This is a genomic window from Pontibacter silvestris, assembly GCF_020907275.1.
Taxonomy (GTDB): Bacteria; Bacteroidota; Bacteroidia; order Cytophagales; family Hymenobacteraceae; genus Pontibacter; species Pontibacter silvestris.
In genome coordinates this window covers 1-41,670 of sequence record NZ_JAJJWI010000029.1, presented here as the reverse complement: position 1 = coordinate 41,670, position 41,670 = coordinate 1, and the positions used below count along the sequence as shown (strand labels likewise).

The 41,670-nt window shown below is 41.6% G+C and carries 32 protein-coding genes and 2 pseudogenes; 24 read left to right on the top strand and 10 right to left on the bottom strand.

Features of this window, described 5'->3' with window-relative positions:
* Nucleotides 1–2,317: 2,317 nt before the first annotated feature.
* The gene (locus tag LN995_RS19070) at nt 2,318–4,399 is read left to right on the top strand and encodes a cation:proton antiporter (RefSeq protein ID WP_229962684.1); all 2,082 of its coding nucleotides are present in this window, start codon (nt 2,318–2,320) and stop codon (nt 4,397–4,399) included.
* Nucleotides 4,400–4,570: 171 nt separating this feature from the next.
* Nucleotides 4,571–5,029 (top strand): hypothetical protein, encoded by a 459-nt coding sequence (locus LN995_RS19065; RefSeq protein WP_229962683.1) that lies wholly within the window; start codon nt 4,571–4,573, stop codon nt 5,027–5,029.
* 220 nt (nt 5,030–5,249) lie between these two features.
* On the opposite strand, the gene LN995_RS19060 is transcribed toward LN995_RS19065, so the two are convergent.
* A complete protein-coding gene (locus LN995_RS19060) occupies nt 5,250–6,386 on the bottom strand; it encodes a hypothetical protein (protein ID WP_229962682.1) in 1,137 nt (378 codons plus the stop codon).
* A 233-nt stretch (nt 6,387–6,619) separates the two neighbouring features.
* Between LN995_RS19060 and LN995_RS19055 the strand changes: the two genes are divergently transcribed.
* The 3 genes from LN995_RS19055 to LN995_RS19045 all read left to right on the top strand — a co-directional run bounded on the left by LN995_RS19055 (nt 6,620) and on the right by LN995_RS19045 (nt 13,487).
* Nucleotides 6,620–8,122 (top strand): glycine--tRNA ligase, encoded by a 1,503-nt coding sequence (locus tag LN995_RS19055; RefSeq protein WP_229962681.1) that lies wholly within the window; start codon nt 6,620–6,622, stop codon nt 8,120–8,122.
* A 1,255-nt stretch (nt 8,123–9,377) separates the two neighbouring features.
* Nucleotides 9,378–12,737 (top strand): isoleucine--tRNA ligase, encoded by a 3,360-nt coding sequence (gene ileS / locus LN995_RS19050; protein WP_229962680.1) that lies wholly within the window; start codon nt 9,378–9,380, stop codon nt 12,735–12,737.
* A gap of 114 nt (nt 12,738–12,851) precedes the next feature.
* Entirely contained in the window at nt 12,852–13,487 is a 636-nt protein-coding gene (locus LN995_RS19045) for a lipoprotein signal peptidase (protein ID WP_229962679.1), read from the top strand.
* A gap of 118 nt (nt 13,488–13,605) precedes the next feature.
* Here the strand turns inward: LN995_RS19045 and LN995_RS19040 are convergent, their stop codons facing one another.
* Nucleotides 13,606–14,211 carry an HAD family hydrolase gene (locus tag LN995_RS19040; protein WP_229962678.1) on the bottom strand — a complete coding sequence of 202 codons (606 nt, stop codon included), beginning with the start codon at nt 14,209–14,211 and terminating at the stop codon, nt 13,606–13,608.
* A 193-nt stretch (nt 14,212–14,404) separates the two neighbouring features.
* On the opposite strand from LN995_RS19040, the gene LN995_RS19035 reads away from it, so the two are divergent.
* From LN995_RS19035 to LN995_RS19015, 5 genes are all read left to right on the top strand, one after another.
* Nucleotides 14,405–16,219, top strand: coding sequence for an ABC transporter ATP-binding protein (locus LN995_RS19035; protein ID WP_229962677.1), 1,815 nt, complete (start codon nt 14,405–14,407; stop codon nt 16,217–16,219).
* Between the two features lie 324 nt (nt 16,220–16,543).
* Nucleotides 16,544–18,814: a ribonuclease R gene (gene rnr / locus LN995_RS19030; protein WP_229962676.1), complete on the top strand. Its 2,271-nt coding sequence runs from the start codon at nt 16,544–16,546 to the stop codon at nt 18,812–18,814.
* A gap of 7 nt (nt 18,815–18,821) precedes the next feature.
* Entirely contained in the window at nt 18,822–19,796 is a 975-nt protein-coding gene (locus LN995_RS19025; RefSeq protein WP_229962675.1) for a polyprenyl synthetase family protein, read from the top strand.
* Between the two features lie 115 nt (nt 19,797–19,911).
* Nucleotides 19,912–20,541, top strand: coding sequence for a rhomboid family intramembrane serine protease (locus tag LN995_RS19020; protein WP_229962674.1), 630 nt, complete (start codon nt 19,912–19,914; stop codon nt 20,539–20,541).
* Nucleotides 20,542–20,852: 311 nt separating this feature from the next.
* Nucleotides 20,853–21,290 carry a hypothetical protein gene (locus tag LN995_RS19015; RefSeq protein ID WP_229962673.1) on the top strand — a complete coding sequence of 146 codons (438 nt, stop codon included), beginning with the start codon at nt 20,853–20,855 and terminating at the stop codon, nt 21,288–21,290.
* Between the two features lie 40 nt (nt 21,291–21,330).
* Here the strand turns inward: LN995_RS19015 and LN995_RS19010 are convergent, their stop codons facing one another.
* The gene (locus tag LN995_RS19010) at nt 21,331–23,187 is read right to left on the bottom strand and encodes an ABC transporter ATP-binding protein (RefSeq protein WP_229962672.1); all 1,857 of its coding nucleotides are present in this window, start codon (nt 23,185–23,187) and stop codon (nt 21,331–21,333) included.
* A gap of 492 nt (nt 23,188–23,679) precedes the next feature.
* Between LN995_RS19010 and LN995_RS22265 the strand changes: the two genes are divergently transcribed.
* The 3 genes and pseudogenes from LN995_RS22265 to LN995_RS19000 form a co-directional block, all read left to right on the top strand.
* Nucleotides 23,680–23,778: an IS1/IS1595 family N-terminal zinc-binding domain-containing protein gene (locus LN995_RS22265; RefSeq protein ID WP_417629326.1), complete on the top strand. Its 99-nt coding sequence runs from the start codon at nt 23,680–23,682 to the stop codon at nt 23,776–23,778.
* Nucleotides 23,779–23,913: 135 nt separating this feature from the next.
* Nucleotides 23,914–24,087 (top strand): annotated as a pseudogene (locus LN995_RS22260) (IS1 family transposase); the annotation flags it as partial.
* A 46-nt stretch (nt 24,088–24,133) separates the two neighbouring features.
* Nucleotides 24,134–24,322, top strand: a pseudogene (locus tag LN995_RS19000) (hypothetical protein); the annotation flags it as partial.
* Between the two features lie 551 nt (nt 24,323–24,873).
* On the opposite strand, the gene LN995_RS18995 reads toward LN995_RS19000, so the two are convergent.
* The gene (locus LN995_RS18995; RefSeq protein ID WP_229962671.1) at nt 24,874–25,491 is read right to left on the bottom strand and encodes a tyrosine/phenylalanine carboxypeptidase domain-containing protein; all 618 of its coding nucleotides are present in this window, start codon (nt 25,489–25,491) and stop codon (nt 24,874–24,876) included.
* A 292-nt stretch (nt 25,492–25,783) separates the two neighbouring features.
* Nucleotides 25,784–26,590, bottom strand: a complete 807-nt coding sequence (locus LN995_RS18990; RefSeq protein WP_229962670.1) for an N-formylglutamate amidohydrolase — start codon at nt 26,588–26,590, stop codon at nt 25,784–25,786.
* A 115-nt stretch (nt 26,591–26,705) separates the two neighbouring features.
* Between LN995_RS18990 and LN995_RS18985 the strand changes: the two genes are divergently transcribed.
* From LN995_RS18985 to LN995_RS18965, 5 genes are all read left to right on the top strand, one after another.
* Nucleotides 26,706–28,058, top strand: coding sequence for a rhomboid family intramembrane serine protease (locus LN995_RS18985; protein ID WP_229962669.1), 1,353 nt, complete (start codon nt 26,706–26,708; stop codon nt 28,056–28,058).
* Nucleotides 28,059–28,148: 90 nt separating this feature from the next.
* Complete coding sequence (locus LN995_RS18980) at nt 28,149–28,358, top strand: hypothetical protein (RefSeq protein WP_229962668.1); 210 nt, start codon at nt 28,149–28,151, stop codon at nt 28,356–28,358.
* 48 nt (nt 28,359–28,406) lie between these two features.
* Nucleotides 28,407–28,718, top strand: a complete 312-nt coding sequence (locus tag LN995_RS18975; protein ID WP_229962667.1) for a BTB/POZ domain-containing protein — start codon at nt 28,407–28,409, stop codon at nt 28,716–28,718.
* A 164-nt stretch (nt 28,719–28,882) separates the two neighbouring features.
* Complete coding sequence (locus LN995_RS18970; RefSeq protein ID WP_229962666.1) at nt 28,883–29,602, top strand: head GIN domain-containing protein; 720 nt, start codon at nt 28,883–28,885, stop codon at nt 29,600–29,602.
* 125 nt (nt 29,603–29,727) lie between these two features.
* Nucleotides 29,728–29,994 (top strand): hypothetical protein, encoded by a 267-nt coding sequence (locus LN995_RS18965; RefSeq protein ID WP_229962665.1) that lies wholly within the window; start codon nt 29,728–29,730, stop codon nt 29,992–29,994.
* A gap of 66 nt (nt 29,995–30,060) precedes the next feature.
* Here the strand turns inward: LN995_RS18965 and LN995_RS18960 are convergent, their stop codons facing one another.
* On the bottom strand, nt 30,061–31,446 hold the full coding sequence (locus LN995_RS18960) for a M28 family metallopeptidase (RefSeq protein ID WP_229962664.1): 1,386 nt from the start codon (nt 31,444–31,446) through the stop codon (nt 30,061–30,063).
* Nucleotides 31,447–31,615: 169 nt separating this feature from the next.
* Between LN995_RS18960 and LN995_RS18955 the strand changes: the two genes are divergently transcribed.
* The gene (locus LN995_RS18955; protein ID WP_229962663.1) at nt 31,616–34,123 is read left to right on the top strand and encodes a S9 family peptidase; all 2,508 of its coding nucleotides are present in this window, start codon (nt 31,616–31,618) and stop codon (nt 34,121–34,123) included.
* A gap of 76 nt (nt 34,124–34,199) precedes the next feature.
* On the opposite strand, the gene LN995_RS18950 is transcribed toward LN995_RS18955, so the two are convergent.
* The 3 genes from LN995_RS18950 to recF form a co-directional block, all read right to left on the bottom strand.
* Complete coding sequence (locus LN995_RS18950; protein WP_229962662.1) at nt 34,200–34,757, bottom strand: acyl-CoA thioesterase; 558 nt, start codon at nt 34,755–34,757, stop codon at nt 34,200–34,202.
* A 63-nt stretch (nt 34,758–34,820) separates the two neighbouring features.
* Complete coding sequence (locus tag LN995_RS18945) at nt 34,821–35,144, bottom strand: DUF721 domain-containing protein (RefSeq protein WP_229962661.1); 324 nt, start codon at nt 35,142–35,144, stop codon at nt 34,821–34,823.
* Nucleotides 35,145–35,287: 143 nt separating this feature from the next.
* Nucleotides 35,288–36,397 carry a DNA replication/repair protein RecF gene (gene recF / locus LN995_RS18940; RefSeq protein WP_229962660.1) on the bottom strand — a complete coding sequence of 370 codons (1,110 nt, stop codon included), beginning with the start codon at nt 36,395–36,397 and terminating at the stop codon, nt 35,288–35,290.
* 131 nt (nt 36,398–36,528) lie between these two features.
* Here recF and pdhA point away from each other — a divergent pair, with 131 nt between their 5' ends.
* From pdhA to ribH, 3 genes are all read left to right on the top strand, one after another.
* Nucleotides 36,529–37,572: a pyruvate dehydrogenase (acetyl-transferring) E1 component subunit alpha gene (gene pdhA / locus LN995_RS18935; protein ID WP_229962659.1), complete on the top strand. Its 1,044-nt coding sequence runs from the start codon at nt 36,529–36,531 to the stop codon at nt 37,570–37,572.
* 129 nt (nt 37,573–37,701) lie between these two features.
* Nucleotides 37,702–38,415, top strand: coding sequence for a tetratricopeptide repeat protein (locus tag LN995_RS18930; protein ID WP_229962658.1), 714 nt, complete (start codon nt 37,702–37,704; stop codon nt 38,413–38,415).
* A gap of 105 nt (nt 38,416–38,520) precedes the next feature.
* Nucleotides 38,521–38,997: a 6,7-dimethyl-8-ribityllumazine synthase gene (gene ribH, locus LN995_RS18925; RefSeq protein WP_229962657.1), complete on the top strand. Its 477-nt coding sequence runs from the start codon at nt 38,521–38,523 to the stop codon at nt 38,995–38,997.
* A 277-nt stretch (nt 38,998–39,274) separates the two neighbouring features.
* Here the strand turns inward: ribH and LN995_RS18920 are convergent, their stop codons facing one another.
* Nucleotides 39,275–39,880, bottom strand: a complete 606-nt coding sequence (locus tag LN995_RS18920) for a DUF3575 domain-containing protein (protein WP_229962656.1) — start codon at nt 39,878–39,880, stop codon at nt 39,275–39,277.
* 572 nt (nt 39,881–40,452) lie between these two features.
* Here LN995_RS18920 and LN995_RS18915 point away from each other — a divergent pair.
* Entirely contained in the window at nt 40,453–40,842 is a 390-nt protein-coding gene (locus tag LN995_RS18915) for a TraR/DksA family transcriptional regulator (RefSeq protein ID WP_229962655.1), read from the top strand.
* A gap of 12 nt (nt 40,843–40,854) precedes the next feature.
* Complete coding sequence (gene scpB / locus LN995_RS18910) at nt 40,855–41,418, top strand: SMC-Scp complex subunit ScpB (RefSeq protein WP_229962654.1); 564 nt, start codon at nt 40,855–40,857, stop codon at nt 41,416–41,418.
* Nucleotides 41,419–41,670 lie beyond the last annotated feature (252 nt).

Below are 41,670 nucleotides of genomic sequence, written 5' to 3'. Positions count from 1 at the left end.
TATCATTACTCTTATAGAAGTACCAGAAATTTAAAGGTAAAACAATCAACTACATGTTTATAAATCATCTAAAAAGCTTAAGAAAATTGAGCAGGCATAAAATTACCTTTAAGTAATTAACATTAACCATAAAATATAAGCAGGCATGCTGCTCAGATTTAGAAGCCATTTTACCTGACAAAATTCAGTAAAAAATGAGATAAAAATTTTTCCTGCATAGCCATTAATAATGGACCAACATAAAATATCAAAGGCAGGCTAAAGGCCACTATAAGCTACATTCTATAACATTATGATTCTTCTCAGTCCACCTCCTCTACTTGTCACGAATTCGCCTCAAAACAAGAATAACAAAAATGCTTGATAGTGCTAACAAAGTAATTTAATATTGAGAGGAAACATCAAGTCCATCAGTATAATCTTAAAGCAACGTTAACTTGGGAGTTAAAGAGCTGTTGTACTTTAGCAGTGATTATCTCTGTTATCTTAATTATCATTGATTTTGGTGCGTGCCAAGTTGAGAATAGGGTTCTATATACTAAACAAAGTCTAGATTCATAATTGGAAAAGTATATCTGAAAATGCCGTAGCTTAAATTTGTGCTGCCACTACCGAGGCAACAAAACAGTTACAAATAAAGATTCCACCATTCACCAGGTGACTCATTAGAAAAAATGGAAATTTTTTATATCCATCTAAAAAACAATCAAGAGTAGAAGCAGAGAGTTTATTCCGGAATAATTGTATCGTAAATAGCTGCCAGGATTACGTTAAGCTTAAGCAGGTTCAAAAACAATAAGGAACGTTGACCAATATATTTTATAGCTTTGCTTCATTAGCATGCCTTGAATAATCTCCTGAAATAAAAGTTTGATAAGCGTTCCTTAGTAAATTGGTGCTTATAAATAACCAACTTTGTCAAGTGCAGACTAAATTGAAAAGAAGTAGAAGGACTTCTTTAATGAAACAAATAAATCCTTCTCCCCTCTTGACTGCCCTTGACTATTTAAGACAACGCTCCAGCTAAAGCTTGTGACATTATGTCCGCACATAAAACAAAGCAGCTAAACCACTGAAGGCCCTCATTAGCTATAAATAAAATGATAAGCATTTAACAGTGCTTATTAGTTGTTCCGATTACAGAACAAACATTACTTAAACATTTTTCGGTTTGACAGTACTATTAGCTGGTTGAGAAATGAAGGAGTTAAGACAAGTATTGGTTTATAAATCTCAGCAAGAACATGCCCGATAGTTATAGTACTTGGTCACGCTAATCTTGTTGCGAATCTATATATTCCTGCTTCAATAATTGTAAAGCTCCGACTCTCCCTTCTGCTGTAGATTCCCTTTCCCTATCAAAGCCTATTGGTTGCAATTTAAGGTTCCATCTCTCATTATCATCAACTATCAGAGTATAAAGAAATCAGAACTTCAAGCGTGGTTAGCAAACATAAGAGATCATAGCTTTAAGAACAAACGAATATATTCATCTGTTGCATAAAAATATGGTTGCTCTGAAAGTAGTACTTATAAGTAAAAGCCCCATCTAAATCAAGTGCACCATTAACACAACTTTACACCTCTATACTCTGTCTTTTACAATGCTCAAATTATTAGCAAAGTGTAAAGCTTATATCTGTGTACACAGGCTTTAAAGCTTCACACTAAGATTAAATGTGTAATTAATCAATAAAAAAAGAGTTCATGTAAAAGAGAAATGAAATGCTTTTAGATACGCAGTAGTGTATAAAAAAGCACTTAAAATTGATATCTGAAAAAGCTCATGAGTAATCCACATAAGCGTAGGTATAACTGTGGACAAACGTGGGTAACTGACTTACAACTTTACACACTGTATAATTACACATGTGAAATAGCCCCGTGGAACATCTGAAAAGTGGATACAAGTGTACAAGTTTTACCACAAAAAGACATTTTCCACTTGAATGTAAAGTGTGCAAAAAGAAATACACAAAAAAGGGTAAATAGTGGAAAATCGGCTTAAGGAATTGAGAATGAAAAAAATAGAAGAAACAGCAATGTGGAACAACTGGTGAAAAAGAAAAAAGCTGTAAACATATTATAACCATTCAAGTTGAACGTATAGAGTTATCAACTTATGAACAGCCTAAATAATGAAAGAAGAATTGATTTAAGAAAACATCTTTTTAAAATAACTAGAACAGTGAATGTGTGGAAAGATGAAAAGAAAGGAAAAAGAAATGTATAAACAGGCTGGTCAAGTACCCAGAAGGGTAAAAAATAAAAGCTGTATCTTTAATTGGTTCAAGTCGAAAAACACCAAAATAAGTAAATGAAATTATTAATGTCGCTCACGCTGCCGTTTGAAGAACCGGTACTCATCTTTACATTAGTATTGCTCATCATACTGATAGCTCCCATAGTTTTAGGTAAGATGAAAATACCAGGTATAGTAGGAATGATACTAGCCGGGGTCATCATAGGGCCAAACGGATTAAATATATTATCAAGGGATGCAAGTATAGTATTGTTTGGAACAGTAGGCTTGCTTTATATTATGTTCCTGGCTGGTCTGGAAATCGACATGATCGATTTTAAAAAGTACAAAACACGCAGCCTTATATTCGGGCTAATGACCTTTATAATTCCTATAACAGTAGGAACAGCAGTTTTCTATTATTTAGAAGGCAACGCTATAAAACCATCCATACTGCTGGCAAGTATGTTTGCCCCTCATACACTATTGGCTTACCCAATTATAAGCAGACTGGGCCTAAGCAAAAACGAAGCGGTAACAGTAACCATAGGAGGAACATTAATCACAGATACTGCAGTGCTGTTTGTGCTGGCCATAATCATAAATTCTACGCAGGGCAATACAGACATATTGTTCTGGGTAAAAATGATAGCAGGGATGGCCATTTTCGTGGCAATTGTTTTGTGGGTGTTCCCGAAAATAGCAAAGTGGGTATTTAAACAACTGGAAAGCGAAAAAGGGGCGCAATACATATTTGTACTGACCATAGTGTTTGCAGCTGCTTTCTTATCAGAACTGGCAGGTATGGAAGCTATCATAGGAGCGTTCCTGGCAGGTCTGGCATTAAACCCGCTAATACCACATACATCGCCTCTCATGAACAGAATAGAGTTTGTAGGGAACAACATCTTTATTCCGTTCTTCCTGATTAGTACAGGCATGCTGGTAGACCTCACAGTATTGTTTACAGATACTAGTGCCATGTTAATTGCAGGTACCATTGTTATACTAGCGCCAGCTACTAAATATGTAGCTGCTTTTATAAGCCAGAAGCTATTTGGATTTAATGTAATGCAGCGATACCTGATGTTTGGATTAAGCAGTGCACATGCGGCGGCTACACTTGCTGTTATACTGGCAGGGTACGACATAGGCTTGCTAGGAGAAAGTGCGCTGAACGGTGCAGTAGCCTTAATATTAGTCTCTAGTGTTGTCAGCTCCTTTACGACAGAAAAAGTAGGAAGAAGAATGGCTATCGTGGAGAGCAGGCGCAAACCCGACATTAGTAATAAGCCGGACAGAATTTTGGTACCAATTGCCAATCCTAAAACCATAGAGAACTTAGTGGATTTGTCAATTATGTTAAAGAACCCTGACTATGATGAGCCCATCTATCCGTTGGCTGTGGTAATAGACAATGAACATGCAGAAGAAGAAATATATAAGAAGAATAAAATGCTGCAGGAAGCAATAAAACATGCTTCAGCCACAGACAGCGATGTGCAGTTAGTATCTAAAATTGACGTTAACGTACCAAGCGGTATACTAAGGGCCATAAAAGAGTTAATGATAACAGAAGTGGTGCTAGGGTGGAACGGGAAGATAACGACACGTGACAGGATATTTGGTACAGTACTGGACAGCCTGCTGGAAAACACTGAGCAAATGATATTGGTTTGTAAAATTATACAGCCTATTAATACAACAGAAAGGATAGTAGTACTGGTGCCGATGAATGCAGACCTTGAAAGGGGCTATTTCAGATGGGTTAAAACGTTAAGCCTGTTGTCGCAACAGCTTGGCGCTAAACTAGTATTTAAAGGTAGAAAAAGAGTATTGAATCACTTAAGGCAGACAGTAAAAAAGTCAAAGCCAGCAGTAGAAGCAGAATATGAGCCTATCACTAAATTAAGTGACCTTGAAAATCTTCGTTCCGAAATACAGGAAGATGATTTACTGGTTACCATATCAGCGCGGGAAGGATCAGTTTCACATAGCAAAGAACTGGACTACATACCAAGAATACTATCCAGAGGCTACAAGGACAACAGTTTCATTATTATTTATCCTGAACAGTTCCCTTCAATGTACCGGGGTAACTCATATAAACCTTTCGGAGATATAGATGGATCTAACCAGAGACAGGAACAGAGGTAACATTTAAACTGTAGTTAAGTAAAGGTAAATAGCAGGCATATAAACATAAGTGAAGATAAATTTCACTAAATGAACTGTTAAGGATATCAGAAAAAATATTTAAAAAAAGATAGGGGTATAAATCATAAATATCTGTTTCTCGTATCTTTGCAAAAAAAATTAAATAGTAAAATGATCAATAGAGACATCAGGTTGGGCAAAGGACTTGGTAAGATCAAGTTTGGCTTAACAATGGACGAAGTAAAAGAACTGTTAGGCGAGCCCGAAGAGATTGAAGAATCTGATGAAGAAGATGAGTTCGAGCATGAGGCCTGGAACTACTGGGAAGATGGTTATTCTTTATATTTCGATAAAGAAGACGATTACAGACTTAGCTGTATAGAAACTGCCAACAGAGAAGTGCAGTTGTGGGGAGAGCGTATTTTCGAGATGAGCCAGAAACAGGTGAAGCAGTTATTTGCTGATAATGATATTACAGATCCGGAAGAAGAGGAGATGGAAGCAGGCGAAACACGCATCTCTTACGAGAAGAAAATGATCGACCTTTACTTTGACGATGATCAATTGATAGCTGTAAACTTTGGGGTTTTCATTAATGATAACTTAGAGGTTGAGTGGCCAGAGAAGTAAACCGATAAAAAATTTACATATAAAAAGCCCCGGTAGGTATAAACCTGCCGGGGCTTTTTTGCCTATTGAAAAGTAGTTCGTTCGAGAAAGTAAGATAAAGTAATACCAGATATAGCTTTCTGTAGAAGGGAGAACATCAGAACAGAAAGAGCCGAAACTGCATTTAGTAAGCAAGCCCCGGCTCTTTCTGTTTCTGCCTCTGCCTTAAAAGCAGTTGTTCCTATTTAAAAAGGAAATTAATAATCTCTTCTTGTATAACAGGGTTAATGGCCACAGCCATAACAACAGAGATAACCAAACCAATAGTTACAGAGAGAACATCTTTACCAATTAAGTTAAAGGTTTTGGCAAACTTCACAGAGCTATCTTGGGCACGAATTCGCATACCCAGCTCACGACCGGCCAGCAAACCAACAAACACCCATGTGGTACTCATAGGCACATTGTTAATTTCTTTAAAGTAATACAGAATAATAGAGTAGATAAGGTCAATTATGGTGGCACTACGAACATCCCGAACATCAGATTTTTCATTAATGATGTTCTGGATTTTCTCACCCCGCATATAAAACATAAAGCCTAAGCCTAAGAATATAAAGCCAGCAAAAGCAATAAACTCTATGGCACTAAGCTGGCGAGGTAAGTAAACTGCAACATTTGCCAGGTCCTGAGCTAGCCAGGTGTGCCATAAGAAACCACTAATAACCCACTGCGCTATTACCCAGGAGCCATGTGCCTTACCTTTAACAAACTTCTTTAAGACCTTAGTTAGCAGTAAGTAAATTATAAGAGCAACTACAAAAGCGGCAACATAACCTAATAAGCTCTTATTTATCATACTAACAATAGCACCTGAGTTGATGGTGAACACACTTAGAAGCATAAAGGTAGTAGATACCGGTATGCGGAAGCGCGTCATCAGCAACAGGATAATAGGTGCTGCTAATTGCAGGAAAACAAAGTTATCAGGAGTTTGATCGAAGCCTTTAGAAGAAAGGCGCTGATAGGTAACGTCGCCATTAAACATGTACCAGCTGTAAAAGACAGTACCTAAAAAGATAGTGCCCATAAAAAGCCACTGCCAATACCACTTCTTGTCTTCATTAGATACTATAAATGTACCAATGGTTTGTATACTATCGTTGGCAATAGCAGAGTAACCAGCAAAGGCGAAACCAACCCACATAGCAATAGAGGCATAAGGGTAAACAACGCCTGCCACAATCATGGAGAAAGCAATAAAGTATAAAAACTTCTTTTCTTTGCGGAGAACAACATCAAAAAGGCCGTAGCGCTTTCTGAATTTATATGGTTTGGTGGGTACTATTGGCCTTTTTCCTTTTTTTGCTTTAGCCATTTCGAAAAAATTGGTGAGAAATTAAAAAACGTTGCAAGTTAGCTCAAAATGAAGATAGGGTGGATGACCCAATGTTAAGAAATTGTTAACTAGAATCTCATATAAAGATAAACCTTGCTTTAAACAGAAATACCAGGCTAGTATGAACGCATAAAAGCAATCAGAGTATGAACATTAAAAAATCAGTTACACGCAATTGACATTATAAAACACTAAAAAGTTATCTTTGCTGCATGGCGACACAAGAGAAAACAACTGTAGATAACACAGATCTGAAAGATATTATCTCCCACGCGAAGGAATATGGATTTGTATTCCCATCAAGCGAGATATATGATGGTTTAGCAGCCGTGTACGACTACGGCCAAATGGGAGTAGAGCTGAAGAACAACATTAAAACACTTTGGTGGAAGAGCATGACGCAACTTAACCAGAATGTTGTTGGTTTGGATGCTGCTATTTTTATGCATCCGCTTACCTGGAAGGCCTCTGGTCACGTGGATAGCTTTAATGATCCGATGATCGATAACCGAGATTCCAAAAAGCGTTACCGAGCCGATGTGCTGATAGAGGAGAAAGCAGCCCAGTACGAAAAAGAAGGGGATGTAGAAAGAGCAAAAGCTTTGACTGCAGAAATGGGTAAGCTGCTGGAGGCTGAAGACCTGGATGGAGTACGTAACCTGATCATCCGGGAAGACATTAAATGTCCTGTGTCAGGCACTGCTAACTGGACAGAGGTGCGCCAATTTAACCTAATGTTTTCTACACAGGTTGGTTCTGTGGCTGAAGATTCAAGTACTATATATCTGCGTCCTGAAACAGCACAAGGTATATTTGTTAACTTCCTGAACGTGCAGAAAACAGGCCGTATGAAAGTACCTTTTGGTATTGCCCAAATAGGTAAAGCTTTTCGTAACGAGATTGTGGCGCGTCAGTTCATTTTCCGTATGCGGGAGTTTGAGCAAATGGAGATGCAGTTTTTTGTTCGCCCTGGCACTGAAATGGAGTGGTATAATCAATGGAAAGAAGCTCGCAAAAAATGGCATGAAGCTATTGGTATTCCTGCTGACAAACTACGTTATCATGATCATGATAAGCTGGCGCATTATGCTAATGCAGCTGTGGATATTGAGTACCAGTTCCCGTTCGGCTTTAAAGAAGTAGAGGGTATACACTCCCGTACCGATTTTGACCTGACACAGCACCAGGAACTGAGCCGCAAAAAGCTACAATACTTCGACAATGACCTGAATGAGGAAGGTAAACCATTTGGGAATTATGTGCCTTATGTAATTGAAACATCTGTAGGCGCAGACCGTTTGTTCCTGATGACGCTGTGCAATGCTTATACTGAAGAAGAGATAACAGAAGGAGACAGCACTAAGTCCCGTACTTACCTGAAATTCCACCCGGCACTGGCTCCGGTAAAAGCAGCCATTCTGCCGCTTACGAAGAAAGACGGTTTGCCAGAAAAGGCAACTGAAGTGTTTGACTCTCTCAGATTCGACTTTAATCTGATCTACGAAGAGCGGGACAGCATTGGTAAACGATATACTCGCCAAGATTTAATCGGTACCCCATTCTGTATTGCCGTAGATCATCAGACTCTGGAAGATGATACTGTTACGGTTCGCGATCGTGACAGCCGTGAACAGGTGCGTATGCCAATCAGTGAGTTGAAGAGCTACATTGATAAAGCAGTAAACTTCAAAAGCATTTTTGAGAAACTAGCTTAAATAAAAGTATAAAACGAGAGTATGTGAGGTAGTGCGTGTCAACGTACTACCTCTCTTATTTTAATTTCCAGATGTGGAAAAGCTTTACTTTAAAGCAGATGCAAAGGGTAAACTATTATTGTAAAGATTAAGCTTTCAGGTACTTACACTTTCTAAACAAAATATAAAAGTTCAGTTTCTCCACAGTGTAGGAACCTAACACCTGTAGCAAGCATACAAAGAGAACCTAGTGTAGATTTAGGCATTCTTTATAACGTTAATTGTACTTAGTGAAGTAGTTTTAAGGAGTAGAAATTATAGTTCGGTATTTCTGTAAACAGACACTACAACGTTTTAGCTTGGGTTTGTTAATCTTCTGTGCCAGGTTTGTTGTAAGTATCGTAGCTGTCGTTATATAAAAAGAGTTATTCTTTTTTACTTTAGTTTACAAATTATGTTAAATATAAGAAAGTGTAAGCTAGAATCAGTTGTGTAAAAGAAGAGGTATAGAAGAATTAAAATAGCTCTAAAAGTCAAGTGAACACATTATTCTAGATAATTATAAACAGTATTGTAGTTATAATCGCACACACTAATAACTCGATTGACTAAAAAAGAATTCTAAAGGATCTTTATGTGGATTGACGCTTAAAGTAAAGTATTGTAAAGAGGTGTTATGCATTGAAATCTATTTGATAACCAATAACATATTTGCTGTATAAAATCTAGTTATACACATGAAAATTTTATGGTAAGTTGATGCACTTTAAAAGAAGATACCTTATGCTGGAAAGGGTGTTAATCTGTTGAAATGTCAGGCATGAAAAACAAATCTTCGTGTTCCACTGCCTCCTAAAAAGAAGAGTTATATACGAAAGCATAAAAAATGAAAAGCACTGGTTAAGCCTGGGCTACTTCTGGTAAATAAAAGAAAGACACGATCTTGTAAAGCAGTGTTGTTATAGGAATGATCTTATACTTCAGGAGGGTAAGAACGAGCAAATTTGCTAACTTTGCTGCATTATTGTATAAGATCATTATTGGCATCAAAAACAGATTAAGTTTGTTTATAAGTTATAAAGCTTAATCTGCCTGTGCATTTGATGGTGGCATTCATTATAAACATTATTATATTGCCTACTTTGCTGATTCTTTTTGGATAGCGGCAGATAGAAGCAGGACCCATATGTGCTGATAGAGCAGGTAAACGTGTTGTAGTAAAACGTTTATATTTATCTTAATCAGCTGAAACTGAAAATAGAAGAAAATCCTTAAAATGGGAAAGTACAACGAGTATAAAAATCTAAATTACGCCAAGCTTGGCGAGGACGTACTGGCATTTTGGAAAGAAAATAACATCTTTGGTAAGTCAGTAACTACACGAGAAGGTAACGAGAACTTCGTTTTTTATGAAGGACCACCTTCTGCTAACGGTACACCGGGTATTCACCACGTAATGGCTCGTGCTGTAAAAGATATCTTCTGCCGCTATAAAACACTAAAAGGTTTTCAGGTAAACCGCAAAGGCGGCTGGGATACGCATGGCCTCCCGGTTGAACTACAGGTGGAGAAAGAACTGGGTATCACCAAAGAAGACATTGGTAAGAAAATTACTGTTGAAGAATATAACCAGCGTTGCCGTGAAACGGTAATGCGTTTCAAAAATCAGTGGGATGACCTTACTGAAAAGATGGGCTACTGGGTAGACCTGAACAACCCGTACATCACCTTCGAGAATGAATACATTGAGTCTTGCTGGGCACTGCTGAAGCGCCTCTACGACAAAGGCTACTTATATAAAGGCTATACCATACAGCCGTACTCGCCAGGAGCAGGTACAGGGTTAAGCTCGCACGAGCTGAATCAGCCAGGCTGCTACCGCATGGTGAAAGATACGACCATTGTGGCGCAGTTCGAGGTGAAGAAGATCACCCGCAACATGTTCCTGTTCGATAACGAGGAGGAGAACGTGTGCTTTATTGCCTGGACAACTACCCCCTGGACACTACCATCTAACACGGCACTTGCCGTAGGAAAAGGTATCAAGTATGTAAAGGTAAAATCTTTTAACCCTTACACCTTTGAACCGGTTTCTGTTATCTTGGCAAAGGACTTGGTAAGCCGTTACTTCAGTGATAAGGCTAAAGACCTGGCCTTGGAAGATTATAAGCCGGGCGACAAGCTTATTCCTTTTAAAGTAGCAGCAGAATTTGTTGGTAGCGATTTAGCAGGTGTGGAGTACCACCAACTGATGCCTTACGTACAGCCAGACAAGCCAGCTTTCAGAGTGGTGGTAGGCGATTTTGTTACTACAGAAGATGGTACAGGTATAGTGCACATATCGCCAACTTTTGGTGCCGATGACTTTAGAGTAGCTGCTCAAAACGATATACCTGCACTGTTGGTGACGGATGAGTTTGGCAAGACAATGCCGCTTGTAGACAAGCAAGGTCGATTTGTAAAAGAAGTAACTGATTTTGCTGGCATGTATGTGAAAAACTATACAGGCGAAGATGAGACAGGTGCTGACTACAAGCCAACCGATGTTAAAATTGCCATCAAGCTTAAAGAGGAAAACAAAGCATTTAGAGTAGAGAAGTACGAGCACACGTACCCTCACTGCTGGCGTACTGATAAGCCGGTACTTTACTACCCGCTGGACAGCTGGTTCATCAAAACCACTGCCGTAAAGGATCGGTTGATTGAACTGAACAAGACTATTAACTGGAAACCAGAATCTACTGGTACAGGTCGTTTTGGTAACTGGCTGGAGAACCTGGTAGACTGGAACCTTTCCCGTTCACGTTACTGGGGCACACCACTACCTATCTGGAGAACAGAAGATGGTGACGAAGAACTATGCATCGGTTCTATAGCACAGCTGAACCAAGAAATGGCAAAAGCTGTGGAAGCAGGTGTGATGGACGCTGCCGCAGACATAAAAGATCTGCATCGCCCTTATGTGGATAACATTATTTTAGTGAGCAAGTCTGGAAAGGCAATGTACAGAGAACCAGATCTTATCGATGTTTGGTTTGACTCAGGAGCGATGCCTTATGCACAGTGGCATTACCCACTGGAGAATAAGAATACATTTGAGCAAAACTTTCCTGCCGATTACATTGCTGAAGGTGTAGACCAGACACGTGGCTGGTTCTTTACACTTCATGCGCTGGCAGTAATGCTGGAAGATAGCGTAGCTTATAAAAACGTTATCGCGAATGGTTTGGTGCTGGACAAGAACGGTAACAAGATGAGTAAGCGCTTGGGCAATGCCGTTGATCCGTTTGAGATGATCGGAAAGTATGGTCCTGATGCGGTACGTTGGTACATGATCGCAAATGCGCCGCCTTGGGACAACCTGAAATTTAATGCTGATGGTGTAGTAGAAACGCAACGCCGTTTCTTTGGTACCTTGCAGAATACGTATTCCTTCTTCGCGTTGTATGCCAACCTCGATAACTTTACCTATGCAGAGGCTGACGTTCCGTTAGAAAGAAGAACAGAGAGTGATCGTTGGATTATCTCAAAATTAAATACACTGGTGCAGGAGGTAGATAGTTACCTTGCAGATTACGATCCAACCAAAGCAGCTCGTGCCATCCAGGATTTTGTGGTGGATGATTTGAGTAACTGGTACGTGCGCCTGAACCGCAAACGCTTCTGGAAAGGCGAGTACAACGAAGATAAGATGGCTGCTTACCAGACACTTTATACTTGCCTGGAAACCATAGCTAAGCTTGCTTCGCCTATTGCACCATTCTATACAGAGCAGCTGTTCCGTGATTTGAACAGTGTGAGCGGCAGAAACAGCGTTGAGTCTGTACACTTAGCTGATTTCCCTGAAGTAGCAAAAGGTGCTGTAGACAAGGATCTGGAAGAGCGTATGCAGTTAGCACAAACAGTTTCTTCATTAGTGCACTCGCTGCGCAAGAAACAAATGATTAAAGTGCGTCAGCCATTGCAACGTATCCTTATTCCTGTACTCAGCGAGCATACGAAGCAGCAGATACAAGCTGTGGAAGATTTGATCTTGAGCGAGGTAAACGTTAAAGAAGTAGAGTACATTGACGATACTTCTGGTATCCTAGTGAAGAAAATCAAGCCTAACTTTAAGAAGCTTGGTCAGGTTTTTGGTCCGAAAATGAAACTGGTGGCCGCTGCTGTGCAGCAGATGAACCAAGAGGACATTGCTAAACTAGAGCGTGAGGGAGGTTTTGAAATATTGCTTAACGATGATGAAACAGCTGTACTTACTCCTGACGATGTCGAAATTTCTTCTGAGGATATTCCTGGCTGGTTGGTTGCCAACGAAGGTAAACTGACAGTAGCCTTAGATATCACAATTACGGAAGAATTAAAGCAGGAAGGGATTGCCCGTGACCTGGTAAATCGCATCCAGAACCTGCGTAAAGACAGTAACTTAGAGGTACAGGATAAGATCCATATTAGGGTGCAACGTTCTGCAGCACCTGAGGTAAATGCTGCTGTAGAAAATTACAATGCTTATATCTGTGCCGAAACACAGGCTTTGAGCCTGGAGTTTGTAGATGAACTGGTAGATGGCACGCTTTTAGATATCGATGAATATCAGGTGTACATACAGATTCAGATAGAATCTAATGTTACCATCTAAAAGAGAAAAAGCCGCAAGGCATGAGTTATGCTTTGCGGCTTTTATACTTATAAAAGTATATTTCCCAGCGGTAGTATTACAGAGAATGAACGCATTGCCGCTTAATAAATGCATATGAAATATTGGAAGTATTACCTGGCTAGTATTGCCGTTATCCTGGCAGACCAGGTTGTAAAGCTTGTGGTGCATTACAACATGGAAATGGGATTACCAGGAGAAATTCACCTGATCGGAGATTGGTTGAAGTTGCATTATACCTTAAACCCAGGTATGGCCTTCGGTGTAGAGCTAGGTTCTGATTATGGTAAGCTTATCCTGACCCTGTTCCGTTTAGTAGCCATGTTCGGGATCGGTTATTACCTGTATTACCTGGCTAAGCATAAAGCTCCTAAAGGTTTAATATGGTGTATAGCTCTCATTTTAGGCGGGGCCATTGGTAACCTGATCGATAGTACGTTCTATGGTGTTTGGTTTGATAATGCACCTTATGGGTCTCAGACTCCTTGGTTTCATGGGCAGGTAATAGATATGTTCTATGTAGATATATGGGAGGGTATAGTTCCAAGTTGGGTTCCAATATTAGGAGGACAACCAATGTCGTTGTGGCCTATCTTTAATGTAGCTGACTCTGCTATTTTTGTAGGTGTGTTGCTGATCTTACTGAATCAGAAACGTTTCTTTGGAACTGACTCAGAGCCAGAAAATCATAGTAACAGGACTATCGAAACACAGAAACAGCAGGAACTTTAATCTCCAATATTTAAAAACGAAAAGCGGCTATTTTTTAAAATAGCCGCTTTTCGTTTTTAAATATTGGTTGGTCTTTCAGGGTGATTTATCTGAAGCAAAAGGCTGCAAAGCTTGAAGTTTATAGCACACCTCTCTCTTTAAGTTTCGCCCGTAAATCTTCAGGAGAGGTAAAGTGAATAGAGTCTATTCCTATTTCTTGTGCCGCATGAATGTTACGTAAATTATCATCAATAAAAACAGCTTCCTCTGGCTTTACCTGGTACCTGTCCAGCAGGGTTTGATAAAAGCTTGGGAAGGGCTTACGGTCTTTTTCTGTTCCTGATACAACTACACCATCAAACCAGGTTAAAAACTCAAAACGTTCCTGGGCAATAGGAAATGTCTCTGCTGACCAGTTTGTAAGAGCGTATATCTTATATTTTTTACTGTCTTTCAATTCTCTGAATATTTCAACAGTGCCTTCTATGGCACCTCCCAGCATTTCTTTCCACCTGCCATAGTAAGCTTTAATATTTTCCTTGTGCTCCGGATACTGTGCAACTAGCATATCTGTAGCTTCTTGTAAAGGACGCCCGGCGTCCTGCTCTTCATTCCAATCAGAAGTACAAATGTTTTCTAAGAATTGAGTGATTTCAGCATCTTCCTGAAAGATCTTGCTATAAAGGTATTTAGGGTTCCAGTCGATTAAAACAGCACCAAGGTCGAAAATGATCGTGTTTGTCATAGTTTATTTAATCATGAATAAGATGATAAAAGTAGCATCTCCTGTATCGGTAAACAAACCGGAAAAGTTTTTGCAGTCGGTAAAATATTAGCTTTACATGATAATAAAACATTTATAAAAGAGGTGGATAGCTGATAGGTTGATATTAATGGCTGAAACAGCTTATCTTTAACAAAACATACACCATAATCTTTTGCTAACTCCAACTCCTATACTTCAGGTTAGAAATCTGGAAACGGTTTTCTCCACACATCGCGGCATTACTAAAGCTGTGGACAAGGTGTCGTTCGAAGTACACCCTGGTGAAATAGTAGCTATAGTAGGGGAGTCGGGGTCAGGTAAGTCAGTAACTGCGTTATCTATAATGCAGTTAATTGACACGCCACCTGGTTACATAAGGGGAGGCGAGGCTATTTTTCAATCACAGAAGCTAGGGCAGGTAGACTTGCTTAAACTTCAGGAGAAGCAAATACAGCAGGTAAGGGGTAACGAAATTGGTATGATTTTTCAGGAGCCAATGTCATCCTTGAACCCTGTTTTTACCTGTGGAAAACAAGTAGCAGAAGTGTTGCTCTTACATACTGATATTTCCAAAAAAGAAGCCCGTAACCATACTGTAGCCCTTTTTGAGCAGGCTAAGCTGCCTCGCCCAGATAAGATTTATGATGCTTATCCACATGAAATTTCAGGTGGGCAGAAGCAGCGTGTAATGATTGCAATGGCTATGGCCTGTAAGCCTGGTTTGCTAATTGCCGATGAGCCAACGACAGCCCTGGATGTAACAGTACAGGCGCGGGTGCTGGAACTGATAGATGATCTTCGGGTAAAGGAGAATGCTGCGGTTTTATTCATCACGCACGATTTAGGTGTGGTAGCCGAGATAGCAGACCATATTCTTGTTATGTATAAAGGCAAAGTTGTAGAGCAGGGAAAGGTATTGGATATCTTTACAAATCCGCAGCATCCTTATACAAAAGGCTTACTTGCCTGTCGGCCAAAGTTGTTTGCTGTACCACATGCTATATTGCCTACAGTTTCTGATTTTATGCAGGAAGATGAGCATGGAAATATTGTGGAAAAGCCAGTGCAGCAACAAAAGCCTTCTTTAGCGGGTGTAAGTAATAACTTTTCCAGAATAACTGCCAGTCCTGAGCTAAATAAAGAAAGCTATCAGCCAACCCCGCTGCTGCAAGTGGAAAACCTGAAAGTACACTTCCCGGTAAAGAAAGGCTTCTTCTCCCGCACAACTAATTATATAAAGGCTGTGGATGGCGTAAGCTTCGAATTATTAGCTGGCGAAACCATTGGTTTAGTAGGTGAGTCAGGCTGTGGAAAAACTACTTTAGGACGTGCGCTGCTAAGGTTGATAGAGCCAACTGCAGGCCGAATTCTTTTCAATGGGCAAGACTTTTCTAAACTACATCCGGAAGAGTTGCGCAAGCGTCGGCAATGTTTCCAAATGATCTTCCAGGATCCCTTTACGTCATTAAATCCCATGCATACTGTAGGTGAGGCTATTGTAGAACCAATGCGTGTGCATAAACTATATGCTAATGATAAAGAACGTCGTAAAAAAGCTGTGGAACTACTTGATAAAGTGGGACTTTTAAAAGAACATTTTCATCGTTTTCCACACGAGTTTTCAGGTGGGGAAAAGCAACGGATCAGCATTGCCAGGGCATTAGGTTTGCAACCTAAATTTATTATCTGTGATGAGGCAGTATCTTCCCTAGATGTATCGGTGCAGGCACAAATACTAAACCTGCTCAACCAGCTAAAGCAAGAGTTCCGAATAACCTACATCTTTATTACACATGACCTTTCTGTAGCCAGATACATGTCAGATCGTATTCTCGTGATGAATGAAGGCCGGATTATCGAAAGCGGAAAAACAGACGAATTATATCAGAATCCGCAACAGGAATATACGCGCACCCTCATGAGTGCTATTCCAAAAGGAGAGGCAGAAGACATTATAGCAGCTCAGAAAAGAAGAGAGACGACATAAGCGACCTTTTAATGCAGGCTTGAACCTGAACAGGAAACCGAAAGGCTTTGCTTATCAGCTGGCAGTACGCTTTTGCCGAGTTTCTTTCAGTGGAAAAGCATGAGGAACAGCCTCTCATCAGATAGTTTTCAGCACAAAGAGTCAACTTTAACGGTTCTCTTAGCCTATATATAGAAGATTCTCTATAACTTCACCATCTAATTACCCCCCTCGCTTTAACCAAAGCCCCTGTCTTAGGCGTATAGTAAAATATCCTTAGGTTAAAGAATTGGAAATGGAGAAGCTACCGGTGGGGCAGCTATCCATAATAGACGACATTGATACATGAGAAGCAAAAGCAACAAAAGAAGCGGCAAAGAAAAAGATAATGACAACCGCAATGACAGAACTAGCTCCAGAAGAGGAGGAGAGTCATCAAGAAGAAAATCATCAACAAGAGGAGAAGGCTCAGCCAGAAGAGAACCAACAGGACGTAAAGGTGCACCTAAATCTGCAAAGGCCATTGTGCTGGAGGTTTTCTCCAATAGCCCTGACACTGTATTTACAGAGCGCCAGGTAACCCGCCGCCTGGGAGTGACAGATAAAAAGGGACGCGATCAGGTAAACGAATGCCTGAAAACACTGGTGCGTGAAAACAAGCTTCTACCAATCGATGGTGAAAAATTCATGCTGAACCTGCGCGTGAACATAATTACGGGTTGCGTTGACTTAGCAAACAGCAAGTATGCCTACATTGTATCAGAGGAGACAGAGGATGATGTGCGCGTGTTCCGGGAACATCTGAAATATGCCATGGATGGTGATCTGGTAAAAGTAGAGGTGTTGCCATCGGTACGAGGTGGACGTGCAGAAGGTGTGGTGGTTGAAGTGCTGGAGCGTGTGCGTACGGAGTTAGTTGGAATTATGGAGCTGTCAAAAAACTTCGGTTTTGTGGTGCCCGACTTTAAGAAGCTTTACTTTGATGTGTTTGTTGGTGAGCGTGGACTGAATGGAGCTAACGCCGGCGATAAAGTGTTGGTTAAAATTGTAGAATGGCCTGAAGCGCCTGACAAAAACCCTACCGGAGAAGTAATTCGAATATTTGGCCCTGCGGGAGAAAATGAAGCTGAGATTCACTCAATTATGGCAGAGTTTGGTTTGCCGTTTGAGTTTCCGGAAACAGTAGAGGAAGAAGCAGACCAGATTTCTGAGAAGATAACAGCCGGAGAAATTGCTAAACGCCGTGACTTTAGAGATGTAACCACTTTCACTATAGACCCTGTTGATGCAAAAGACTTCGATGATGCCTTGTCTATTCAGAAACTGGAAAACGGGCATTGGGAGATAGGTGTACATATTGCTGATGTAACACACTATGTGCACCCACGCAGCTTACTTGAGAAAGAGGCTTTCCATAGAGCTACTTCGGTTTACCTGGTAGATAGAACCATACCAATGTTGCCGGAGCGACTTTCTAACGGCCTTTGCTCTCTTAGACCAAACGAAGAGAAATTAACTTTTTCTGCTGTGTTTGAGCTGGATGACAATGGCAAACTTTACGATTCATGGTTTGGCCGCACTGTTATCTACTCAGACCGTCGCTTTGCTTACGAAGAGGCGCAGGAGCGTATAGAAACAGGTGAGGGCGACTTTGCAAAAGAGATAAATATACTAAATGGCATAGCCCACAAGCTAAAGGATAAACGCTTCAAGAATGGTGCTATAAGCTTCGAAACCACAGAAGTTAAGTTTAAGCTGGATGAAGATGGAAGGCCGCTATCAGTTTTTGTAAAAGAACGCAAAGATGCGCACAAGCTGATAGAAGAGTTTATGCTATTGGCAAATAAAAAGGTTGCAGAGTATGTTTACAACCTTGGTAAAGGTAAGCGTCGCCCTACTATGGTCTACCGTACCCACGGTTCTCCTGACCCGGACAAGTTGAGCACGTTTTCGCTGTTTGCTCGCAAGTTTGGCTATAAAGTCGACCCAGAAGGTGATATTTCAGAAGAACTTAATAATCTGGCCGAGGAGACGGAAGGTAAACCGGAGCAAAGCGTGCTTCAGAATTTAGCAATCCGAACGATGGCAAAGGCAAAATACAGCACAGAGCCAGAAGGGCACTTTGGCCTGGCGTTTAACCATTATTCGCACTTTACGTCGCCTATTCGCCGGTACCCGGATATGATGGCCCACCGCCTGCTGCAGCACTACCTGGATGGGAATCAATCTGCAGACAAAGAGGAGTACGAAGAACGTTGTCGTCATTCATCTGAAATGGAGAAACGTGCCGCTGACGCCGAGCGTGCCTCTATTAAGTATAAGCAGGTAGAGTTTATGAAAGATACTATCGGAAACCAATACAAAGGAATTGTGTCTGGTGTCACAGAATGGGGTATCTTTGTAGAAATCGAGGAGAACAAGTGCGAGGGTATGGTAAGGCTTTCCGATCTGAATGATGATTACTATGAACTGGACTCTAATAATTATCGTATTATTGGCCGCCAAACCAAACGCATTATTTCTTTTGGTGATGAGGTAATGGTAGAAGTAAAAAGTGCTAACCTGGCCGAACGCACCATCGATTTAGAGCTGATAGAAACACTTAAACAACATTAAGCACCCTGTGGATACCTCAATCCTCTCTGAAAAGATTAACCGTACTTTATCCACCCTCCGCTATGGTGAAAGCCCTACGGAACTTTATGAGCCAATCCGTTACATTATGTCGTTGGGCGGAAAGCGGATAAGACCTTTACTCGTGCTTTTGGCGGCAAAATTATATGATGAGGATGTGGAAAAGGCTCTTTTGCCGGCTGCGGCAGTAGAGGTTTTCCACAACTTCACGCTCATGCACGACGACATTATGGATAAGGCTCCATTGCGTCGCGGGCAGCAAACAGTGCACGAAAAATGGAACTCCAACATAGCTATTCTAGCTGGTGATGTGATGTTGGTAAGGGCCTACCAGTTGTTACTAGGTGTAGCACCAGATAAACTACAAAAGGTACTGGAACTGTTCAGCAAAACGGCAGCCGAAGTATGCGAGGGCCAGCAGTTAGATATGAATTTTGAGCAACGTGAGCAGGTAAGCATACAGGAATATATCCAGATGATTACACTGAAAACAGCCGTGCTTTTAGGCTTTAGCCTAGAACTTGGAGCTGTACTTCAGGGGGCGCCTGACACGGATGCAGAACACCTGCAGCAGTTTGGCAATAATGTAGGCATTGCTTTCCAGCTTCGCGATGACCTGCTGGATGTGTATGGTGACAAAGATAAATTCGGCAAACAAATAGGCGGAGACATCCTTTCCGATAAAAAGACCTTCCTGATGCTGACTGCACTGGAGCAGGCAAGCCCCAAACAACTGGAGACCATTGTTAGCTGGCGCAATAAAACAGAAGATGCTACAGCCGAAGAAAAAGTTAAAGAAGTTACAGCCGTTTATGATCAGCTGGGCATTCGTCAACAAACAGAACAGGAGATAGATAATTATTTTCAAAAAGCGTTACAGCACCTCGATGCCGTGCAGGTACCTAAAGAAGCCAAAGTTACCATACGTACCTTGGCTATGCAGCTAATGGAGCGGGAGGCTTAAAGAAATCGCCGTAAGCATCGATACAAAAGGCACTTGGGCAAAGGGAAAAGTTTAGAAGTTAAGTATTCTCTTTGTCCAGATTCAATCATTCTTTTATTTAAAATAATTACCTAGCATGGATCTTAGCGTTACCGTTATACTTATTATTATCACAGTCGGAATTACATGGTATGCCTGGCAAAACCAAGATATAATGAACCGCTGGATATTTCAACCTTACGCGGTTCAACGCGATAACTCCTGGTATCGCTTTCTTACCTCTGGCTTTCTGCATGCCGATTTTTCACACCTGTTATTTAATATGTTCACGTTTTTCTTTTTTGGGCAGGCTGTAGAGCAGACATTTTCTTACTTATTTGGAGCAACAACCGGTGTTTTAATATATCTTCTTATTTACCTGGGTGGTATTATTGTTTCCGACATTCCAACTTACTTAAAACATCGTCATAATCCTGGGTACCGTGCTTTAGGCGCTTCTGGGGGTGTAGCCTCTGTGGTGTTTTCAAGTATCCTTTTCTACCCGACGCAAGATATATGCCTGTACGCTATCTTATGTATTCCAGGCTTTATACTGGGTGTGCTCTACCTGATGTACTCTTACTTTTCAAGAAAGCGAATGGGCGATAATGTAAACCATGATGCCCACTTTTATGGTGCTGTGTTTGGCTTTGTACTTAGTCTTATACTGGTGCCACAGGCCTTACCTAGCTTTTTTCAGCAGATTAGTACCTGGCGCTTATTTTAGTGTTATTACTTATAGTTTATATTAAAATGCAAACGCAACAAAAAGTATTGGCTAAGGCAGAACGTACTATCTGCTGAAAAATAAGTACACTTCAAAACAAATATTATTCGCGCATATCCTGCTGACAAGGTGCTATAAGATGGTTCTTCTACATGTCTTTGATAGACCTGTACAATAATATTGTACTTTTTAAAACCCAATAATTTTGCTTATCTAAGGTTACTGTGTCTATAATAGAATAATAAGCCTATAAGTTCTTCTTATTTTATAACGATATATCGGTGTTTACACGTACGTATTGGTAAGATAGTATGTACAGTAAAAGCGAAAATACCGGTTTAGGCAAATCTAAAACCTTAATATCTAAAAATTCTTGTTATGAGTTAATGTATGACAGCACTAAAAACAGAGTTTATTTAGTTATAAATGGGTTTTGGAAGAGCATTGAATCCGTTCCTGATTATTTACAGGATTGGAAGAGAACTCTATTGTTCGTAAGATCTGGATTTACGCTATTAGCCGATTTTACTGCTATGATTACGCATCCGCAAAGCATAGCAGATCTTCACATCCAGGCTCAGAATTTGATAGTAAAGGCTGGTATAAAAAAAGCTGCTTTGGTAGAGTCAAAAGACCGTATTGCGGTGTTACAGAATCAAGCTATTGTAAAGCAAACCAACCTGCCTGCCGAAAGCTTTGTAGCTGCTAAAGAAGCAGAATCTTGGTTAGATTCCTTTGTAGCAAGTTAGAGTTTTATTAGGCGAAGTTAATGTTCCACGTGAATATGAATTACAGATAACCTCTGGCCTGTAGCATAAACAGTTCAGCATATTTACCATTTTGAGCCAGCAGTTCCTCATGTGAACCAAGTTCTTTCAGTTGCCCCTGTTCCAGAAAGAGAATTCTGTCAGCCATACGTACTGTGGAGAAACGGTGGGAGATAAGTACAGCTGTTTTACCTTTTATCAATTCTGAAAATCTTAAAAATACTTCATGTTCCGCACGTGCATCCAGGGCAGAGGTTGGTTCATCTAATATCAATAACTGTGCTTCACGCATATAGGCTCTGGCAAGTGCTACTTTCTGCCATTCTCCTCCAGATAAATCTATTCCCTGGTTAAACCGTTTCCCTAATACTTGGTTATAACCGTCTGGCAGCCGTTGTATGAGTGGGTCCGCCAGGCTTTTTCGGGCAGAGGTTTGAATACGTTCATGGTCAGCAATGTTGCTGATCTGGCCAACAGCAATATTATCGGAAGCCGTCATCTGGAACCGTACGTAATCCTGGAAAATAATACCTACCTGGTGACGCAGGTCCTGTAAGTCATATTCACGTAGGTCCATACCATCCAACAAAATTTTACCCTCTGTTGGCTCATAAAGGCGGGCCAGCAGCTTTACCAGTGTTGTTTTACCAGCACCGTTTTCACCGACTAAGGCTAGCTTTTCACCAGCTCTTAAGTGAAAAGAAAGATGTCTCACTGCCCATTTTTCACTATTCAGGTATTTAAAGCCTACGTTTTCAAACGTAAAGCCCTTTTGTATAGGTCGCGGCACTGGTAGCGGATTAGCAGGCGGAGTTATCTGTGGTTGTAGTTCCAGAAAGTCGAACAGGTCCTGTAGGTATAAAGCCCCTTCTGCTATTTGTGAAAAGCGCGTCATAATACCCTGCAATAGTCCCCGCATGTTGTTAAAAGATCCGGCCAGAAAAGTTAATGTACCCACTGTAATAACACCTGCCACTGTTTGAAAAAGTATGAAAATGTAGGCACCATAATAAGCGAAGGTGCCTATGGCAGAGAGGCCACTGCCCCAGATTGCACGTCGTATGGTTAAGCTTTTGTTAAGGTTGTAGTATCGGTCAGAGAGCAGCTTAAACCTGTTCGCTAAAAAGCCAGATAAATTAAAGGTCTTGATTTCTTTAGCTGTTTCGTCGCTGGCACCTATGTAACGCAGGTAATCCAATTCGCGGCGTTCGGGTGTCCAGGAGCGGGACAAGGAGTAGCTTCTTTCATTAAAGTGTGTTTCTCCTAGAAAAGAAGGTATTACAGCTATCAGCAGTATAAGAATAAGCCATGGGTTAAAAGCTATCAGGCCCACAGCCAGAAAGCCTATGGTTACACTATCCTGCACCTGTGCCAGCACCTGCGACATAAGTACGACACGTGTTACCGTCTGCCGTCGAGCCCGTTCCAGCTTATCATAAAAGGTTGCATCTTCAAATTGTGCCAGGTCTAAAGTGGCTGCATGCTCTATAAGTGTTATAGAGGTTTTGTTGGTAAATAGGTCGCCCAGCAGACTGTCCAGGAACGTAATACCTCTGCTGGTTAAATCAGAGAGTACGGCAAGCCCTAATTCCAGAGCCACCAAGGCCCAAAGGTAAGTCATGTTACGATCTCCCGTTACATCAATCAGCCGGATTACCTCATCAATAATAAGTTTACCAATGTACAACAAAGCCAAAGGCAAGGATGCCTTTACTAAACGCAGAAGCATATTGCTAACAGTCATGCCCTTGCTCGTGCTCCAGATCAGCCTGAAGAACTTTGGTAAATTTTTCAAGGCTCCAAGCTGCTCCCGAAATGTTTTCTTTTCATCTCCAGCCTGCTTCGACACTGCTCTCTCGCCTTTGTTTATTTTACTCATATGGAGGTTTACGATACAGTTCCGCAGCCTGTTCTTCTTATACCAGCTCCTGCAGATAATATATAACAGACAGTAGTTATGTTAAATTTACCTGTACAAGGAATAAGAAACAGGTATATTAGGCTGTGTCTGATGAATACCTTTTGAAGGGAAAACCAAAACCTAAGTGTTCTCTAATTGCTCCGATGATAGAGTTAGAGACTATTTTATAATCAGATTTAGATTCATCAGACACAGCCTAAATAAATGTAAACTATTGGCTATTAAGTAACACAGTGATACCTTCGCCTGCTATAAAGACCACTAATTTAAGAACTTAAAGGAGAAGTGAAAGTAGTAAGAATGGCTATGTTTATGATAGCCACTTTATAGGCAGGTGGTGTTGCTTTAGCTAAAAAGCCGGTAGTGTACTAAAAGTAAGGATGTAGGTTTTGAGGAATTAGCAATAAGGAGCAGGTGTTCTAAAAAAAGATCGCCAAACCTTTACTTTACATGAGCACCTGTCCCCACTGTCATAGCCTAAATATAGTGAAAAACGGTAAAAGCTACTACTGTAAACAGCACTACAAGTGCCATTGCTGCCGTAGGTAAAGGCGCTGTGACAACAGGTAGGCGAGCAGCTTCCGCTGGGCAACCTGAAGAAGACGGAGATAGAGCTGCTGTTAAGGGGCCGTGTTTAGAAAAGGGCAGTAACGCCACCCAAAGGACAAGAAGCAGGCAATCAAGATTGAGCGGCTGAATAATACCCTTTGGCAACGCTTCCCAAGACTAGTGAGAAAGACCCTATCCTTCTCCAGACCCTGGGATAATCATCGCCTGGCTCTACGATACTTCTTATTCAACTACAATATTGATAAATTGCCTAAAAAAACTTCCTTATTTTTAGNGGGCCGTGTTTAGAAAAGGGCAGTAACGCCACCCAAAGGACAAGAAGCAGGCAATCAAGATTGAGCGGCTGAATAATACCCTTTGGCAACGCTTCCCAAGACTAGTGAGAAAGACCCTATCCTTCTCCAGACCCTGGGATAATCATCGCCTGGCTCTACGATACTTCTTATTCAACTACAATATTGATAAATTGCCTAAAAAAACTTCCTTATTTTTAGAACACTACCCGACTTTCACTATCACCTAAAATGAGAAAAGCCCCACCAAAATGGCTGGGGCCTTCTCTCACCTTAAAACAAACTAATCTAATCTAAACTTTAATCTAACCTAATCTTGCCTTATCTGCTGAATCAAGAAGTTCAGCGTTGAATATTTATATTTTAGCTCCTTAAGAACTCTTTATATCTTTTATAAAATTTAAAGAAGGCTTTATCAAAATGTTAAATAAAGCAGCTATTATTTGGTTAATTAAAATAACCTTTATATATTAGCTTTCTGATAAGAATGTCCTTCTTAATTCGGGTGCAAAAGTACAGTTTTTGTTTCTTAAAAACAAAAACTGTGGCCGCTATTATTTATATTTTTATCTACTTTATTTTTCTTCTGGTTTCTTGCAACTGTAGTGCTAAGTGCTAAAACACCTGTTTTGTTTGTTAAAGCACAGATGTTTAAATAGTTATAAATATAAATAGCTTTATATCTGTAACTATTGCTGCGCGTTTGTAGTGCAGCAGTAGCATGTGTTTTTAGCTAATTTTTTGGCTGAGCTTTCTCTTGTAAAGAACAGCTTTAGAAAAATCAGATCATGGCTACTGTTTTGTTATCGATCTGCCCACCATAAGTTTTCTTGTAATGTACCTTACGTTCCAAGGCAGCTATAACAGGTTTAGAGAAGTCTACACCCTCCATTTCACTGGCATCGGGTAAAGCGCCCGGGCTAAACACGTTTATCTCCATTAGCTTATTGCCTACTATATCCAAGCCTACTAAGAACATGCCGTCCTGTACCAGCTTTGGCTGTACAAGTTCTACCAGGTTTAGCATTGTTTGATCTACATTAGCCTGTTGTACACTGCCTCCTGCATGTATATTGCTGCGGATGTCGTCTTTGCTGTTTACACGGCGTATGGCGCAGTATTTGCCTTTATGTTGTAGGGCTTCTCCATTCATGAAGTCGGGTGTGTTACGGTCGACCAGCATGGTCAGCATCTTGCCAAGCTCGTGGCGCTTATCTCGGAAAAGAAAGCCTAATGTAGGGTCATCTATCTTTTCTATCGGAATGTTATAAAGCTTTCGCTTGAGCTGGTCAACGTCTATAGGCATCAGGCGGTAATGGAAAGTGGGAGCCGCTTTGTATTTGTTCTTCCTGAATTCTTCCCAGGCCTCACTTTTATTAACAGGTGTAACTAACAGCAAAAACTGAAACTGGTCTGTAATGCTCGTAAATAGCTTGTCTATGCGCCAGACAATTCGCTTGACAGCCTACTTTCCCATAAAGCTATAATATAGGAAGCTACAGCCTTCACAAAATCGGCAGAGGCATGGTCAGGTTGCCCCGACGGGTGGCGAAAAATTACCAGAAAAGGAAGGGCTTCGTCAATGTAGATATATCCTCCTTTTAGCAGTCGTCTCTGTACTTGCCTGCCTCGCTTTAAGCTGCGGCCTATGCTTTTTATAAAGTTGTCGGTTATGCTTTCATCATGTTAGTTTACACTTGGCACACTTTGGCAAGCGCTTCCAGTACAGGCCTGGTCGTAGCCTCTAAAGCTTGCTTTATCTGTTGCAACTGTGCCTGGTCTGGCTTACCTGTCCATTCATCCATAAAGAACTTTTTAAACTTGATGCTGAGCACGCAGGCCTTGTTCGGAAAAGTGTCATGAATCCAGCGCATAAAATGGCCTCCCTGGAACTTTACGTTTTCACGCACATCCAGACGGCGGCCATTATAATTGTAGGAGCTGAGGGTATGCATGAAAGTGTCTACCACTGGAGCCCACTTTTCTCGGTTCATGTTGCCGGTGCCAATGTTTACTTCCGGGTTCTGCTCCGGGTCGGCTGCAGGGCCACTGGCACCTTCGCGCTTATGGTTATAGGTGTGCAGGTCATACACTACAAAGCAACCATGCTGCTGTTGTACTTTTGTCAGCAGCAACTTTACGTCTTCATAAAACTTATCGTAATGCGCCAGCGATTCAAGTGCCAGTTCGTCCGCTAACTCATTCTTCCATACCTGCAACCCCCAGGTATCTTCCGGCTTGCGGTAAATAGCTCTTTCCCTTGGCCGGTTCAGGTCCATCTCAAACCTGGAGTTGTGGCCTGTTATCTGGTTGTCTGCCACCGATACCCATTGGTCGGTAAATGGGTCCTCTTCTCGCAAGCGCTCTTTTTCAGATAGAAAGAAGAAGTCCTTTATATTGCGGCGTACATCATGCCCGCTATGTATGGCTGTAGCTATTAAGGGGCTGTTGCCACGTGTAATGGTATAGTACAAAGCGTCTACTTTTGTCTGTGCCATAAAAGGTTTTTAATATCAGGTTTACCCTCTATTGCTGCCGAAGGTTTTAGCGGAACTTTGCCGCTTAGGTAGTTTATGGTGTATCGCTTATCTTTACCATAGCATGCCAAGACAGATGGAAAATAAATACGCAGCAGATATAGCTGAGAAAGAAGACGAGCAACTGCTTCAACTACTACAGGAAAGCAACCAACTGGATGACGAGGCTATACTCGCTGTTCTAGAAGAAATTGAAAAAAGGAACCTGCATGTTCCGGGGTTGGAACAGCTAAAAAAAGATATTGCGGAATCGATAGAGACACAGCAACGCCTGCATGAAGCAGAAACAACTGTGGAGGCTGAGCAACGCACAGCTACCGATAAGGCAAAAGACTTTCTGAAGCTGTTCGTGCCCCGGCCTTACTATTTTGTTACACCTATACTAGCCGACCTTAATATCCTGATCTTTATAGCCATGGTAATAATAGGTGTAGGTATTATGGAGCCGGAAATACAAGACCTGCTCAACTGGGGTGCAAACTTTGGTCCTTATACACTTACCGGTGAAGCATGGCGCTTATTTAGTTGCATGTTCCTGCATATCGGGTTGCTGCACTTGTTACTGAACATGCTGGCTTTGGTGAACATAGGTAGTATGCTAGAGCCGCTCATAGGCAAAAAACAGTTTGCTATAGCATATATACTCTGTGGCTTATCTGGTAGTGTGGCTAGCCTGTGGTGGGACCCTACACGTGTTAGTGCAGGAGCCTCAGGGGCTATATTCGGTATGTTTGGTATGTTTCTGATGGTGATGCTGCTGGAGCGCCAGTTGCCATGGACAAACAAAAAAGCCATGTTACTGAATGTAGGAGGTGTGATAGGCTTAAACCTTATGTTCGGCCTTAAAAGCGGTATTGATAATGCCGCTCATATTGGCGGCCTTATATGTGGTCTGTTGCTGGGTGCTGTTTTGCTGTTGCGTTCAGGGCGACACGTTGCCCAGACTTACAGCAGTTTTGGCAACATAGCTACCGTTATAGCTGGAGTAGTAGTTTTAAGTGCTATGTTTTTATCTATTCCGAAAGATAAAGTTCAGTTTGTAAAAGTAATGCAATCGTTCGCTGGCAATGAGGCCAAAGCTATGGAGGTGTTCCGGGAGTTGGTGCAGGATAGCACGGCGGCAACAGCAAGTAAATTTAATGAGCCTTTGCAGCAGAGCATTGCTCTTTGGGATGAAAGCATAGCAGACCTGGCTGCTTTACAAAGTCTGGAAGGAAAAGAAGCTAAACAGGTGGAACTGATGCTGGATTATGCCCGCCTGCGCAAGAAGTCTTATGAGATGGTGCGCGAGGACCTACTGGAGAACAGATCATGGCTGCACCCGAAGCAACAACAAGTGCTTTATGCCATCAGCACTTATCTGCAAGAAATAGAGGAGCTAAGTAATGAAGATTTGACAGAACCTGCCCCGACTCAAAGTACAGACTAAGTTAACGATAAGTACATTATGTAGTTGAGGAAGCCCTATTCTCTTAAAACCTAAGTTGTTACTTACGTATAGTTTAAGAAAGCTTAGAAAATGGCCTCCAACCAAAATACAACAAATAAAACTGTTATCTGTCCGCATTGCGGTAGAGAAGTGCCACCAGTTAAACGCTGCCCGCACTGCGGTCAGATTCTGCCTAAGCCTGAAAAAATGAATGGAAAGAAATATAAACTAACTCCGGTAGAAATATTCCTGTTAGTGCTTGGCGGCATTATGCTGTCAGTTGCCCTGGTGGCTCTTTAATTTCTCATGCGGACACTCTGCCATCCTGCATTTTTGCTTTGCTTTTTTTTGTTTTTTTTAAATCAGGCGCTGGAGCTGGCGGATGTTTCTGTTTGGCCACTGCATGCGTATCTGGATGATCTCCTGTGCATGCCTATTGTTCTTACCATAGCTTTAGCTGCCGAAAGAGTTTATTTTCAGAATCCTCAATACGTTATTCCATTACATTATATAATTGGTGCTGTGGTAGCTTTTGGTGCTTTCTTCGAGCTGCTTTTGCCTTTCATTTACACAAAGCACATAGCAGATATAGCAGATGTTGTGGCTTATGCTGCCGGGGCTGCTATTTTTCAACTCACGATCAACAAACCCACACATTAGTTTAAAATCAACCAGATATAGATACTTATTGTTCTGAAACGAAAATATAATGGCACCAGAGCAACCTTTCTGTTTTTCCTGCATCTGTTAGTTAAAAAATGGTTCCAGCGCATTCAGCGGGAGCATGATCAGTAAAATCAAAATAAACTTAAAAATAACGAACTATGAAAATTGCTAAATCTTACGCTATTGTTATCTTTCTTTTTGCATTGATGCTATCAGCCAGTACCCCCGCTCTGGCTCAGCAGCTTAGGGGCAATGGTAACACACGGTCTCAGACCAGAAATGTGTCAGGGTTCAAAGGTATTGATGTAAGCGGTGGCTTTATTGTGGAGTTAACGCAGGGTAACAAAGAGAGTGTTAAGCTGGAGGCCGAGGAAAACCTACTGAATAACATTGCAACAGAAGTTAAAGATGGAGTATTACACATCTATAATAAAAACAGCCTTTATTCATCAAGAGCTATGAAAGCTTATGTAACTGTTCAGGAACTAAACAGCATAGACATTAGCGGAGGCGTAAAAGTAGAAGGTGTGTCTACTTTTAAAGCCTCAGGCTTAAGCCTTGATATGAGTGGCGGGTCTTCTGTGAAACTGGCCTTAGATACAAAAGAACTAAAGGCAGATATGAGTGGTGCCAGCAAACTGGAATTAACAGGCAAAGCAGACAAGGTAATTTTAGACATGTCTGGTGCATCTAAAGTGGAGGCTGCTGATCTGGAGGCTGGCATAGTAAGAGTAGAGGCAAGTGGCGCGAGCAAGGTAAAGCTATTTGCGAAAGAAGCATTGGACATAAATGCTTCCGGAGCTTCTGTTGTATATTACAAAGGTACTCCAAGTATTACTGCTGCAACATCGGCAGCAGCCAGAGTATCAAAATTATAAAAACACATGCACTTTACTTCAAAAAGAGTAGCCTGTTAAGGTGTTTGGTATGCCTGAGTTATCTTTTGCAGCTACTGGCCGTATAGCTAAACCACAGACATTGGTTTAAATAAATCTACAAAACTATGAGTGAAGCTAAAAAAACAACCAATCATAAGGAAATCCAGGAGTGGGCTGAGCAACATGGAGGGGTACCCAGCATTATAAAAGGGACAGAAAGCGACGGTAGCGGAGAAGGTGTATTGCGCATCCATTTTCCTGAAAAAAGCGATAGCAATGGCAGCTTTGAAGAAGTTAGCTGGGACGAGTTCTTTGAAGAGTTTGACCATAGCAAACTTGCTTTGCTGCATGACCCTAATGGCAATTTTAACAAATTAGTAAGCAGAGATTAAATAAGCTTAAAACAAAAGGGGCCGACGCATACAGCGTCGGCCCCTTTTGTTTTAAAGGAAAACCTACTACCTTACCGGAGTAGGAAGTACTGGTAAGCTGGCATGGCCTTCGGCATCTACAGCCTGCACAGCAAAGAAGTAATTGTCTTTTGAGTAAGGTACAGTTGCTTCAGTGCCTTTTACCAAGAACTTCTTTTCCCAAATAGGGCTGCTGGTTTCACGCATTAGTACTACATATCCTGCTGGCTTTTGTCCTTTGCTTGGAGTCTCCCATTTCAGGTCTGTTTTATTGGTAAGGTTAGAAGTGATCACACCTACTTTTTCCGGAGCATAAGGCGCCCACCCTAAGCTGGCCATGCTGGCAAGGTTAACACCTGTGTTTTTTCGCAGGTACTCGAAGTCCATAAACTCTATCAGGTCACCATATTGCTTACCTTCTTCTACTCTTACGTTTTGGTGCTGATGGTCAAACTCTTCATTCATTTCACTCATACGCACAGCAGCATAACCTTGTTGGTTAAACGGTGTGTGGTCGCCGCCACGCAAAAAGCGATCAGCACGATATCCTAATATTACTTCAATCTGGTCTACATATTTCTCGCCAACCATTTTCATATAGCGGGCAAGGTTACGGCTTGGGCTGTCGTTTTCAGACCCCAGTGTTCTGCGTAAACGTGCCTGCTCTTCTGTTTCGTTGCTGGGAGTAGCTTCACTAAACAGGCGTACACGTGTGTTGTCGTGCAGGCCTGTTTCTGCAGAGTAGGAGTTGCCTACAATATCGTTGTTCTGCATAGCCACTAAGTTCCAGCCTTCTTCCTTGGCACGCTCTGCTAAATGCTTTGAGCCATATAAGCCTTGTTCTTCGCCCTGAAAAGCAACAAACACTAAGGTAGCCGGAAACTGGTGGGAAGCCATAATACGGGCCATTTCCATCACCATTGCCACACCGGAAGCGTCGTCGTTAGCACCTGGGGCTTTGCCTTTCGCATCCATCACATCAGTAGCGCGGGAGTCTAAATGGCCACCAACTATTATTACACGGTCATCGTCAGCGTCTGTTCCTTTCAGGATGGCCATCACGTTTGCCATCTCCACATCCTGCGGTATTCTGCGACCATCAGCCTTTACAGTATAGCGGTCCATTTCTACGGTCATGCGGCCACCCGATGCTTTGGCATATTTTTCAAATTCTGATTTTACCCATTCGCGGGCAGCACCGATACCTTCTTTTTTGCTGGTGGTAGTACTAAGAGTGTGGCGTGTACCAAAAGAAACCATCTTACGCACCAGTTCTTCCAGGTTTTTAGCAGATATCTCATTTACCATTTTCTTTATCTCGTCGTCCTGCGGTACTGCTTCCTGCGCTTTGGTAGAGGTAATGCCTGTAGAAAAGTATAAGCCTGCCAGCAGAAACAAAGCCAGTAGCCGGGTAAATAGTTTGTTGTGAAGCATAATTATATTAGGTGAATAATTGATCAATCTCTAAAGATAAAGAAGAAATCTTTGAAAAAAGAAATTCTTTGTGCCACCTGCTCCTGCCTGGATGTAACTCACAGTAGTATTTTTAAATGTTGGCCATCCTTTTTACTTTAGTAAAATTTTATTGCTACAAATCACCTTAATGAAAAAGCTTTCTTTATTTATTGCATTATTGTTAATATGTTTTGGGTCAAAGGCACAGTCAGGTTCTCCTGGAAAAGGTAACTACCAGCTAGCCTCCCGCTTCTCACCTGATAAACTGGAAAAATTGGTTTTTACTACCGCAGTGGACCCGCATTGGCTAAAGTACTCTGACCGCTTTTGGTATGAGTATGAAACCAGCGATGGTAAGAAGTGGTACATTGTAGACCCTGCCTCGAAATCTAAAAAAGTTATGTTTGATAATGCCAAACTTGCTTCAGAGGTTACCATGGTTGTAAAAGATCCTTTTGACGCGCAACACCTGCCTATCAAGAACCTGAAATTTACGGATGATGAAAAGAGTATCCTGTTCGAAATAATAAGTTCTGTTGACGAAGTAAAGAAAGACAGGAAAGACAAAACCGATGCTGATTCGCTTCAGAAGAAAACGTTCTTTTTTCGGTATAACCTAGCTACAGAAAGGCTGGAAGAGCTGAAAGATCACGAAAAGCTAAAAGAAAAAGCAAAGTGGGCCTCTGTTTCACCTGATGGTGCTGTTGTGGTTTTTGCAAAGCAGTACAACCTGTACTGGATGGATAAAGCCAATTATGAAAAGGCTTTGAAAGACGAGAAAGACTCTACTATTGTAGAACATCAGCTAACAAAAGACGGCGTTGAGAACTATCACTACGGCGACTCGAGAGGGGAAACCAACGTAGAGCGCGAAAAGAATAAAGATAAGCGTAAACCTGCCCGCATTTTATGGTCTCCTGATTCAAAATACTTTGCCATGATTCGGTCGGATGAGCGTAAAGTAAAAGACCTTTGGGTAATACATAACACAGCCAAAGGGCGGCCAGAGCTTGAAACTTACAAGTATCAGATGCCCGGCGAAAAGGAAGCGCCTATTAGAGAACTGTTTGTTTTTGATTTTGCTGCGAAAACATCTAACAAAATAAGCACTTCTGCTTACAAAGATCAGGAGTTGTCGCTTTGGTCGGCACCGGAGCTAAAGAAAAACCGTGATGATGAGGATAAACCTGATTTGTGGTTAGGCACAAACGATATATTCTATTTTACACGCACTAGCCGCGACCTGAAAAAGGTGGATGTCTGCCAGCTTGATGTTAAGTCGGGAGCCGTAACGCCTCTTATTAAAGAGGAATTCAACACTTATGTAGAGGTAAACAGAGCCGGTCTAGTGAATGGAGGCAAAGAACTAATTCACTGGTCTGAGCGTGATGGCTGGGGGCACTTTTACCTGTACGACGGTGCCGGTAACCTGAAGAACAGAATTACTTCGGGTCCTTTCCATTGTGAAGAAATTGTAGGCATAGATGAAAAGAGCCGTGTGCTTTACTTTATTGCCAATGGCCGTGAAGCCGACGAAGATCCTTACCTGATGCACCTGTACCGGGTAAACTTTGATGGCAGCGGGCTTACCTTGCTGAATAGTGGCAATTTCGACAATAGTGTTAGCATGAACGATGCGAATACTTATTTTGTGAACACTGCTTCTACGGTTAACTCTGTGCCTGCATCGGTATTGTACAACAGCAAAGGCCGCAAAGTAATGGAGCTGGAAAAAGCTGACCTTTCGCGTTTGATGACTACGGGTTATAAATTTCCGGAGCCTTTCAAAGTGAAGGCAGATGATGGCATTACCGACCTTTATGGCGTAATGTACAAACCTTTCAACTTTGATTCTACCAAGACTTATCCAATTATAGAGTACGTATATCCGGGGCCGCAAACAGAAGCTGTTAACAAAGCTTTCGGGTACAAAATGGACCGCATAGACAGGCTGGCACAATTAGGTTTTATAGTCGTTACAGTTGGAAACAGAGGAGGGCACCCGGCCCGCTCCAAGTGGTATCACACCTACGGCTACGGCAACCTGCGTGACTACGGTTTGGCAGACAAGAAAGCCGCTATTGAGCAGTTAGCAGATCGTTACTCATTTATAGATATACATCGCGTGGGTATTACCGGGCACTCTGGCGGCGGATTTATGTCTACTGCAGCCATGTTGGTGTACCCTGATTTTTATAAAGTAGCTGTTTCAGGGGCAGGTAACCATGAGAACAACATTTATAACCGTTGGTGGAGCGAAAAGCATCATGGAGTAAAAGAAGTTGTTTCAGCTAAAGGCGATACTACTTTCCAATACGCCATTGATAAGAACCCCGACCTGGCAAAGAATCTGAAAGGCCACTTGCTATTGGTAACCGGCGACGTAGACAACAACGTGCACCCTGCCAATACTATCCGTATGGCTGATGCGCTTATAAAAGCCAACAAACGCTTCGACTTTATGCTGATGCCGGGCCAGCGCCACGGTTTTGGAGACATGACAGAATATTTTTTCTGGCTGATGGGCGACTATTTCACGAAGCATTTACTAGGAGACTATTCTCAACCGGTAGATATTTTGGAGATTAACAGGGAAGTGCCACACACAGGAGGTAAAAAAATCAGCTCTGGCAAAGTTGCTAGCCCGGAACTATAAGTAAAGATATGTTAAAAGCGAAAGCCGCAGCTAAATATATTGGCTGCGGCTTTTTTATTCTTATTCTGAAAGGCTCTTATTTATAAGCAACCTTACAGCGCTCACCCTGTAGCAAGTACAGTTCTTCCTCTACAGTAAGTATACTCTTTGCCTCTGCAAATTCAGTTTGGTAACGCCGGGAGAGTTCACGGCGTTTGATAGCCTCTAGAAAACGCCGTGCATCGTCATGCGTTTCTAGTACCAGCCCCGGAACCTGAGCAGGCTTATCATCTTCGCCTTTGGCTACCATGGTAAAATAAGAGGTGTTGGTATGCTTCACGAACCCTGATTTAACATTTTCAGAAATCACCTTTATACCAACCATTAGAGAAGTATTGCCTACATAGTTTACGGCTGCCAATAGCGATACCAGGTCGCCTACCTCCACAGGCTGCAGAAAGTTAACGCCATCAACAGTTACTGTTACACAATAGTTGCCTGCGTGCTTGGCAGCACAGGCATAAGCTACTTTGTCCATTAATGAAAGCAGGATACCACCATGAATTTTACCTCCAAAGTTGGCATAACTCGGAATCATCAGTTCTGTAAGTGTAGTACGGGAATGGGAAACAGGGCGGTACTCGGGTGCAGTCATACGTAGCTTATCTGTGAAAAAATATATTCTAATACTAACTAAAAAGTAGCAAAGAATAAAGCTTTACAAGAAAATAACATCCTTCACTACATCGGCACCACTCTCTCTGTTCAGTAATTCTATTACTTTAGATTTAGACATATTCAGTTCATGCTTAAGCGGGGCAGAAGTAAGTCGCACAAACAGCTTGTGATCTCTGAAATACAATTCCTTTGTTTTCATGGCAATGGGCTTCCCCATTATCTTTTCCCAACTCTGCACAAGATTAATCTCGCTTAACTTGCCATCTAAGCGGTAAGCCTGCAGTAAAGCTTTTATGCTTTCGCCTATGGGTTGTGTGTCGGCTTTACGCTTGTCAATCTCTTCTTTCTTCTTGTAGTAGCGCACGGGGTGGAGTTTTGAATAACTAAATTTGAATGAGTAAAGATATAGTTTCAAAAGTTTACAGCACGGAAGACTAAGAACTATATTTCTTCTGCCTAGAACGAAGGTAAATAGAAAGAGGCTTTTTTTAGAAAGAACAGTGAAAGTTACTCTTTAATAACTTTCACTGTTCCGTTGTGTACGCCAAACCTGTGAATACTCTCAGAAAGGCCTTCAAGTATTTTGTCGGTGCGCTCCAGGTGCGTATCTGTCAGAAATATCTGGCCGAAAGTATGGGCTGCTACCATTTGCATCAGTTTTGTAATGCGTTTCTCATCCAGGCGATCAAAAATATCGTCGAGTAGGAGCAGGGGTTTGTACTGATGTCGCGCAGCCATAACCTCAAAATGAGCCAGTTTTAAAGCAATGGCATAACTTTTCTGCTGCCCCTGTGAACCGAAGTTCTTCACCGGGTTTTCATCCATCAGAAAAACAAAGTCATCTTTATGCGGGCCAACAGTGGTACGCTGCAGTGCCAGGTCTTTCCGTTCTGCCTGTTGCAGTTGTTTCGCATAATCTGCTCCTGGTAACTGGCTTTTGTAAGTAAGGGAAACCTCTTCGCTGCTGTCGGAAATGTGGCGATAGTGTTTCTGGAAGATCGGGACAAACTCAGCTAAGAAAACCTGCCGTTCCTGTGCCAATTGCTCAGCAAAGGGAATCAGTTGCTCATTTAAAATAGCTAGATAGTCTCTGTCGAAGTAGTTGCGTTCGGCAAATTGCTTGAGCAGAGAGTTCCGTTGTTTCAGCACATAATTATACTGTATAAGCTGCTCCAGGTAAGGGTGGTTAAGCTGCGACATAAGGCTGTCGAAGTATTTGCGGCGCTCTTCGCTGCCCTCCCTGATCAGGTCTGTGTCGTAAGGCGAAATAAGCACTACCGGAAACCTGCCAATATGGTCACTTATCTTTTCGTAGATAACTTTATTATGTGTAACTGTTTTTTTCTGGCCCTGCTTTAAGTTACATTGCACAACATGCTTTTCTCCTGCTATCTCAAAACGCCCTTTCAGCATAAAAAAATCTTCGCCTTGTTTTATGTTTTGCACATCGGAGCTGTTAAAGGCGCTCTTGGTCATAGAAAGGTAATGTATGGCATCCAGCAGGTTGGTTTTGCCGCTTCCGTTGTCGCCAACAAAGCAATTGATATGCGGTGAGAAACTAATAGCAGCTTCGTCATAATTCTTGAAAAACATTAAACTGAGATTTTCGAGGAGCATTAATTTCTACTTTGATATCTTTTTCCTTATTTTCGCAAGCTGAACCCGTTACAGGCTTTTAGTCCACTTTTTAGTTTAAAATTTTCCTAAAGCGTACAAACGGATATTATATAACGAATAGAAATATACCCATGGCTGATACGAAAGAAGAAAAAGCAAAACCAGCGAAAGCAAAGGTACAGGCTGATCCAAAATTTTCAAAAGAGACTTACATGTGGTGGTTTGAGAGAATGAAACTCATTCGCCGCTTTGAAGAAAAAACTGGCCAGTTATATGGCCAGCAGAAGATTAAAGGTTTCTGCCACCTTTACATTGGGCAGGAAGCTTGTGTGGCAGGAGCAGCTACTGCACTTACTAAAGACGATAAGTGGATTACTGCTTACCGTGACCACGCACACCCATTAGCACTAGGTACAAGCCCTAACGCGATTATGGCTGAAATGTTTGCTAAAGCTACTGGTTGCTCTAAAGGTAAAGGTGGTTCTATGCACATGTTCGATAAAGAAGTTAATTTCATAGGTGGGCACGGTATCGTAGGTGCTCAGGTGCCGCTTGGTGCAGGTATTGCTTTTGCTGAAAAGTATAACAACACAGGTAACGTGTGTATCTGTTATATGGGAGACGGTGCGGTGCGCCAGGGTGCTTTCCACGAGGCTCTGAACATGGCCATGACATGGAAGCTGCCAGTAATCTTTGTTATTGAAAACAATGGTTACGCAATGGGTACTTCTGTAACCCGTACTTCAAACGTAACAGAACTTTATAAGCTTGGCCTTGCTTATGATATTCCTTCTGAGCCGGTAGAGGCTATGTCAGTAGAGAATGTGCATGAAGCCGTAGCCAGAGCTGCAGAACGTGCACGTGCCGGTGAAGGTCCTTCATTGTTAGAGTTCAGAACATATCGCTACAAAGGCCACTCTATGTCTGACCCTGCCAAGTACAGAACTAAAGAGGAGCTGGAAGAATATAAAGGCCGTGATACAATAGAGGCTGTTAAAGCTACCATTCTGTTAAACAAATGGGCGACAGAGGAAGAGTTGGATGAAATTGATGATAAAGCGAAGCAAGTTGTAGCTGAGTCTGTTAAATTTGCTGAGGAGTCTCCATACCCTGACCCAAGCGAGTTATACACTGATATTTATGCAGAGAAGGACTATCCATACATAATGGACTAATTCTTTCAAACAATTTTATAGAAAAAGGAATTAAAAGCTAGTTTCCTGTGGTTTAGTATCATAAGGGGAAGTATATTTGGCATTTTAATTCCTTTTTATACCTTTTTAAAAGATTATTTTTCAAAGTTAATGGCAAACGAAAGAGTTAAGAAGCATAGCGAAATCGAGGAGCTGGTAGAAAGTCCTGATGCGTTGGCAGATCGCTTTGCAGGTTCTGAGGATTTTGTGAAGAGAAACAGAACGGTGTTACTGGGTATATTTGCTGCGGTTGCCGCTCTTATTGTAGCTGGTTTCTTGTACTATAATTACCGAAGCTCCCGTAACCAGGAAGCGCAGGAGGCAATGTACCAAGCGGTATATTACTTTGAAGCTGACTCGTTAAACAAAGCATTGAATGGCGATGGCCAGTATGATGGTTTGTTAGCAATTGCTGATGAGTACAGTGGTACTGATGCTGGTAACTTAGCTAGTTTCTATGCCGGAGTAGCTTTGTTAAAAGAAGGTAACTATGCAGAAGCTGCAGAGCAGTTAGAAGATTTTGAGTCTGATGACTACCTGATGCAGGCACGCGCTTATAGCCTGACAGGCGATGCGTTACTGGAGCAGGGTAAAAACGATGAGGCTGCTGATATGTACAAAAAAGCGGCTAACCATAATGAGAACCAGTTCTTCTCTCCGCAGTACCTGATGAAAGCAGGTATCGCTTATGAGTCTGGTAATAATTATGCGGCAGCAGTTGAAGTCTATAATCAAATCATAAATGATTATGCTGCTTCTGCAGAAATAACAGATGCTAAAAAGTATAAAGCCCGTGCCGAAATGCTGGATGGTGGAAATAACTAATTAATACAAAGGCTTTTGCCTGGAATAAGAGCGCTTTTGTCTTGCAGGCAGAAGCGCTTCTGTTTTTAAACCAATCTTAAACTATAAAAGCTAACGTAGAAACGAATGGCGACAGCACTGAAAAACCTGAACGAATATAAGAAGGAAAATTTTGCAGATATCTCAGAGAAAAAGTTTGGTATTGTAGTGGCTGAATGGCACAGCGATATTACAGATGTGTTGTCTGACGGAGCCATTGAGACGCTGCTGAAGCATGGTGCTAAAAAAGAAAACATATTTCGTAATACCGTTCCCGGAAGTTTCGAATTAACATTAGGGGCACAATTTCTGGCACAGCAGCCAGAAATAGACGCGGTAATTTGTATTGGTGTGGTTATAAAAGGTGATACAAAGCACGATGACTATATTAACAATGCCGTAGCTAACGGACTTACCACAGTAGCTTTAAAATATAATAAGCCAGTATCTTTTGGTTTAGTAACTACCAATAACTTAGAGCAAGCCTTAGACAGAGCCGGTGGCAAACACGGCAACAAAGGAGTAGAGGCAGCTGCGGCAGCTATAAGTATGCTGGCTTTCTAAACATAACGGCTTTATTTTACTCTTTTTTTCAGGAAGGAAAGGCGGCGGAGCAAGGCCTGTTAGTAGCGAAGGAGCCGGTTAAAGGACTTGTGTACTTATGCTATCTGTTCCCAATAACTTTTATAGTAAAGGAAAGGGTTATTGGCAGGAAAGGAGTAAACCACTAGAGGCGGTTCTAACCAAGAGCCGCCTCTAGTGGTTTAAAGCTAAGAAGAGAATATCAAAGCACAGCTGCTACACCTTTATACGCAATAGGAGTAGGGCTTTCTCTAAAGAGTTAAAAGTTATACCCGATAGTTAGACCTGGTCTGATTCGGAAGCCGCTACCCAGAATATTAAGGAAGTCCAAGTCAAAATCATCTTCAGTGCCTGTATTTACTTTTAAGCTTCCGCTGTTGTAGCCGGCTCCAAAAAATATATCAAGTGCTAAACCACTGTTAAAAATCCATTGGTTTCCTACAGCTAAGCCTCCACCAACTGGTGCATAAGAAGCACTATACTGTTTATTAGCATCGTTATCATCTACAGTTAATTTAAAGTCCTGTATTCTGGCATAACCTGCGAGGTAAGGGCCAGCGGGTGCTATTTTACTTTCTGATAAATAATAACGAACTTCGGGAGTAAAGCCGTGGCCTTTAAATTTGACATCTGATATAGTAACACCTGTTACAAACGCACCTAGCTGCGCACTTACCCGAGAGCTAAAAGCATGCTCTACAAAGCCTGAGCCAGTTAGGGTAAAGGGGCTAAGTACATTAACTTTGGCTACAGTACGTTTAGGTGCTACAGTATTTCTTGGGGCCGGCCTCTGCGCAAAAGCCGAAGTAGATGTTATTAGTAAAAGGACTAGAGCAGCCAATGATAATAGAATATGTCTCTTCATGTTTAAGTCTTAAAAGTGCTTTATTAAGAGGAAATGAATGGTTGTGCAAAGATGATAACAACATCCGTTCCATATTTTAAATGTCAGTCGCTTGTCGGCTTCAGTCATAACTTATAAAAGCTTTGTTAAACTCTTTTAAGAAATCAGATAATCTTTTGCTTGTTCAAAGAAATGTGTTGGCTTGTTGTTAGTTTAAGCAGAACTTTACTACAAGCTTTTAAAGGTTTAATTGCCTGTGCCAAAGCTTTATACGGTTAAGTTTAGTTAATAAAGGTACTTGCTCTAAGCCACAAAAGAGGCTACTGCGGTAGAAGGAAAATTGGCATAAGAAAAAATTGTTAAATTAGCAGCAACAGATAGTAAACTAAAGATATAACTACTATTTTTGCACGAATTTAAGCTTAAATACTATTTTAGCATAAAGAGGTAACCTTAAGTAAATAAGATGGATACCTGCACTAACTAAACTAAAAATGTTTAACCAATGTTAAGGGCGCAAATGTAGTAGCCTTTGCATAAGGTTGGATACACCCCAGAAAGGTTAAAATATTTTATAGTTCTAATTTGATAGAATGAACACAAACGAAGAAACACAGCGTTATTCCAGAGAGGATTTAGCAGAGTTTGAGAAGATTATCAGTGAAAAACTGATCAATGCGCGAAAGGAAGTAGCTTTCATCAAAGAAACGCTGAGCCGACGCAACGATTCAGGTACTGATAATACGGCTTCTCCAACAAAAGTATTGGAAGATGGTGCAGATACAGCTGAAAAAGAAAGCTTGAATCAATTGGCTTCACGCCAGATGAAGTTTATCCAGCAGTTAGAAAATGCACTTATACGTATTAAAAATGGCACCTATGGCGTTTGTATTGTAACGGGTAAGTTAATCCCGAAAGAAAGACTACGTGCCGTGCCGCACACACAGCATAGCATTGAAGCTAAATTACAACGTAACGACTAGTACATTTACATTTTGAGTATTCTGCAAAACCACATTCAGGCACTGGTTTTTTGTGCCCAGTCGCCAATCAGTATTGAGGAGATTCAGCGTTGTTTACAGGAATCGCTGGGGATAGAGGAGGTTCTGGTAAGTGACGTGCTGGAAGCTGTTGAGAGTATCAATGAGCAACTGAATAGTACGGGCTTCGCTTTTCAGATTTATGCGATAGGCGGTGGCTATCAGTTTCTCTCTAAGCCCGAGTACCAGGATACCGTTAGTTTATACCTGAAACAGAAATCAAAGAAAAGATTATCAGCGTCTGCATTGGAGACGCTGGCAATTATAGCTTATAAACAGCCTATTACCAGGTCTGGCATGGAGCAGATCCGTGGCGTAGGGTGCGATTATGCTGTGCAGCGATTACTGGAAAAAGAACTCATCGAAATAAAAGGTAAAGCCGAAACCATAGGAAGACCTGTTTTATACGGTACGTCTCAAAAGTTTATGGACTACTTCGGTATTAACCACATCAAAGACCTTCCGCAGCTAAAAGACTTTGCCACTGAAGAAAATATCATAGGTGAAGTAGCCGATTAATAACTACAATTGAACTATACATTAGTATTACTTAGTTAATACTGCACACAGAGGTACAGTAGCGATACTGCATCATTAATTAATACACAATGGCAAGAGAAAATGAAAGACCTGCCCGCGGTAACGCTGGCGCAGGCAGAAGAGGTGCTGAAAGAAGTCATTTCGGCAGACCGGATAATAACGAAGGCAAAAAAATCTTTAACAGAAGAGATAAGTACGAAAGCGGCGAAGGAAGAGAAGGCGGAGAGCGCC

Bases quoted from the DNA above. Each gene is read 5' to 3' on its own strand.
- LN995_RS19070 (WP_229962684.1), top strand. From the start codon at position 2,318: ATGAAATTATTAATGTCGCTCACGCTGCCGTTTGAAGAACCGGTACTC.
- LN995_RS19065 (WP_229962683.1), top strand. From the start codon at position 4,571: ATGATCAATAGAGACATCAGGTTGGGCAAAGGACTTGGTAAGATCAAG.
- LN995_RS19060 (WP_229962682.1), bottom strand. From the start codon at position 6,386: ATGGCTAAAGCAAAAAAAGGAAAAAGGCCAATAGTACCCACCAAACCA.
- LN995_RS19055 (WP_229962681.1), top strand. From the start codon at position 6,620: ATGGCGACACAAGAGAAAACAACTGTAGATAACACAGATCTGAAAGAT.
- ileS (WP_229962680.1), top strand. From the start codon at position 9,378: ATGGGAAAGTACAACGAGTATAAAAATCTAAATTACGCCAAGCTTGGC.
- LN995_RS19045 (WP_229962679.1), top strand. From the start codon at position 12,852: ATGAAATATTGGAAGTATTACCTGGCTAGTATTGCCGTTATCCTGGCA.
- LN995_RS19040 (WP_229962678.1), bottom strand. From the start codon at position 14,211: ATGACAAACACGATCATTTTCGACCTTGGTGCTGTTTTAATCGACTGG.
- rnr (WP_229962676.1), top strand. From the start codon at position 16,544: ATGAGAAGCAAAAGCAACAAAAGAAGCGGCAAAGAAAAAGATAATGAC.
- LN995_RS19020 (WP_229962674.1), top strand. From the start codon at position 19,912: ATGGATCTTAGCGTTACCGTTATACTTATTATTATCACAGTCGGAATT.
- LN995_RS19015 (WP_229962673.1), top strand. From the start codon at position 20,853: ATGTACAGTAAAAGCGAAAATACCGGTTTAGGCAAATCTAAAACCTTA.
- LN995_RS19010 (WP_229962672.1), bottom strand. From the start codon at position 23,187: ATGAGTAAAATAAACAAAGGCGAGAGAGCAGTGTCGAAGCAGGCTGGA.
- LN995_RS22265 (WP_417629326.1), top strand. From the start codon at position 23,680: ATGAGCACCTGTCCCCACTGTCATAGCCTAAATATAGTGAAAAACGGT.
- LN995_RS18990 (WP_229962670.1), bottom strand. From the start codon at position 26,590: ATGGCACAGACAAAAGTAGACGCTTTGTACTATACCATTACACGTGGC.
- LN995_RS18985 (WP_229962669.1), top strand. From the start codon at position 26,706: ATGGAAAATAAATACGCAGCAGATATAGCTGAGAAAGAAGACGAGCAA.
- LN995_RS18980 (WP_229962668.1), top strand. From the start codon at position 28,149: ATGGCCTCCAACCAAAATACAACAAATAAAACTGTTATCTGTCCGCAT.
- LN995_RS18970 (WP_229962666.1), top strand. From the start codon at position 28,883: ATGAAAATTGCTAAATCTTACGCTATTGTTATCTTTCTTTTTGCATTG.
- LN995_RS18965 (WP_229962665.1), top strand. From the start codon at position 29,728: ATGAGTGAAGCTAAAAAAACAACCAATCATAAGGAAATCCAGGAGTGG.
- LN995_RS18960 (WP_229962664.1), bottom strand. From the start codon at position 31,446: ATGCTTCACAACAAACTATTTACCCGGCTACTGGCTTTGTTTCTGCTG.
- LN995_RS18955 (WP_229962663.1), top strand. From the start codon at position 31,616: ATGAAAAAGCTTTCTTTATTTATTGCATTATTGTTAATATGTTTTGGG.
- LN995_RS18950 (WP_229962662.1), bottom strand. From the start codon at position 34,757: ATGACTGCACCCGAGTACCGCCCTGTTTCCCATTCCCGTACTACACTT.
- recF (WP_229962660.1), bottom strand. From the start codon at position 36,397: ATGCTCCTCGAAAATCTCAGTTTAATGTTTTTCAAGAATTATGACGAA.
- pdhA (WP_229962659.1), top strand. From the start codon at position 36,529: ATGGCTGATACGAAAGAAGAAAAAGCAAAACCAGCGAAAGCAAAGGTA.
- LN995_RS18930 (WP_229962658.1), top strand. From the start codon at position 37,702: ATGGCAAACGAAAGAGTTAAGAAGCATAGCGAAATCGAGGAGCTGGTA.
- ribH (WP_229962657.1), top strand. From the start codon at position 38,521: ATGGCGACAGCACTGAAAAACCTGAACGAATATAAGAAGGAAAATTTT.
- LN995_RS18920 (WP_229962656.1), bottom strand. From the start codon at position 39,880: ATGAAGAGACATATTCTATTATCATTGGCTGCTCTAGTCCTTTTACTA.
- LN995_RS18915 (WP_229962655.1), top strand. From the start codon at position 40,453: ATGAACACAAACGAAGAAACACAGCGTTATTCCAGAGAGGATTTAGCA.